Raw genomic sequence first — 56331 nt, 5'->3', positions numbered from 1 at the left:
ACATCGACGGCTGGTCGGTCGTCGGCGAGTTCGGTGAGGCGGAGCCGGCGATCGAGAAGGCGGTCGAGGCGGACCTCGTCGTGCTCGACCTAGGGCTGCCCGGCACCGACGGCCTGTCGGCGATCCGGCTCTTCCAGCGCGCCAACCCGGATCTGGTGGTCGTCGTGCTCACGATGTCCGAGGAGGCCACCGCGCTCGGTGCCGCCATCCGGGCGGGTGCCCGCGGCTACCTGGTCAAAGGATCGGAGCCGGGTGACATCGTGCGCGCGCTGGTCGGCGTGGCGCGCGGCCAGGTCGTGTTCGGTGAGCAGGTCGCAGCGGCGGTGCTGACGCAGGCCTCGGCCGCGCGGGTGGCGGCCCCGTTTCCTGGTCTCACCGAGCGCGAGACCGAGGTGCTCGACCTGGTCGCAGCGGGGCGCTCCAACGCCGAGATCGCCGACGCGTTGTTCCTCTCGCCCAAGACAGTCCGCAACCAGGTCTCCAGCATCCTCACCAAGCTCGGCGGCACCCGCTCCGAAGTCATCGCCCGGGCACGGGACGCCGGGCTCGGTGCCGGATGAGTCAGCCCGCGCCGTCGTACACGACGACCCGGTCGCGACCGGCGGCCTTGGCCTGGTAGAGCGCGACGTCGGCACGAACGATCGTGTCCTTGACGCCGACCTCGGCGTCCAGAGGTGCGATGCCGAAGCTGATGGTCGGCAACGGTCCGTCCGCGCCGCCGTCGGCGTAGCGGGCACGGATCCGTCCGACGGTCTCGCGGGCGTCGGACGCGACGGGCACCAGCAACGCGAACTCGTCGCCGCCGAGCCGGCCGACCAGCCCGCCGTCGCCGACGACCTCCCTGGCCACCATCGCGAATCGCATCAGCGCGGCGTCGCCGGCGGCGTGTCCGTGACCGTCGTTCAGCGCCTTGAAGCCGTCGAGGTCGGCGGCCACCACCGCGGCCGAACCGTGGGCGACGAACGCGCCGGCGCGGCGGAGGAACTCCGACCGGTTCAGCACGCCGGTCAGGTCGTCGTGCGTGGCCTGCTCGTGGAGGTCGGTGGTCTGCTCGACGTGACTCATCTCCGACATGCTGAACGTGACGACGACGAGCATGACCAGGGTGATCAGCGTGGTCGCCTGCGACCCGAACGCCGCGCGGAACAGGTCGTCGTCGGGACCGACGGCGACGAAGACGACGGCGCGCAGGAGGTAGTAGAGCGCGACCATCCCGGACGTCAGCGTGAGCGACCAGAGCGTGAAGCGGATCTGGGCCCGGGCGGTGGCCTGCCCGAGTCCCGCGCGCAGCATCGTGGCCAGCTCGTACGCCGACAGCCCGAGCATCACCGCCATGCCGGACAGGAAGAACGGACCACCCGCCCAGATGTCGTCGGCCGGGTCGTCGAGGGACGAGGCCACCAGCACGACGAGCGGAGCGATCGCCAGCTGCCACCAGGTCGTCGCGCGACCTCGCAGCGAGCGCGCGGCCGCCCACACGCAGCCGGCGCCCAGCACGGCGAGGGTGTTGCCCAACGGGTTGGCGACCACCTGGACGTCGGTGTCGTTGGCCAGGAAGAGGAGCGCGCTGACGAAGAACAGCACCAGCGAGATGCACCACCAGCCGCTGTACGCCGAGCGCGTGGTGCGGTACGTGACGCCGTACGAGAGGACGACGACGCACAGCCCGACCACCCCGAACGTCACGCGGAGGGTGGCGGTGTCGAGCACACCCCCAGGCTAGGAGGGAGCCGCGCCCGAGCCCAAGCCGCCGTTCGCTCGCAGCGAACTCAGCCCACCTGCGGGAACGGCAGGACCCCGCCCGGAGTTGAGCCCACATGACTCAAGTTGTGAAGCGACTGCCGGTCCTCTTCCTCGACGACGTCGTCCTGCTCCCCGGGATGGTCGTGCCGATCGAGCTGGACGAGCCGGCCCAGGCCGCGGTGGACGCGGCCCGCGCGGCGGACCTCGAGGAGATCCTGGTCGCGCCCCGGCTGGAGGGGCACTACGCGGCGTACGGCGTCGTCGCGTCGCTCGAGAAGGTCGGGAAGTTCCGCAACGGCGGCCCGGCCGCCCTCCTGCGCACCGGTGAGCGGGCGCGGATCGGCAGCGGCGTGACCGGCCCCGGTGCCGCGCTCTGGGTGGAGGTGGAGGCGGTCGAGCCCGACCAGCCGACCGACCGCACCCGCGAGCTGGCCGCCGACTACAGGAAGCTCGTCATCGCCGTCCTGCAGAAGCGGGAGGCGTGGCAGATCATCGACACCGTCAGCGCGATCGACGACCCGTCCACGCTGGCGGACACGGCCGGGTGGGCGCCGTACCTCTCCAACGACCGGAAGCGCGAGCTGCTGGAGACCCCCGAGGTCGAGCGGCGGCTGGAGCTGCTGGTCGAGTGGACCCGCGACTACCTGGCCGAGGCCGAGGTGAGCGACAAGATCGACGAGGACGTGCGCGAGTCGGTCGAGAAGCGCAACCGCGAGTACCTGCTCCGCGAGCAGCTGCGAGCGATCCGCAAGGAGCTCGGCGAGGAGGACGGCGAGGGTTCCGACGACTACCGCGCCCGGATCGAGGCGGCCGAGCTGCCCGACGCCGTGCGCGAGGCCGCACTGCGCGAGGTCGACAAGCTCGAGCGCAGCAGCGACCAGAGCCCCGAGGGCGGCTGGATCCGCACCTGGCTCGACACCGTGCTCGACCTGCCCTGGAGCGAGCGCAGCCAGGACAACACCGACCTCACCGGCGCGCGGGCGGTGCTCGATGCCGACCACCACGGCCTCGACGAGGTGAAGGAGCGGATCGTCGAGTACCTCGGCGTCCGCGCCCGCCGCGAGGAGCGCGGGCTGTCGGTCGTCGGCGGCCGCGGCTCCGGCGCGGTGATCCTCCTGGCCGGCCCTCCGGGCGTCGGCAAGACCTCGCTCGGCGAGTCGGTGGCGCGGGCGCTCGGACGGAAGTTCGTGCGCGTCGCCCTCGGCGGTGTCCGCGACGAGGCCGAGATCCGCGGCCACCGGCGGACGTACGTCGGCGCGCTGCCCGGTCGCATCGTGCGCGCGATCAAGGAGGCCGGGACCATGAACCCGGTCGTGCTGCTCGACGAGGTCGACAAGGTCGGCTCGGACTTCCGCGGCGACCCCGCAGCGGCGCTGCTCGAGGTGCTGGACCCCGCGCAGAACCACACCTTCCGCGACCACTACCTCGAGCTCGACCTCGACCTGTCCGACGTGCTGTTCATCGCGACGGCCAACGTGCTCGAGACGATCCCGCCCGCTCTGCTGGACCGGATGGAGCTGGTGACGATCGACGGCTACACCGAGGAGGAGAAGGTCGCGATCGCCCGCGACTTCCTGGTCCCGCGCCAGCTGGAGCGGGCCGCGGTGACCGCCGAGGAGGTCACGGTGACCGACGACGCGCTGCGCGAGCTCGCCGCCAACTACACCCGCGAGGCGGGCGTCCGCGTGCTCGAGCGGCTGCTGGCCAAGGCGTTCCGCAAGGTGGCGCTCGGTGAGCTGCCGGCCGTCGTCGACGAGGACGCGCTCACGGACCTCGTCGGCCGGCCGCGGTTCACCCCAGAATCGGGGGAGCGGACGGCAGTGCCGGGCGTCGCCTCGGGACTGGCGGTCACCGGCATGGGCGGCGACGTGCTCTACATCGAGGCGTCCTCGCTGCCCGGCGACCGGTCGTCCAACGGCGGTCTGACCATCACCGGTCAGCTGGGTGAGGTGATGAAGGAGTCCGCGCAGATCGCGCTGTCCTACGTCCGAGCCCACGCCGACGAGCTCGGCATCGACCCGGCCCTGCTCGACCGGCCGATCCACCTGCACGTGCCCGCCGGCGCCGTACCCAAGGACGGGCCGTCGGCCGGCGTCACCATGACGACCGCCCTCGTCTCGCTGCTCACCGGGCGCAACGTCCGCGCCGAGGTCGGCATGACCGGCGAGGTCTCGCTGACCGGACGCGTGCTGCCGATCGGCGGCGTGAAGCAGAAGCTGCTCGCGGCCCAACGGGCCGGGCTCACCGAGGTGTTCCTGCCGCAGCGCAACGAGCCCGACCTCGACGACGTGCCCGCGGAGGTGCGGGAGGCCGTCACGGTGCACCTCGTGTCCGACGTGCGGGAGATCCTGACGGACGCCTTGGAGGCAGCGGATTCGGGTATCGCCGCTGCGTGAGCGGGCGGGAGGTCGAGCGGACCGACGACGGTCGGTACATCGTCGTCGACGGACGGCGCTGGCGGGCGACCGATCCGGCGATCCCCGAGGGCCGTCGCGCCGAGCTGACCAAGGTCCTGATGGCGTGGCGTCGCGAGGTCGGGCGGACCAAGGGGACCGACGACGAGCCGGCGGCGCGCGCCGGGGTGCAGGCCGCGAAGGTCGCCCTCGGCGAGCGCGGCACGCCGTGGTGGGAGCAGACCGACGACGAGCGCCGGGAGCGGTGGGAGACGGACGTGCCTTGGCCCGCACGTGACGGAGGTGCGAAGTAGCCTCGGTGGCGTGCACCGGATCTACCAGCTCAGCGTCGCCTCGGTCTACCCGCACTACGTGACCAAGGTCGAGAAGAAGGGCCGGACCAAGGCCGAGCTCCACGAGGTCATCGAGTGGCTGACGGGCTACGACGAGGAGGCGCTGCAGCAGCACCTCGAGGACGGGACCACGTTCGAGGACTTCTTCGCGCAGGCCGACCTCAACCCGAACGCGTCCGCCATCACCGGCGTCATCTGCGGCATCCGGGTCGAGGACATCGAGGACCCGCTGATGCAGAAGGTCCGCTACCTCGACAAGCTCGTCGACGAGCTCGCCCGCGGCAAGCCGATGGAGAAGGTGCTGCGGGGCTGGCCCACCGGGGTCTGCGCGGCTTCGGCGAGCGGGTAGGGCGCGATCACCGGGAGGTACGGCGTGGGATCGGTCGTCCACGCCAGCCCGGTGATCGCCTCGGCGCTGCGCCGGCCGCTGAAGACGCGGAACAGCTCATAGGCCGAACCACCGACCGAGCCTGCGGGATCGCCCTTGCCGACCACCCAGGACTTCTTGCCGATCGACACCTCGAGCGCCGGCAGTCCCCGCCGGCGCAGCCGGAGGCCCAGCCAGTCGCGGTAGGAGTCGAACCCGAACCGCAGCACCGGCCCCGACTCGTCGGCCGGCAGGTCCAGCGCCTCCCGCAGGTCGGCCAGGTGCGCGGCCAGGTCGGTCACCGGTGCCCCCGGGCCCCAGACCGGAGCCCCCGGCACGGGGTTGTGCCCGAGCCGCAGTGCGGTCACCAGAGCGCGCAGGTGCACGTCCGCGTCGCGCAGCAGCCCCTCGCGGTCGCGGGAGACGTGCCGGGTCACGTGCCCCGCCGTCCACCTCTCCCGCGCCTCGGCCAGCGCGGGATCGGTCCACGCCTCGAGCGCGGCGTCGTAGAAGCGGCCGGCGACCGAGTCCTCGGCCACCCCGACCAGGTGGGCGACCAGGTCGCCGACCGTCCAGTCCGGGCAGGACGGCACCACCCGGGCGAGGTCCTCCTCGGCCAGCGACTCCACGAGCGCGACCAGCTGGGCGACGCCCAGCTCGTAGAGCCCGGCCACGTGCCAGCGTGCGATCCGCTCGCCGGTCAGCACCGCACGCGGGGCGACCTGCTTGTCGAAGGAGTCGAGGAACTCCTGGCCGGCCACGGGATCGGCGACAAGGCCGGCGTAGACCGGAGCCGCGGCCGGACCGGGGAACCGGCCGGCGTCGTACGACCACGCGTAGTGGCCGGCGTCCCGCTCCTCCCGCCAGGCCTCGTAGCCGGCCAGCGGCTCGCCGGACAGCGAGCGGCCGAGCGCGTCGGCGACGTACCACCCCTGGGCCAGTGCGTCGCCGATGCCCTGCGCCGTCGCGGGGTGCTTGAAGGAGACGGCGTCGCCGACCAGTGCCCAGCCCGGGCCGTGGCCGCGGCGCTGGAAGCCGCGCAGCATCGTCTCGGGCACCGGCAGCACCGGACCGACCTGCTCGGCCCGGGCCAGAAGCCGGGGGTTCACCACGCCGGGGAAGCGCCGGATCGCCGCCAGGTAGGCGGCCTGCCGCTCCTCGGCGCTGCCGCTCGTGAGCGACGCCGGTCCGGACACCGAGATCAGGTGGACGCCGTCCTCGCAGGGAGACGACATGATCGCGGCCTGCTCGTGCACGTCGATCTGGCACAGGTCCGAGGGCGGCAGGCCAATCCAGTAGCCGACGAGCATCGCCATGTCGCCCCGGCGCTCGTCCGTCTTCTCCAGCCCCAGCCGTCGGGCGACGGTGGAGCTGCGGCCGTCGGCGCCGACCACCCACGAGGCGGTGACCTCGCGGCCGTCGGTGAGGACGACGCCGCGGACCGGGTCGTCCGCCGTGCCGGCGCCGACCAGGCCGGCGACGCCGGTGCCGAGCAGCACCTCGACGCCGGCGTCGACCGCCGTCGCCAGCAGCGCCGCGTCGAGCGCGACCCGGCGGACCGACAGGGTGCGGGTGTGGCCGCCCTTCGCGGTGAACTCGCCGACCACCGCGTGTCCCAGCACCCGCCACGAGTAGCGGGTCGGGTGCAGCCGGTGGCTCGCGCGCAGCCGCTCTCCCGCGCCGAGCCGGTCGAGCAGCGCCAGCGACCCGGGGAAGAACTGGTGGGTCGAGAGGGTGTCGCTCGGCATCGGGTCCCGGTCGACCAGCAGCACCCGCCGGCCGGCCCGGGCCAGCACGGTCGCGGCCGTGCTGCCCGCGCACCGGGCGCCCACCACGATGACGTCGTAGGAGAGGTTCGCGTCCATGGTGCTCACGATGGCGTCGGGGTGTGGAAGTTGCGTTGAAGTCCCGACCAGGCCAGCCACCGCTCATGCGCCCCGATCCGTGAGTACGACGCCGCGGCGTCCTCGTGAGCGTCGGCGGCCGCCCCGTCGCCGCGCCGCTCGAGCGCCTCGGCCCGCGTCCGTCGTACGGCTGCGGCGAGCCAGGCCAGCCCGTGCTGCTCTGCCACCTCGAGCGCGCGCTCCAGCCCCCGGTCGGCGGACCCGGTGTCGCCTCCGGCCTCCGCCACGACCGCGGCGGCCAGGGCCACCTCGGCCGCGAGACCGTGCCAGCCGGTTCCGTCGCCGACGACCCGCTCGGCGGCGGCGACGTGCTGGCGTGCGGCAGCAGGGTCGGCCGCGGCGAGCAGCCGGGCGAGCGCGGCCCGGACGGCCACCTCGCTCGGCACCTGCGGGCCGGACACGGCGAGCGCGAGCGCGCGGTCGAGCGCGGTCCGGGCCCCGTCGGTGTCGCCGAGCGCCGTCCGCGCCGTGGCCAGCCAGCGCAGGTTGGTGAGCGCGTCGTGGCGGTCGCCCGCGGCCTCGTCGTGCGCGACGGCGGCCGCCCACGACGCCTCGGCCGCCTCCCAGTCGCCCTCGAGGAAGGTCAGCATCCGCCGCGCCGTGGCGGTCTGGTCGAGCACGGCGACCGCCTCCCGCGCGCCGGACAGGTCGCCCTGGAGGCAGAGCGCGAGCGCCAGCTGGTCGGCGGCGGTCTGGTGGCCGTACTCGAGCGTGTCGAACCGCGGCTGCCCCAGCGCGCGGCGGCACCAGGTCCGCGCCAGAGCGGGGTCGAGCAGGTAGCCGTTGGCCATCAGGGCGGCGGCGTTGACGGTGCCCCAGCCCAGCGTCGGGTCCGCGACCTCGTGGGCCGCGCGCCAGGAGCGGTCGAGGTGGGCGAACGCGCCGGCGGTGTCGCCCCGGTTGAAGGCCGCCCAGCCCGACGCCCAGTCGGCGAGCGCCGCCGCCCCGCGTCGGCCCGACTGCTGCGCGATCGCCACGACGAGGTCGGCGGACTCCTGGAGCAGGTCGGTGCGCAGGCCGAACATCGCCGCCTGGGTACGACCGAACGCCAGCAGGAAGGTGTGCCGCGGGTCGGTCCCCAGCCGGTCCGCGGCGTCGAGGTGCTCCAGCGCCCGCGGGATGTCCATCACCGAGTGGTGCAGGCTGAGCGCGCCACCGAGCCGGCTGTGGATCACCGCGGCGCGCTCGTCCTCGCCGGCGGCGGTGTACTCCCGCAGGGCGACGTCGAGCAGCTCGACCGCCCGGTCGAAACCCTGGGTGGAGCGGATCCGCAGCCCGGCGACGACCACGCACACCTCCGCCAGCCGGGTGCCGCCGGCCGACTGGAGCAGCTCCACGGCCGCCTCGGCGTGCTCGATCGCCTCGTCCCAGGCCGCCAGGCTCTCGGCCTCGCGGGCCGCGCTCAGGCACCAGTCGACGGTGTCGGCGGTCGGGGCCGACGCGCCGGCGCCCCGCAGGTGCAGCGCGACGGCGGAGCTGCCCGGTCCCCCGGGCACCGTCGTCGCCGCCAGCACCTGGGCACAGCGGGCGTGCATCCGCCGCAGCTGCTGTCCCGACAGCCCCTCCCGTACGGCGTCGCGGACCAGGTCGTGCGGGAAGGTGTAGGTGCCTGCCCACGACCGTCCGGACTCCACGAGCAGGCCGGACCGCACGGCGTCGTCGAGGCCCTCGGCCACCTCGTCCTCGCCCGCCTCCAGCACCCGGGAGAGCACCCCGAACTCGACCTGGCCCGTCAGCACTGCCGCGCCGACGAGCACCTGCTGGGTCACCGGGGCCAGCTCGCGCAGCCGGTGGCGGAGGGCGTCGCGGATCCCGGACGGTACCTCGGCGGTGTCGTGGGTCCCTCCGGCCAGGTTCCGGCCGACCTCGGTCGCGAAGTAGGGGTTGCCGCCGGTGCGCTCCCACACCTCCTGCGCGGTCGTCGGTCCCAGGGCGGCGATGTCGCCGAGCACCTCGCCCAGCAGCGTCGCGGTGGCGGTGACGTCGAGCCGGCCGAGCGCGATGCGGTCGACCAGGGGGTTGCGCGACAGCGTTCCGAGCAGGTCGCCGAGCGGTTCGTGACGGGCGCCCGGCGGGTCCCTGAAGCAGAGCACGAGGAGCACGCCGGCGGGCAGTCGTTCGGCCAGGTGGCGGAGCAGGAGGGCGCTGGCGCGGTCGATGCGTTCGGCGTCCTCGACCAGGACGAGCACGGGGCCGGACGCGGCGAGCCGGTGCACGAGCTGCACCGCGGCGGCGTACAGCGCCGCCTGCTCCTGGGCCGCCTGCTCCTGGACTGCTCGCTCCTGGGGCCCCTGGCCCTCGCCCGCCGTGGGCGCGGCCGCGGCGATCCGCTGGAGCGGCAGCCGGACGCCGTCCGGCAGGTCTGCGATCGTGGCGGTGACGAGCTCGGTGCTCTGCAGCGCGTCGGCGATCGCGTGGTAGGCGCGGCCGGTGCCCTCGGACCGGCCGACCAGTGCCGGTCGCCCGGCCCGGGCCGCCTCGGCCGCGAGCTCGGCGACCAGCCGGGTCTTGCCGATGCCCGCCTCGCCCGACAGCAGCACCACCCGACGCCCGCCGCCGGCCGTCGTCGCCCAGGCCGCCGACAGCCGGTCCCACTCCGCCTCGCGGCCGACCATGGGGGAGCGCGCGGCGGCGTCGAGGAGGGCGTCAGGCAGGCCGGGGGATGCACCGTCGGGCAGTGCCGCCGCTGGCGGAGCCGACGCGAGGTCGGTGACGGCGACCGACGGATCGCCCGCCAGCACGGGGTCCTGGCGCAGGATCTGCTGCGAGAGCTGCTGGATCTCCGGTCCGGGGTCGAGGCCGAGCTCGTCGGCGAGCGACTCCCGCAGCCGGCCGTACGACGCCAGCGCGTCCGCCTGCCGACCGGACCGGTAGAGCGCGACCATCAGCTGCTCGCAGAACCGCTCGCGGAACGGGTGCGCCGCCACCAGCGCGTCGAGCTCGGCGACCGCCTCGCGATGGCGGCCGCGCTGCAGCTGCGCAGCGCCGCGCACCTCCAGCGCGGCGAACCGCAGCTCGTCGAGCCGGGCCACCTCAACCACCGCCTGCTCGACGTCGGGCAGCTCGCCGAACGGGCCACCGCGCCAGAGCGCGAGGGCCTCCCGGGCGGCGGTCTCCGCCCGCTCGGCCTGGCCGAGCCCCAGCGCCTCCTGGCTCCGTCCGACCAGGTCCTCGAACAGATCGGCGTCCACCTGGTCCCGGGCCGGCGCGAACCGGTAGCCGCTCGGACCGGTCGTCAGCAGGTCCGCGGCGTCGTGCTCACCGAGCCATCGCCGTACGGCGGACACGTGGCTGCGCAGTGTCGTATCAGCCCCCGCCGGGGCGTCGTCGCCCCAGAGGTCGTCGACGAGCAGAGCGGTGCTGACCGGGCGTCCCCTGCGCAGGAGCAGGGACGCCATCAGCTGGCGCGGCTTGCGGCCGGGCGGTGCGGACGTGCTGCCGTCCTCCCTGACCACCTCGACGGGGCCGAGGACGGAGAACCGCGGGCCGACCGTCGCCACGTCCGGGACACTAGCCGCGCGCAGCCGCGCTCGCAGCGGGTTGTCAGACCGTGTTCTCCACGGCGATCGCGTCGAGGTCGCGCAGCGCGTAGCGCAGGTGCTCCCACTCCTCCTCGAGGACCACGTGCAGGCACGCGCGGACCGACTCCGTCCGGTCGGGGGCCCACGGGTTGGGGCGCGGCTCGTCCAGCAGGTCGGGCGTCGCCGCGGCGACGAACTCGCGCACCATCGCGACCCGTTCGGCACGGACCGCGAGCACCTCGTCGTACGACGGCTGCTCGTCGGTGAAGACCGAGGTGTCGTAGCCGTCGGTGGCGTACTCGGCGTTGGGCACGCCGATCGGGTGGTAGGGCCGGTCGACCCCGAGCACCGCGCCGCGCAGCCAGGTGTCGGTCGCCATCACCAGGTGGCGCAGGGTCTCGGCGAACGACCACTCGCCGTCCACGCGGACGTCGACCGAGCCGTCGGGCATGGTCGCTGCGCGGTCGACAGCCGCTGCCCAGGCGTCCTCGACGGCGGCCCAGGCGGCTGCGAGCTCCTCGGGCGTGCCCGCCCGTCGGTCGGCGCGTCCGGGGAAGCGGCGGTTGAGCTCGGCCTCGACGAACGGGACGACGTCCACGCCGTTGACGAGCAGCGCGGCGTCGCCGTTCATGAGCCAGGGGGCGTCGATGTCGGCGTCGTCGACCTCGACTGCGCGCAGCACCGCGCGGGAGAGGTCGGTGCGGACGAAGCGAGCGCCGCGCAGGTCGGCGTCGACGAACTCGGGTCGGGTCTCGGTCACGGTCTCCTCCTGGTGTTTGGGCACTGCCTACCATCCGCTGGCGACACCGAACTCCGCACCGGAACCCTTCTCTGGCGGTAGGTTCCGGGGCCATGAAGCTCGCATCTCTCGGCGTGGTGACCGCGCTGATCGGAGTTTTCCTGGGCATCCCCGGCCTGATCGGGGTCGGGGCGCTGTGGGTGGTCGTCGGCCTCGTCGTGTGGCGGTTCGTGCAACCACGGATCAAGGCGCGGGAGCAGGCGGCGGCCGAGCCCGGCCCCGACGGGAAGCCGGCGGCGCCCAAGACCCCGTGGGTCGGTGCGGGGTCGTTCGTGGTCGGCACGGCGATCTACATGGTCCTTGGCATCCCCTCGCTCCTCGTCGGCGCGCTCCTGATCGGCATCCCCGACGAGCACGAGAACTGGCGCTGGCTCCCGCTCGTGATCGGGGTGATCGCGGTGGGCATCGGCGTGCTCAGCGGCGTGCTCTACCTGACGGGCAGTGCTCTGAGCGCCGCGGCGGGCCCGGCGCCGACGGTCCCCGCGACCATCCGGATCCGGTCCGTCCGCGAGACCGGCACCTACATCAACGAGCGGCCGCGGCTGGAGTTCGAGCTCCGGGTGGAGCCGGACGCCGAGACCGAGGCGGCGCCGTACGACGTCACCAAGAAGGCCACCGTCCCCTTCACCGCCATCGGGTCGCTGCGCGTCGGAGACGGGTTCCGTGCCCTGGTCGCCGGTCCCGAGGACCCGACCTCGATGGAGATCGACTGGGACACCCCGGTGCCCGGCACGGCCGCCGCCCCGACCGGCGCCGGGGACGTGACCGCCCGCCTCGCGCAGCTCGAGGAGCTGCGCCGCCTCGACCAGATCACCGTCGAGGAGTACGAAGCCCAGCGCGAGCGGATCCTCGGCACCCTCTGAACCCACGCCGAACGTCCCGCCGAACCGACCCCATCGCCCCGAGGGCGTGGCACGATGAAGGGGTGGCGAACCCCGACTTCCGCAAGCTCCCCGAGCCGGTCGACCTCGACCAGGCCGTCCCCGAGGTCGACACCCGTCCGGTCCAGGACCCCGACGGCGACCGCAACACCGCCCTCTACGAGGCCACCCGCGACTCCTGACCGGTCGAATCGGCCCTCGTGTCGGTTGAATCGGCCCTCGTGGTCGGTCGAATCGTCCCTTGTGGTCACTTGAGTCGTCGATCGTGGCGTCCTGGTTGACGACAAGGGACGAATCAACCCGCCACGAGGGAGGAATCAACCCGCCACGAGGGAGGAATCGACCTTCGTCGGGGAGCATGGTGGGGTGGCGAGGCGGGATGAGGACGAGGTGCGGGAGCGGCTCGAGGGCGAGCGGGCGCAGACGATCCGGCGGCTGGGGGACCTGACCGGCGACTACGACGCGGTGGTGGCGGCGTCGCGGGACACCAACGCCGACGACGAGCACGACCCCGAGGGGGCGACGATCGCGTTCGAGCGGTCGCAGGTCGGCGCGCTGATCCGGCAGGCGCGTGCCCACCTCGAGGAGGTCGACCACGCGCTCGCCCGGGTGGCGGACGGCAGCTACGGCACCTGCGAGAGGTGCGGGGGACCGATCGCCGAGGGCCGGCTGGAGGCGCGGCCGGTGGCGCGCACGTGCATCGGGTGCGCTGCGCGACAATGAGCACATGAGTGAAGCAGCGCCGATCGAGATCGGCGGCCATGCCGGTGAGCCGCACGAGGAAGGGTTCAACGACCGGCTCAACTGGCTGCGGGCCGGAGTGCTCGGCGCCAACGACGGCATCGTGTCGGTCGCCGGCATCGTGCTGGGCGTGGCCGGCGCCACGACGGACCGTACGGCGATCCTCGTCGCCGGCGTGGCCGGCCTGGTCGCGGGAGCGATGAGCATGGCGGCCGGTGAGTACGTCTCGGTCAGCACCCAGCGCGACTCCGAGGAGGCGCTGCTGGCGAAGGAGAAGCGCGAGCTGCGCGAGGACCCGGAGGACGAGCTCGCCGAGCTGGCCGGGCTCTACGCCGAGAAGGGACTCGACGAGGACCTCGCCCTCGAGGTGGCCCGCCAGCTCACCGCCAAGGACGCGCTGGCCGCCCACGCCGAGGTCGAGCTCGGCATCGACCCCGACGACCTCACCAACCCCTGGAACGCAGCGCTCGCCTCGATGCTCGCGTTCACGGTCGGCGCGCTGCTCCCGCTGCTGACGATCCTGCTGGTGACGCCCGACCTGCGCGTCTGGGTGACCGTCGCGGCAGTGACCGCCGCGCTGGCGCTCACCGGTTGGGCGAGCGCCCGGTTCGGCTACGGCTCGGCGAAGCGGGCGGTGCTGCGCAACATCGGCGGTGGGTTGCTCGCGATGGCAGTGACCCACCTGGTCGGTCAGGCCGTCGGGACCCAGGTCTGATGGGCGTCCGCATCTTCGCCGCGATCGTCCCTCCGGCCGACGCCGTCGAGCACCTCGACGACTTCCTCGACCCGCGCCGCGACGCCGTACGCGACGAGGGGCTCCTGCGCTGGACGATCGCCGAGCAGTTCCACGTCACGCTGGCCTTCCTGCCCGACGTGGCCGACCACCTCGTCGACGAGTACGTCGACCGGCTGGCCGACGGCCTCGCCCGCACGCCGGTCCCGGTGCTGCGGCTGGCGGGGCCGCTCACCTTCCCGAACGCCCACGAGACGCGGGCCCTGGCCGTCGGAGTGGTGCCCGAGAGCGAGGGCGCCGACGTCGTGCTGGAGCGGATGGCCGGCCGCGCGCGCAACGCCGCGGTCGCCGTGGGCACCGAGGTCGACGGCCAGCGGTTCCGCCCGCACCTCACAATCGCCCGGCTGCGCCGGGCGAGCGACACCACCAACTGGGTGCGCCTGCTCGAGACCTACTCCGGCCCCGAGTGGCCCGTCCTCGAGGCGGCCGTCATCGCCTCCCACCTCGGCCAGGGACCGGGCGGACGCCCGCGCTACGAGACCCTCGCCGAGATCCCCCTCGGCCAGTAGCGCGCCGTCATGCTGCTCCTCGTCCTCGACCTGCTCGGGATCGCCGTGTTCGCGGTGTCGGGTGCGCTGCTCGCGGTCCGGCAGCGGTTCGACATCGTCGGCGTCCTGGTGCTCGCGACCCTGACCGGGCTGGGCGGCGGCTGGATCCGCGACGTCCTGATCGGGGTGGCGCCGCCGACCTCGCTCGAGGACTGGCGCTACCTCACGGTGCCGGTGGCGTGCGGCCTGGTCGCGTTCTGGTTCCACCCGGCACTGGAGCGGGTGGACCGGCCCGTCATCGTGTTCGACGCGTTCGGGCTCGGCCTCTTCGGCGTCGCCGGCGCGCTGAAGGCGGCCGAGCACGGCGCCGGGCCGGTGGCGGCGGCGATCCTCGGCATGGTCACCTGCATCGGCGGCGGCATCATCCGCGACGTGCTCGCCGGCAGGGCCCCCGTCGTGCTCACCACCGGTGAGCTCTACGCGATCCCCGCCCTCGCCGGCTCCGCCGTCGCGGCGGCCGGTTTCGAGGTCGGGCTCCCGACCGTCGCTGTCGCGATCCCCGCGGCCGCGCTCACGATCGGCTGGCGGCTGCTCGCGATCTGGCGCGGCTGGAAGGCGCCGCTGCCGAAGTCGTCCTAGGGTCCCGACAGCGGCGACCCCGTCACTCCGGCAGGTTGTGGATGATCTCGTCGACCTTGTCCTTGGCGTCGCCGAAGAGCATCCGGCTGTTCTCGCGGAAGAACAGCGGGTTCTGCACGCCGGCGTAGCCGGTGGCCATCGACCGCTTGAAGACGATGACCTCGCGGGCGTTCCAGACCTCGAGCACGGGCATGCCGGCGATCGGGCTGCTGGGGTCCTCGGCCGCGGCCGGGTTGACGGTGTCGTTGGCGCCGATGACGAGCACGACGTCGGTGTCCGGGAGGTCGTCGTTGATCTCGTCCATCTCGAGCACGATGTCGTAGGGCACCTTGGCCTCGGCCAGCAGCACGTTCATGTGACCGGGGAGGCGTCCGGCGACGGGGTGGATCCCGAACCGGACGTCGACGCCGCGGGCCCGGAGCTTCGCGGTCAGCTCGGCGACCGGGTACTGCGCCTGCGCGACGGCCATGCCGTAGCCCGGCGTGATGACGACCGAGGACGCGTTCGCGAGGACGTCCGCGGCCTCGGCGGCCTGGACCTCGCGGTGCTCGCCGTAGTCGGTGTCGGCACCCGCCGGGGCCTCGATCCCGAAGCCGCCGGCGATCACCGAGATGAACGAGCGGTTCATCGCCTGGCACATGATGTAGCTGAGGTAGGCACCGGAGGAGCCGACCAGGGCGCCGGTCACGATGAGCAGGTCGTTGCCGAGCAGGAAGCCCGATGCTGCCGCCGCCCAGCCGGAGTAGCTGTTGAGCATCGACACCACGACCGGCATGTCGCCGCCCCCGATCGAGGCGACCAGGTGCCAGCCCAGGGCCAGCGCGAGCGCCGTCAGGACGACCAGCAGGACGTCGGCGGAAGCGGAGTCCCGCGAGTCGGTGCCCACGTAGAGGACGGTGAGGATCGCGAAGAGGACCAGCGAGCCGAGGTTGATGAAGTTCTTGCCGGGCAGCATCAGCGGGGCGGACTTGATCCGCGCCGACAGCTTGAGGTTGGCGACGATCGAGCCGGTGAAGGTGACCGCGCCGATGAAGATCCCGATCGCGACCTCGGCCTCGTGGATGTTGGCGAGGCTGCCGCCGTGGTGCGGACCCTCGAGGTGTCCGTTCCACCCGATGAGGACGGCGGCGAGACCGACGAACGAGTGCAGGGCGGCGATCAGCTCGGGCATGCCGGTCATCTCGACGATGCGGGCCCGCCACAGCCCGATCACCGCACCGATGCCGATGGCGCCGAGCATGAGGACGATCGAGAGGTAGTTGTCGGTGTCGAGGGCGTGGTCGAGGACCAGCAGCACCGTCATCGCCAGCGCGACGGTCATGCCGACCATGCCGTAGGTCAGGCCGCTCTTGGCCGACTCGTGCCGGGACAGGCCGGCCAGCGAGAGGATGAACAGCAGCGAGGCGACGATGTAGGCCCCGCCGGTCACGGAGAAGATGTCCATCGTGCTCAGGCCCCCTTGCTGAACATGCCGAGCATGCGCCGGGTGACCGCGAAGCCACCGAAGATGTTGATCGAGGCCACCAGCACGGCGATGGCCGCGAGCACCTGGATCGCGACGTCCTCGCTCTCCAGCTGCAACAGCGCACCGACGACGACCACGCCCGAGATCGCGTTGGTCACCGACATCAGCGGCGTGTGCAGCGCGTGCGCCACCTTGCCGATGACGTAGTAGCCGATCACGATCGAGAGCATCAGCGTCGTGAAGTGCCGTGGGATCGGGTCCGGCGCGGTGGCGTTGACCAGCCAGAACGCCGCGATCCCGCCCAGGACGACGGCCATCCGCCCGCGCGCGGTCAGCGCCGGCTTCGGCTCCTTCGCCTCCGGTGCGGGAGCGCCGGCGGTCTTCGGCGTCGCCGAGACCTGCACCGCCGGCGGCGGCCACATCACCTCGGACCGGGACTCTGCCCCGTCATCGGTGGCACGGGTGACCGTCACTCCGCGCTGGACGACGTCGTCCAGGTCGAGGGTGAGCTCGCCGTCCTTCTCGGGGGTGAGCAGCTTGAAGAGGTTGACGATGTTGGTCCCGTAGAGCTGCGAGGTCTGGGCGGGCAGCCGGCCGGCGAGGTCGGTGTAGCCGAGGATCGTGACGCCGTGGTCGGTCACGACCCGCTGGTCGGTCTCGGTGCCGGCGACGTTGCCGCCGTTGGCCGCGGCCATGTCGACGATCACGCTGCCCGGCCGCATCGCGGCGACGGTCTCCTCGTGGATCAGCTTCGGCGCCGGACGGCCGGGGATGAGGGCCGTGGTGATGACGATGTCGGCGTTGCGGGCCTCCTCGTCGTACATCGACGCGGTGGCCGCCTCCTGCTCGGCGGTCATCTCCTTGGCGTAGCCGTCGGTGCTGACCTCGCTCTCGAAGTCGACCTCGACGAAGGTGCCGCCGAGCGACTCGACCTGCTCGGCCACCTCGGGGCGTACGTCGAACGCGCGGACCACCGCGCCCATCGCGGCTGCCGCGCCGATCGCCGCCAGTCCGGCGACGCCGCCGCCGACGACGAAGACGCGGGCCGGCGGCATCTTGCCCGCGGCGGTGACCTGGCCGGTGAACATCCGCCCGAACTCGTGGGCGGCCTCGACCACCGCGCGGTAGCCCGCGACGTTGGCCATCGAGGACAGCACGTCCATCGACTGGGCGCGCGAGATCCGCGGCACGGCGTCCATCGCGAGCGCGGTCACGCCCTGCGCGGCCAGCTGCTCGACCAGCTCCGGGCTGCGCGCGGGCGCCATCATCGAGATGATCGTGGCGCCGGCGCGCAGCCGGGCGATCTCGTCAGCGGTCGGCGCGTTGACCTTCACCACGATGTCGGAGCCCCAGACGTCCTCGCTGCTCCCGACCGTCACCCCGGCGTCGGTGAACGCCTCGTCGGCCTGGTCGGCCAGCGCTCCGGCACCGGACTCGACGACGACGTCGTAGCCCAGCCCCTGGAGCTGGGCTGCTGTCTTCGCGGTCGCGGCGACGAGGGTCTCGCCGGTCTTCGACTCGCGGGGCACTCCGATGCGCATTCCTGCCTCGTTTCCGGCTGGCGGTCCGGGGATCCAGCGCAGGTCAACCTACACAGGGGCGCGGGCCGGCAGCCGAGGTTGTCCGTAAACCAGCCGATCGGCGGATACGAGGTGTGGTAAAGGCCTCGGTCAGCCCACGACGCCGTACAACCGGTCGCCTGCGTCGCCGAGTCCCGGCACGATGTAGCCCTTGTCGTTGAGGCGCTCGTCCATCGCCGCGGTGACGACGGTCACCGGCACGTCGAGGCCGGTCAGCTCCTCCTCCAGGCGTGCGCAACCCTCGGGCGCGGCCAGCAGGCAGACCGCGGTGATGTGGTCGGCTCCGCGGTCGGTGAGGAAGCGGATCGCCGCGGCCAGGGTGCCGCCGGTGGCGAGCATCGGGTCGAGCACGTAGCACTGCCGCCCGCTGAGGTCGTCGGGCAGGCGCTCGGCGTACGTCGACGCCTCGAGCGTCTCCTCGTTGCGCACCATGCCGAGGAAGCCGACCTCGGCGGTGGGCAGGAGGCGCATCATGCCGTCGAGCATGCCGAGGCCGGCCCGCAGGATCGGTACGACGAGCGGCCGCGGCGTCGCCAACGTCACACCCGTGGTCGGGGCGACCGGCGTGGAGATGTCCTTGTCCTCCACGCGCACGTCGCGCGTCGCCTCGTAGGCGAGCAGCGTGACCAGCTCGTCGGCGAGGTTGCGGAACGTCGGTGAGTCGGTCGTCTCGTCGCGGAGCACGGTCAGCTTGTGGGCGACGAGCGGGTGGTCGACGACGAGGGTGCGCATGCCCGAACCCTAATGCTCTGGCCTCCTGTCGCCTCAGGTGTCACCCTGGGAAGGTGACCGCGTCGGATGCTGTCGACTTCGCCCTGGCCGCCTACCGCGAGGAAGGCGTGTGGCAGGTCGCCGAGCTCACCCACGACCACGTGGACGACGTCGAGACGCTCGCGTCGGCGTTGCGCCGGCTGCCGGGCGACCACGGCGCGGTCGGCCTGGTCGCGATCGACGAGGACTTCTTCGTCCTGGTGCGCGTCGCCGGCCAGCACACCCGCGTGCTGCTGTCCGACGTGACGGCGGCCGCGGAGTGGGAGCTGGCCGCGTCCGCGGTCGAGTTCCTCAACCTGCCGATGCCCGAGGACGAGGACGAGCCCGAGGCGGCCGGTGACCTCGACCTGCTCGGCGACCTCGGCCTGCACGCGATGGACCTCGCCGCTCTGCTCGACGACGAGGAGCTCTACCCCGACGAGATGCTCTCCGACGTGGCCCGCCGGCTCGGGTTCGGCGAGCTCTTCGACGACGCGGTCGACCTCGCCTCCGCGTGAACCTTCGTGCCCGCTGGCGCGAGCCGATGCTCGCCGCCCTCGAGGAGGCGCGCGCCGCGCTCGCGACCGGCGACGTCCCGATCGGCGCCGTCGTCGTGGACTCCGCGGGGTCGGTCGTCGGCACCGGCCGGAACGTGCGCGAGGCCGACGCCGATCCGACCGGCCACGCCGAGGTGGTCGCGCTCCGTGCGGCGGCACGGGACCGGGGCGAGTGGCGCCTCGACGGCTGCACGCTGGTGGTGACCCTCGAGCCGTGCACGATGTGCGCCGGCGCCGCCGTGCTCGCTCGGGTCGACCGCGTCGTCTTCGGCGCCTGGGACCCGAAGGCCGGCGCCGCCGGCTCCCTCTGGGACGTCGTCCGCGACCGGCGCCTCAACCACCGCCCCGAGGTCGTCCCCGAGGTCATGGCCGCCGAGTCCGCGGCGCTGCTGGAGGACTTCTTCGCCTCCCAGCGGTGAGGCGGCACGGGACGTCATCCGTCCCGCACCTCCCGGGGTGCCGGTCGTCCGACTTCCCGGCCTCCTGCTTGGACTTAACTGTAGTATGTCGGTCAACTTACCCGACTCTAGCGAAAGCAGTGCGATGTCCCGACAGCTCCACCTCGGCGGCTTCATGATCGCCAGCCAGGTCACCCACTCCCACGCCGCGTGGCGGCACCCCGCCTCCGACGCCGGCGGCTTCCTGCGACCCGACTACTACCACCGCATCGGGCGGATCCTCGAGCGCGGCACGTTCGACTTCGTGTTCTTCGCCGACCTGCTGGCGGTGCCGACCAACTACGGCGGCGGGCACGACGAGGCGCTGCGTCGCGGCACCCAGGCCAGCGCGACCCTCGACCCGAGCCTGGTCGCGACGAGCATCGCGGCGGTGACCCAGCACCTCGGGGTCGCGATCACCAAGAGCACGACGTACTTCCATCCGTTCGAGCTGGCGCGCATTTTCGGCACCCTCGACCACTTGTCGCAGGGGCGGGTCGCCTGGAACATCGTGACCTCGCTGAGCTCCGCCGAGGCGCGGAACTTCGGCCTGCAGCAGGCCCTCGACCACGACCTGCGCTACGACCGGGCGCAGGAGTTCGTCGAGGCCGCCATCAAGCTGTGGGAGAGCTGGGACGCCGACGCGCTCGTGCTCGACAAGGAGAGCGGCACCTTCGCCGATCCGGCCAAGGTCCACGCCGCCGACCACGACGGGCTGTTCTACAAGACCCGCGGCCCACTCCCGACGCCACGCTCCCCGCAGGGACGGCCGGTGTTCATCCAGGCCGGGTCGTCCGGCAAGGGCAAGGACTTCGCGGCCCGGTGGGCCGAGGCGGTCTTCGAGATCGACCCGACGCCGGAAGGTCGCAAGGCCTACTACGACGACGTGAAGAGCCGGGCGAGCGACCACGGGCGCAACCCCGACCACGTCAAGATCCTCCCCGCGTTCGTCCCGTTCGTCGCCGAGACCGAGTCCATCGCCCGCGAGAAGCAGGCCTTCCACAACGAGCTCGCCGACCCGATCTCGGGCCTGATGACGCTGTCGGTGCACACCGACCACGACTTCAGCCAGTACGACCTCGACGCGCCGGTCGACCAGGTCACCGTCGGCGGCTCGCAGGGCCTGTTCGACCTGGCCAAGCGGCTGTCCGACCGCGACAGCCTCACCCTGCGCGATGTCGGCAAGCTCTACGCACAGGGTGTGATGCTGCCGCAGTTCGTCGGCACCGCGTCCGACGTCGCGGACCAGATCGAGGACGGCTTCCGCAACGGCGAGGCGGACGGCTGGATGCTCTCCTGCGCGCAGTCGCCGGGCACGTTCAACGACTTCGTCGACCTCGTCGTGCCCGAGCTGCGCCGGCGCGGGCTGTTCCGCGAGAAGTACCACGGCACCACGCTGCGCGACCACCTCGGCCTCACCGAGACGACCGGCGCGCCGGTCGGCGCCGGCGTCTGACCGTCGCCGTACGACGCCAGGCCGGCCGGGCGCCGATGAGTTCCTCGCGCCCGGCCGGTCCATCGTTCATGGACACCATCGACTTCGGGCCGGCGACCACCACGATGCGCGGGCTGGTCGCTGCGGTGACCGACGACCAGCTCACGTGGCCGACCCCGTGCGAGAAGTACACCGTCGGCGACCTCGTCGACCACGTGGGCGGGCTCGCGCTCGCGTTCACGGCGGCGGCACGCAAGGAGGACCTGCCCGGTGCCGAGCAGGGCGGCAGCGGCGACGCCTCGCGCCTCGAGCCCGCGTGGCGCGACCGGATCGACGGCTCCCTCGCCGGGCTCGCCGAAGCCTGGCGCGACCCCGCCGCCTACGAGGGCGTCGCGAAGGCGGGCGGCATCGAGATGCCCGGACCGATCGCGGCCGCGGTCGCCCTCAACGAGGTGGTCGTCCACGGGTGGGACCTCGCAACCGCGCTCGGCCGCCCGTTCGAGGTCAGGGACTCCGACGTCGCGGCGTGCATGGCGTTCGCCGAGCCGTTCTCGACCCCCGAGTCCGCCGACCAGCGTGGCGACGCGTTCGGGCCCGTCGTACCGGTGCCGGACGCCGCCCCGCCGCTGGAGCGGTTGCTCGGGATGATGGGCCGTCACGCCTGACCCTGCTCGATTTCAACCGCACTGACCCGCTCCGGTAATCTCTCCGGCGGTGGCGTGTCCGAGCGGCCGAAGGTGCATCACTCGAAATGATGTGTGGGGCAACCCACCGTGGGTTCAAATCCCACCGCCACCGCCGGCCAAAGGGCCTTTGACCTGCGGAAACGCAGATCAAAGGCCCTTTGTCATCCGTATCGTGCCCAATATGTGCCCAATGCTCACCCAACAATGCGGCGTTCGGCCACACCGTCGGTCCGCTGAAACAGCGGCGAGACAACACTCAATATCGCGCTGCGGGGATCTTTCGCGGGGCGGCCTCGAGGTCGTCGAGCTTGATGCGGATGGCGCGTTTGCCGCAGCGGTACGCCGGGATTGTGCCGGCGGCGATCCAACGCCGGATGGTCTTGACCGAGACCGCCATGGCCTCTGCCGCCTCCTCGAGGCTGAGGTAAACCGGGATGCCGCGTCGCTCAGCCATCGGTACTCACCTCCGCTCGTGGGACCGTGGCCGAGGCGAGGAAGCGTCGGGCCTCGGCGACGGTGATGTAGAGGCGGCCGACTCCTTGGAAGCGGGCCCAGCGCGGTCCGACGCCGCGTTGGCGCCAGTCGCGGACCGTGCGCTGTGGGATGCGGATGAGTTCGCAGAACTCTTCGAACAGGATCAGGTTGTTGTCGTCCCAGTCGTCGGGGATGCCGATGGGTGTCACCATCTCTTCGCCTCTCGTCGTGGCCGCCGACGGGTTCGGCGGCTCCTGCCGGGAGAAGCAACATCGCGCTCGGCGGATCGGACGTCTTGTGACCGTTGCTGTCGAGACGCGTGGCTCTCCTGGTCACCTATGTCGTCCACGCCGGTCCGGGCGATCACTTCAGGCGAGGATGTTTGGTCAACGGCCGATCCCGCGGGGGGTCGGTTGTGGTGCTGGGATTGGTTGGGGTCGACGTGGGCCGTGCCGCAGCGCCGCGGCCTGCAGTCCGACGCTGCGTGGTGGCGCACTGGATCCGTAGCGGTCGATGTCGTCGGTGGCTCTCTCGGCGGCGTGGCTGGGGCCGAGGTCGGCGCGGTCGCGGATGAAGATGTCGATCCATTGGCTGCGGGCGTCGTCGATGGTCTCGGCGATGAGGTGGGCGACGTTGCGGTGGCGGCCGCGGGTCATGCCGACGTAGGCGGTGGCGGCGCCGGTCGTTTCGCCGAGTGCGAGGTGGGCGGAGTCGACGGTCTCTCCCTGGGCTCCGTAGGCGGTGGTGGTGAAGGCGAGCTCGACGTGCTCGTGAACGTAGTCGGCGGGGAGCTCGCGTTGTCCGGCGCGCCCGGTGACGAGGAGGCTGCAGTCCTCGCCGATGCCGGCCACGGTCCAGATGTCGCGGTTGGCGACTGCGAGGTCGCGGTCGTTGCGTCGGGTGGCGACTCGGTCGCCGAGCCCGATCCGCTCACCACGACGGGTGATCGGCTCACCAACGCGCTCACCAACGCGCTCACCGGATTGCTCACCAGACTTGTCGCCGGCGTCGTGGCGGCGGTCGCGGATTGCTGCGTTGAGTGCGCTGACTTGGTCGCGGGTGTCGGTGATGACGAGCTGGTCGCCGTCATCAGCACGGTCGGCGCCGATGGCGGCCAGGGTTGCTGTGCGTTCGACCTCGCTGGGATGAACGACGACGTCGCCGCGTTCGAGGAGGGCGTCGAAGACCTCACCAGGCCGCTCACCAGTGCGCATGAGCATGCTGAGGTCGGCGTAGGCGGGGTCGCTGAATCGGTGGACCGATTCGAGCTCGTGGTGGGCTTCGGGTCGAGCCCAGCGTGCGGCGAGGTCGAGGACGCCGCCGCGGCCGACGGCCGGGAGCTGATGGCGATCGCCGAGGAGCGCGACGGTGGCGTGGGCTTGGTCGGCGATGGCGAACAGCGCGCGGGCGGTGTCCTGGTCGAGCATGCCGGCCTCGTCGACGAGGAGGACGTCGCCGGGGAGCAGCCGTGCGCGGGCCTCTGCTGCGGCGGCGGCGTGCGACCAGTGCCCGTCCTCGTCCCAGCGGTAGCCGTGTTGGTGGATGAGCCAGGCGGCGGAGAAGGCGTCGGTGCCGACCTGCTGCTGTGCTGCTTGGGCGGCCTTGAGCGTGGGAGTGACGACCACGAGTCGACGATCCGCGTCGTCGAGTGCGTCGCGTGCGGCGGCCAGGGTGGTGGTCTTGCCGGCCCCGGCTGCGCCTTCGATCACCAAAAGGCCAGCGTCGCCGGCAAGAGCAGCGACGACGCGCCGTTGCGCAGGATCGAGATGCGCGACGCCGCGGAGCCGGACCGCTGCAGTGACCGGCCGTGCGGAACGTGAAGCGATGCTGTCGACCAGGTCGGCCTCGACAGCGAGGACACGCTCGGACGTCAGACTGCGGACATGCTCGGGGACGTCATCTCGTTCCAGCAACGGCACACACCGTGCCCGGGCGCGGTCAGCGATGTCCTCGACCAGCTCGTGCCGCACCGGTCGCTCGGCGACCACGCCGACGGAAGCGATCAGTCGTTCCACCTCGCCGCGAATGTCAGCTGCGTTCCACGCAGACCGCTTCGCCCCGAGTCGAGTGAGCACCAGATCGACGGCGACCTCGCGGTTGATCCGACCGACCTGGAGACCCGGCGCTGTCACGCGACCCGTCGGTGGCGTGAAGCCGAGGTCGCGCAGTTCGCCGTTCCACGCCGCGACGAGGTCGGCGCCGCTGCGGGGTACGACCTTGTCGGGCCGCGCGTCCGCCCACGCGCGTCGGTCCCAGACACGCCGCAGCCGCGGACCCGGTTCCTGGTCGGGGTGCTCGGCTCGCCATGCGGCTTCGTATCGGTCGACGTTGCGGTTGATCTGTGCCGCGCGTTGGCTGAACCCGGCGACATAGGGCGCGAGCTGCTGGATCTCGCCGTCGTCGGCGAGGCTGTAGCCGCGGTCCGCGAGCGTGGTGCGGAACTCGGGGTCGCACATCACCGCGGCGTGACCGATCCCGTTGAGTGCCTCGATGCTGTCGACGAGGCCGACCGAGTGCAGTCCGCGCCATGCTCCGCGCGCGAAGACGCGTGCGTTGATCTGTACATGGAGGTGACGGTGCGGGTCGCCGGCGCGCGAGGTGTGGTGACGGACCACTGCCGCCTCGACCATCTCCACCGGCACCTGCACCTGACGCCCGCGCGGCCCGACCCGAGTAGTGGCATGCGAAGCGACCCAGCCGATCACCTCGCTCGCCGCCCGCCCCATCGCCGCGTCGTACGCCACCGCGATCTCGGGGTGGATCGCGGCGGCAAGCGACCAGGACTTCGGCCCGTTGATGACGACCTCGACGAACCGCAGCGCGCGTGCGTCGTCGCGCAGGCGCCCCTTGGCCGCGCCGGTCAGCACGTCGAAGCCGGCGACCCAGCCCTCGTACCTCGACCCGTCGAGGTCCCCGACGCGCTGCACAACTCCGGGGCCAGCGATGTAGTGCGCGGCCAGGCCGCTGCCTTCGGCCAGGTAGTAGTCGTCGGCGCGCGAGTGGTCGGCCTCGAGGTAGGAGCGCGCCGCAGCGGCAGAGCCTCGGTAGAACTTCACCCCGCCGTGCATCGGCCTCGTCACCGCCCGTCACTACTCGTCATCTAGCCTTGAAATGACGCTCGGCCCGCCCCGAGGGGCGGACCGAACTACGGACCTTCGTAGCATGCGTGCCGCTCGGTTTGAAGGCGTCTGTGGGCCACGGACGGCAGCGCTCCGAGAAGTCGTCATTCCTCGTCAAGCGCCATTCGTGTGGGCTGGTGTCGGGAACGAACTCGATGATGTTCAAGGGGATCGATGATGTTGAGAGGCGCGACGGTTCAGGCGACGTCGAAGTCTGCCTGTCACTGCTCCCGCTGTCGATCCGGTTCGACACGACCGATCACCGGAGGAGAAATTCGGAACCAGCACCGAACCAGCGGCGTCCCAGGGAGCATCTGAGTGTCGAATGCACCGGTGGACAGCTGCAAGGAGTGGGCGGGTGGCAGATCAGGAGGCCGAGTTCGTGGCGTTCTACGCCGCGACCTGGCCACGCCTGTTCCGCACCGTCTACGGCGTCGCCGGAGATCGGCAACTCACCGAGGACGCATTGCAGACCGCCTTCGCGCAAGCTTGGTCACGGTGGCCGAAGGTCTCGGCATCCGACGACCGACTGGCGTACCTGCGCCGGATGGCCATCAATGCCGCCCTCGCACGGCATCGCAAGGCTTCGAGCCGGCGCGAGTCGAGCGTGCCCGTCGTCCCGGACGCACCTGCTCCCGACGACGACTGGCTCGAGTGGGATGCGACCTGGCAGGCCGTCCGCGCTCTCCCACCGCGCCAGCGCGCCGTCGTGGTGCTCCGCTACTACGAGGGCCTGAGCGAGCGGGAGATCGCCGAGATGCTCGGCTGCCGACCAGGGACGGTCAAGTCCCAGGCATCGGCCGCCCTCGCCAGGCTCCGCACCGTGCTCGAAACTGAAGGGACCAGACGATGAACCTCGAGGAACGCCTGACGACCGACCTCCACGACGACCTCGACCGCCTCGACGCGGGCCCCGGCGACCCCCGCCAGGCGCTGGTCGCCGGCACCAGGACCAGCCGACGTCGTACGACGTTGCGCGTGGTGTCCACCGCTGCGGTCGTCGGTGCGGTCGCGCTGACCGCCGGGGTCGCGCTCCGCCCCGAGGACCGCACGGGCGACGGGGAGCCGGCACCGTCGGCGCCCGCCGGTGGCTGGAGCAAGGCAGCGCCGTCGCCGCTCGCGCCCCGCTACGGAGCCCTGATGGTGTGGACTGGCGACGAGGTGCTCGTCATGGGGGGCCACCAGGACACCCCGTGCCCACCGAACGCGGACTGCATCGCACCGAGCGATCCCCTATCCGACGCTGCCGCCTACGACGCCGAGACCGATGGCTGGCGGACCATTGCGCCACCACCGATCCAGATCGACAGTGGCACTCCGGCCGTCGTGAGCGACGGGATCGTGGTGATCGGGAACGCCCGGAACTGGTGGACCTACGACCCCGTCGCCGACCGATGGCGCGAGCTCGACCCCCCCGCCGGCGTCGATGCTGGACCCCGGACCGAGCTCGACGGCAAGGTCTATGCCGTGGACGGTCACCGGACGGTGTCGGTGCTCGAGGTGGCGTCCGGGTCGTGGTCGACCCTCCCCTCAGACGACCTCGCGCCCGCCCTGACGATCGACGGCCTTTTCGCCACCTCGTCCGGGATCGTCCTGGCGGGCGTCAACTACCGTGAGTCGGCCCCTGACGAGCCGACCCTCACCCAGGCCGACATCTGGGACGGCCGCTCGTGGTCCCGCCTTCCGCGCACCGGCATGATCGGCTGGCTCTACAACTGGACCGGCGAACGCATCCTCGGTCTCGAGCCGGGCGGCGCCGACGGGGGACAGACCAACAACTGGGGCCGCTACTACCCCGCGGCCGGTGCGCTCGACCCAGCCACCGGCGCCTGGGAGCCGCTGCCCGGCCTCGACTACGAGGACCGGGCCGAGGGCCCGGCGTGGGTTGTCGAGACCGCCGAAGGCCCCCTGGTCGCCACGCAAGGCCGGGTTTACGACGACTCCGCCCGGACCTGGACCGAGCCCGGCATCCCCGATTCCGCAGTCGACAGCGACCTCAGCGCGACCTGGGCCGACGGCCGACTGGTGTTCTTCGGCGGCTACGACCGCGATGCCGAGCGGCTGTCCAACGACACTTGGATCTGGACTCCCGGGGGGTGAGCGACCGATGACGGCGACAACGCGCCGTCCAAGCACAGGCTGTGACAGTCGCTGCCACTAGTGCAGGTCGACGCGTTTCGCGCGACCGCCCGCGCACGACCAGCGCTTCGGCATCAGTATCTGCTCGTCGATTCCTGATCGCATGGCCAAGAAGCGCGCACGTGTCCTAGGACCAAGAATCCCTAGAAGGCTGCATCCAGTTGCGCCTGGACATCTTCCAGGGTCCACCCGTTGCCCCATGCACTAGTTCCACCCTCCCTTGTTGGGAAGGTCAGCGCTTGGGGATGAAGTCCAGCGAGCAGTACCCCGTCCTCGGGTAGGCCCCTGTTGGGATCGATCACGCTAATGTTCGCGCTCTTTGAGAACTGGACGGGGTCTGCCATGACGATGACTTCGCTGCCCAAGGGGATTGCCTTTTCGAACGCCGACACGGGGACCACGGTCGAGGGGCCGCCCTCGTCGTCGACTACACCCTCCTGCTGAGCCCCACGAGACAGGGTCACAAAGATCGATCCCGAAGAATCAAGGTCCGCTCGGGATCCCTTGTAAAGATCGGCAACCCGAATCTCAAGCACGACGCTGTGTTCCCGGACATCGTAGCCCTCTGACGCGGCCCCCTCCTCAAGGATTTCGTAGCCATCTCGAATCCCAACGATCTCGCCTGAAACGACCGTCGAACGTTCTCTGGCCATCTCGGCAGGCACGGCGTACATGAAAGCGTTGACGTGACCGCCTGCTTCGAAAATCGATGTGTCGACAAACTTGGGGTCAGGCTGGGTGTTGTCCGTGCCGCTCGAGCACGCTGTCGCGACGAACAGCAGGGCGGCTGCAGCGACGAGGGTAGAACGGCGCCAATTCTTGGTCATCATGCGTTCCCTCACCAGTTGCTATTGATGTGGTTGATGTGGTGTGGCCCGTAGGTTCGCGTCCACTCTTGCCCGCCATCCCACAAGCCAGACCGCATGCAACTATGGTTCCCGGCGCCGTCAGGTGATGTTGCGCCGTAATGGTCGAGGGCGACACTGTGGCCAAGCTCATGGCATGTGGTATGGCGGGTCTCGGCGGGCGGATCTGCGGCATATTGCTGAATTTCACCGTAGCTGACGCGAATCCGCCATTGATCACATCGTCCGTTGGTATTCAGATCGATACAGTTGGTAACGCCGCTAACGCCCTCTTGGTAGAAGACTTGCTCCCACCTCGCGTCCGTCTGGCTAGTGCAATTCGAGTGGAACTGGATGGGTACAACGGTCTGATCGCGCAGCGTTCCCATCGACCAATCGATGCGGTCCTTCACCAGATTGTTCGGCGGGTTGACGTCTCTGAAACAATAGGTGTGATCACCGCGATCGGGCTCGATGCCTCCCACTACGTCCGCCGGCCACTCATCGGCTGCTGCGTGATCCGCGAGCGGAATCGTCATTCCGCTGAGTATCGTCAAACCGACGACAAGCATGCCGCCCAGAGCTTGCGACCGGCCGTTGCGTCGCGAGGGGCCGCCCAGCGGCCAACACGATCGTCGGCCGGACCGGGATCTTGTCTTCGCCGTCACGATTTTCTCCCGTTCTGCCGGTTCCGCCGCACCCCGCGCTGTTTGTCACGAAGGCCGCATGATAACAAGCGGTGTACCGCTCCGCTCGGTTCTTCGGAATCACCCTGATTTGTTCGCGGACCGCGCGTCTGGCTCGCTCCGCGGCCGTCGAGTTTCCGCACCTGGAAGATGGTGCTGCCCGAGTGACGACCGGGCAGCGATCGTCCGCACGTGCACCCTTCCATGGACGCCACGGGTCAGGGGCGCCGCGGGCATGCCGTCAGCCGATTCGCTTCCGCTTGCGCCAAAGGGTCGCAGGTGCGACGCCCCCTCACCATCCTCCAAACCGTCCCCATCAAGGCCCGACCCGCTTGGTGCAGCAGACACTCATGGCGGTGGACCCCAAAGGGCGGGCTAGCGTCAAACCAGATCGTCTCCAACTAACCCGGAGGGCCCCGCCGAGGAACGGCGTAATGGCCGCAGCTCCGGAAAGGCGACTCCCGGGTCTTGGGCTGAGCGACGTGGACTTTCCGGTGATGCCGCCTATCCGCCCGATTTTGGCCAAGACGACCGCGCTGGAGAAGGCGCCAGCGCTCCTTCCCGACGTCCAGCTAGAGCCGAAGTGGGACGGCTTTCGTCCGTCGGCTCTCTCAAGTCAGACCGCACGCAGGCCGTTGCGGCGAGACAGACGGCGGCTGATCTCGCGGTCTCGTTCCTGGCGAGAGTGCTGGTAGTGAATGGCCATGCTCGGCGTGGAATGGCCGAGCCGGTACATGAGTTCGGCGATGCTGGCGCCTTCCTCTGCGGCCCAGGTGGCTCCGGTGTGGCGAAGGTCGTGGAGATCGAGGTCCTCACGCCCGGCGCGGCGGCGGGCTTCGCGCCAGCCGAAGCCCGCCTTCCGCACGCTGCCGTCCTCATTGAGGACGGCAGCGCGCCCGTTCAAGGTGGTCTCGGACAGGTGCACGGTCTGGTCGCGGCTGGCGTGGAAGATCAGACCGGCCGGGCCAGGGGCGGCGTGCCGAGCGAGATGATCCTTGACTGCGGGGATGAGAAAGTCGGGGATTGATACCGAACGGAAGCCGGCGTCGGTCTTCGGCGCTCCGACGAGGCTCTCGGTCGCTCTGGTGGACGCGTTGGGGTCGACTGCTGCCTTCCGGACGCGTACGACGCCGCGGGAGACCTCGACCCATGCAGCCTCGGCACCGCTCTCGTCGCGGGTGATGACTACGTCGCTTCGCCGCAGCTCGCGCAACTCGCCCGAACGTAGAGCGCACCACGTGGCCAGCAGCAGGAGGAGCCTGAGCCGCTCGGGCATCGTGTCGACCATGACAGTTAGTTCGGCGGCGCTGACTGGGCGGAGGTTTTTGCGCCGTACCTGGCGCGCAGCGCCGCGGATCTGGGCGGGGTTCTTCTCGATGACCTCCTCATCGACGGCGGTGTTGAGGATGGTTCGGAGCGTGGCGTAGGCGTCGGACTTGGCGGACGGTCCGACGTCCAGTTCCTCGTGCCATCTGCGGACGGCGGCTCGGGTGATCTTGTCCAACGGCACCGGCCCAAAGGTTGGGTAGACGTTCGTGCGCAGTGACGAGCGGTACTTGTCCTTCGTCGTCCGGCGGAGCGGTTCGCCTCGCGAACTGCGCCGCGCTTCGAGCCAACGCTCGGCGTAGTCCTCGAACGTCGGGAGTGCCTCCAACTGTTCCCGGAGCTTCGCGTCAGCGAGACGGTCCTTCGGCGACAGCCACGAGTTGGCGTCCTCCACAACACGGCGTTCGGCGAGCAACCAGGCCTCGGCATCCATGCGCGCGACGAAAGTGGTCGGCGCGGTGACGCGTTCGCCGGACGGTGCCAGGTATCGCGCCTGGTAGTTGCCGCTAGCGAGCCGTCGGATGCTGCCGAAGCCGCGCTTCTCACGTCGTCGCGCCATCCCCGAGACCCCTCGTTTTTCGTGCCCAGTACGTGCCCAATACGTGCCCAATCGAGGTCTTCATCTGTCCACTCGACGGCGCCACCAGGGTACGCTTCGTCGCGCGTTGGTGCAGGTCAGAGCCCTTTTTGGGTTCTCCTGTCCGCTGGTGTGCCGAGTTGTCCGCGGCGATCATCGAACTTTCAAATCCCACCGCCACCGCCAGTAGGTCGCAGAAGCCCCGTCAGGTCCCTGACGGGGCTTCTCGCGTCTACGTCGTGCTCAGTCGAGGATCGACGGCACCGGCAGCGGTGCGGGACGCGGCCCCTTCGGGAGCGCGCCACGGACCTCCCGCCAGCGGTCGGCCTGCTCCTCGGTGACCGCCCACCAGTCCTGGGTGTCGCTGCGCCGGAGGGTGGCGCCGCCCGCCACCACGACAGGAGCACCGGGTGCGTCGGCGAAGTTCGTCTCCAGGAACCGGCCCATCGCTGCTCGCGTCTCCGCCCATTCCTCGGGTCGGGTGGCCGTCAGCGGCGCGATCCGCTCGTCGGCGAAGAACCCTCCGGGACGGGACGAGCAGGCGTCGAGGACCATCCGCCAGCGGTGGGCGAGCAGGGCCGGGGAGGTCGCCAGGCGCTTCAGCTCGGTCGTCGACCACGGCACCAGCCGGGCCAGCTGCTCCGCCTCGGCGCGCTCCGCGGGAGTCAGCTCGACGACCGGCGCGGCGGGTGCGGCCGCAGCGGCCGGCGGGACCGGGCCGACGCCGGGCACCGGCACGGCGTACGGCACGTCGGTCGACACGACCGACCCGAGCGGCCGGTCGGGACGGCCGACCTCGCGCTGCGCGACCAGCGCTGCGAGCTCGGCGTAGTCCTCGCGTCGTACGAGCAGGGGGATCCAATCGCCCATGGAAGAGTCTCCCGGAAGGTGTGGGGCGACCGGCAGGGGAGCAGCCGGTCGGCGTCGGGGCGAATCTACTAGTGCGAGCGGCTCGCTACAGGGAGTTCGGCTCCTCGAACCGCGCCTCCATGCGCTCGGTCCACGTCGTCAGCACGACCGAGTCCGGCGAGAGTCCGAGCGACGCGAGCTCCGTGGCGATCGGGTGGTCGCCGAGCGTCAGCGCGACGTCGGCGTCGAAGTACATGCCGCTGCCGGTGCCGCCTTGGGTGAAGCGGGTCAGGTGCGGTCGCCCGTCGATCAAGGTGTACGACGCCAGCGGCATCGCCGGCATCTCGTCGGAGCCCCCGCGCGGCACGGTCACGTCGAGGACCAGCTCGCCGCCCATCGTCAGCACCCACCGGCTGGTCGTGTCGGTGTTCGTGACGTCGATCTGCTCGACGGACTTCGGGAAGCCCCAGATCTGGTTGCCCGCCACGCAGGTGAACTCCTCGGTCACCGGCAGGTGGGTGATGAACGTGCCGTCCTCGCCGCCGCCCTCGGGGCGGACGAACAGCAACGTCCCGACCTCCAGGTAGGAGCCGAGGTCGTTGTCCCGGTAGTCGACGAGGGCCAGCGCGAACTGCGCCCGCCCGGGCTCGGTCTCGACGATCTCGAACCCCGCCGGGGCGAGCGCCTGCGCCGCCTCGACAGCGACGTCGAAGATCACCGTCGCGTTCGAGCCGTCGCGCACCTCGACGGGCATGGTGACGGTCTGGCCGAGGATGTCGTGGGTCGCGGTCACGTCCGCAGTAGAACATGTTCTAGGCGGGAACTTCCAGGGTCCGGTCGCACGTTGGGCACCCCGTGCCTCTTCCCTCCCTCACCGACCAGGCCCACCGACTCCTCGACCTCGGCGTGCACCACCTCGCCGGCACCACGCCGGACGACGTCCTCGGTGCTGCGGGGAGGGGAGGTCCGGACGGGCTGCTCGTCACCGCCGCCCCCGCCTCCGCGCTGGCGCCGTTGCTGCGCCTCGGCGACAAGGAAGGTTTCGTCGTCGAGGACATGACCGACGTCGACGACTTCCGGCCCACCGATGCAGCGGCGGTGCCCGCGGCGCCGTACGTCGTCGCGGGGCTCGATCGCGGCGACGCGCATCTCGACCGGACGCCCGCCGAGACCCTCCCCGACCTCCTGGCCGCCGGGCGCTCGCCGCTGACCCTCGAGGAGGGCCTGCACTGGGTGCTCCAGGACCCCGACGTGCTTGAGCGCAACCGCTGCTTCATGACGATCGGGTCGCGGCTGACGAAGCCCGACGGCGCCTACGACGCGCGCACCCCCGCGCTCTGGATCAGCAACGGCACCGGGCGCGACGGCAAGGAGCGCAAGGGGGCTCCCAAGCTGGGCTGGTGCTGGTGGGGCAACCGCCACACCTGGCTCGGGATCGCGTCCTGCGGGTCTCGACAGGCTCGACCAGCAGAGGACCTGCCCTAGCTCTGGCGGATCCGCTCCAGGTAGCCCTTGCGGGCCTCCTGGTCGACGTCGTCGAGGAAGACGTTCTCCCCACCGAGGACGGTGGCGAGCCCCTCGGCGACCCGCCGCGGCACGAACTTCATGGCGGTCACCATGCCGCCGGCCACCTTGGTGACCCGGACGAACGGCTTCGGCTTCTCGATGAGGTCGGCGGTCGCCCGGGCGATCTCCTCGGGCTCGGCGTTGCGAAAGCCCTTGACGCCGGCGGTGCCGGACACGAGCTCGGTGTTGGTGAACGTCGGACGGACCGAGGAGAACTGGATGCCCGCCTTCCGGTACTCCTGGCGGGCGGCCTCGGTGAAGCCGACGACCGCGTGCTTGGTGCCGCAGTAGGTCGCCAGGCCGGGCATCGGGAGCTCGCCGGCGAGCGAGGCGGTGTTGATGATGTGCCCGCGGCCGCGCGGGAGCATCCGGTTGAGCGCCTGCTTGGTGCCGAAGATGACGCCGAGCAGGTTGATCTCGACCTGCCGGCGGGTGACCGCGTCCTCCTCCTCGTGGACGTGGCCGGTCGGCATGATGCCGGCGTTGTTGACGAGCACGTCGAGGTCGCCGACCTCGGACTCGACCAGGTCGAGGAACGCCCCGAACGACTCGGAGTCGGTGACGTCGAGCCGCGCGTAGGTGTCGATGCCCAGCTCCAGCGCGGCCTCCTTCAGGCGCACCTCGTCGATGTCGCCGATCGCGACGCGGTAGCCGCGGGCGAGCAGCTCCTTCGCGGTCTCGTAGCCGATGCCCCGGGCGCCGCCCGTGATGGCGACGACCTTGCCCCTCCCGGCCTGCCCCACCTTGCTGACCTGTGCACTCATCGGTTCGCTCCCTTTCGTCCGAACCCCAGTCTCTGCCGCAGCCCGCGACCGGACACCGCCCTCATCACGACGCCGGCGATCGCCGTACGGCGGGCCGAGTAGGGGTACCACATGAGCTCGCTCTTCATCGTGGGGATGCGGGGCGAGGTGACCGCTTGGACCTTGCAGTACTTGTGCACGCCGTAGGCACCGCCGAGCCGGGCGCCCACGCCCGAGTCCTTCCACCCGTTGTGGGGGAGCGGTGCGGCGAACAGGTTGCTGAAGACGTCGTTGACGTTCACCGCGCCGGCCTCGAGGCGGCGGGCGACCCGCTCGCCGCGCTCGACGTCGCGCGTCCACACCGTCGCGGAGAGGCCGTACGGCGAGTCGTTGGCCAGGCGCACGGCCTCGTCCTCGTCGGCGACCTTCATCACCGGGATGGTGGGGCCGAACGTCTCCTCGGTGATGCACGACATCGAGTGGTCGACGTCGACGAGGACGGTCGGCTCGAAGAAGTTGCCGACCGGCCCGCGCTGCCCGCCGGTCACGACCCGGGCGCCGGCCTCGACGGCCTCGCGCACGTGGCGGTCGGCGATGTCGACCTGGTGGGCGGTCACCATCGCGCCGACGTCGTCACCCGCAGCGACGCCCTGGGACAGGCCGGAGACCTTCTGGGCCAGCCGGGACACGAACTCGTCGTAGACCGGCGCGGCGACGTAGACCCGCTCGACGGAGATGCAGACCTGGCCGGAGTTGAAGAGGCCGCCCCACGCGATGCCGTTGACGGCGCGGTCGAGGTCGGCGTCCTCGAGCACGATCGCCGGGTCCTTGCCGCCCAGCTCCAGGCTGTAGGGCTTGAGCTGCTCGGCGCACCGCACGCCGATCCTGCGGCCGGTCGCGGTGGAGCCGGTGAACTGGACGAAGTCGGCCGCGTCGACGACCGCGGCGCCGGTCTCGCCGAGGCCGGTGACGTTGGCCATGACCGGCGGGGCGCCGATCTCGTGCCAGCCCTCGATCATCCGCCCGCACGCCAGTGGGGTCTCCTCCGACGACTTCGACAGCACCGCGCAGCCGGCGGCGAGCGCGGGCGCGGCGTCCATGAGGAACAGGGTGATCGGGAAGTTCCAGGGCGTGATGATGCCGACGACCGGGTATGGCGAGTAGACCTTCGTGAGCCGCTTCGGCATCGTCATCGGGCCGACCGGCTTCACCTTCTCGTCGGCGAGGAACTCCGCGGCGTGGTCGGCGTAGTAGCTGATGAACTCGCACGACGCGACCGGCTCGATCACTGCGTCCGGCCGGGCCTTCCCGGTCTCGGACACCAGCAGGTCGGTGAGCTCCTCGGCGTGGGCGAGGATCCAGTCGCGCCAGCGGCGCAGCCACGCCGCGCGGCCCTCCGGGCCGATCGCCTCCCAGCCGACCTGGGCCATCCGCAGCTCGGCGGCGGCCTCGTTGACCGCGCGGGCGTCCATGACCGGGACGCTGTCGACGACGCTGCCGTCGGCCGGGTTGCGGACGTCGAGCACTGCAGGGGTGGTGTCAACGCTCACGAGGCGCTCCTTGGTGCGCGGGGCTTGAACGTGACCGATCGTGCCCCACCGTGGCAACGGCTGGTAAGGCTGGAACCTGTCAATGTGTGACGAACCGACTGTGCATGACGCACAATCGAACGGTGAGCGAGCAGGACGCGGCGGTCGACGCGTGGATCCGGGCCTTCGCGGTCGACACGCTGGCCTCGGAGGAGATCGAGCGGGTCATGCGGCTCCTCAACGAGCAGATCGCGGCCCAGGTGGCCGTCATCGGCCGCGACCGGGACCTGCGGTCCGCGCTGGACGCGAGCACCCGCGCCCAGCTGAGGGCCTTCATCACCCACCTGGTCAGCCCCGGGGAGCTGCGACCGCCGGAGGAGGCCTTCCTGCTGGCGCGCGAGCTCGCGGCCCGCGGCGTCGAGATGGCCGCGCTGCTCGAGGTCTACCGCTCCGGCCAGCAGGCGGCGCTGGCCTACGTGACCGGGGTGGCGCAGGAGGCGGACCTCGCACCCGAGCAGGTCTCGCTCGCGCTGATCACGGTGTGGCGGCACGCCATCGAGTGGTTCTCGCACTCCGTGGAGCAGTTGATCGGGGCGTACGGCGAGGAGCGCGAGCGCTGGCTGCGCAGCGCCCTGACCCGTCGCACCCAGCTGGTCGCCTCGATCCTCGCGGGCGACCGGGTCGACCTCGACGCGGCAGAGCGGGACCTCGGCCACTCCCTGCGCCGGCAGCAGACCGCGCTCGTGCTCTGGGAGACCGCCCCCCGCGCCGAGGGCGACCCGGTGCGCCGGCTCGAGGCCGAGGCGGCGCGGATCGCCGCCCGCTGCGGAGCACCCCGACCGCTCGTCGTACCGTCCGGGCCGGCCGAGGTCTGGGCCTGGCTCGGCACCGACCGTCCGCTGGACGGGGAGGAGCTGCGCGCGGTCGGGTCGTCGCCGGGGATCCGGGTCGCCGCCGGCGTGACCGCTGCCGGGCTCGGCGGGTTCCGAGTCTCGCACCACGAGGCGGTCGCCGGCCGCGACCTGGCCGACGGGCTCCCCGAGCCGCTGATCGCCTACGCCGACGTCGAGGTGGTCTCGTTGCTGTCCCGCGACCGGGTCGCCATGCACTCCTTCGTCGGGCGCGAGCTCGGCGCGCTGGCCGCCGGCGACGAGGTGGCCGCGCGGCTCCGGGAGACCGTGCTCGCCTACCTCGAGTCCGGGATGGACGGTGCCGCCGCGCGGCTCGCCATCCACCGCAACACCGTGCGCTACCGGCTGCGCCAGGCCGAGGAGCTGCTGGGCAGACCGGTGACCGAGCGCCGGCGCGAGCTGGAGCTGGCGTTGCTCTGCGCCGCTGCCGTCGCGGTCGCGTGACCGCGTGGGCTGGATCACATTCCCTCGCCGGTGCGCCGCCGGACCCGGTAGACAGGTCGTGTTGATCCCTGTACAACGTGTACAGCTAACTGGCGGCTGACCAGGGAACCAGAGGGCAGTGTTGCCCGTGAGGCGGTAGAGCACATGCTGGCGTACGAGCGCTTCGGGACCGGAGAGCCCCTGGTCCTGGTCCACGGGATCAGCCACCGCCGGCAGGCCTGGTACCCCATCGCGGAGCAGCTCGCCGAGCACCGCGAGGTCATCCTGTTCGACCTGCCGGGCCACGGGGAGTCACCGGCGCTCGCGGCCGACGGCCGGCACGTCAAGGACGTGCTCCAGGAGGAGCTGATCGACCTCTTCTTCGAGCTCGACCTCCACCGCCCGCACATCGCCGGCAACTCCCTCGGCGGCCGGATCGCCCTCGAGGCCGCCGCCGACGGACTGGTCAGCAGCGCCACCGGCCTCTCGCCCGCCGGCTTCTGGAAGGGCGGCCACGACTTCGCCTACATCCGCGCGCACTTCGCCCTCCTGCAGGCGTCGGGCCGGCTGGCCCGCCCGGTGGCGCCGGCGCTCGCCCGGCCGGCGCTGGCGCGCAAGCTGATGATGGGCTCGCTGATGACCCACGGCGAGCGGCTGACCCCGGAGCAGGTCGTCGGCGACCTCAACTGCATGGTCGCCGCGCGTCCTGCCCTCAAGCGGATCTTCGCGGAGGGCTCGCGGTTCGACAGCGAGATCGCCGACGAGGTCCCGGTGACGATCGCTTGGGGCTCGAAGGACCGGGTGCTGCTGCCCTACCAAGCCGAGCGCGCCCGCCGTCAGCTCCCCGCAGCGGAGCACGTGTGGCTGGACGGCAGCGGCCACGTCCCGATGGCCGACGACGTCGCCGGTGTCGTCGACGTGCTCCTGCGCGGCTCCTCGCACGGACTGCGTCCGGCCGTCGCGCACGTGGCCTGACCATGGCCCCGGCCCTCGACTTCGACGTCCTGATCGTCGGCGCCGGCCTCTCCGGCATCGGCGCCGCCTGCCACCTCGTCCGCGAGGGCACCGGCAAGTCGTTCGCGATCCTCGAGCGCCGCCACGCGGTCGGCGGCACCTGGGACCTGTTCACCTACCCGGGCATCCGGTCCGACTCCGACATGCTCACCTTCGGCTTCAGCTTCCGGCCCTGGATCGGCACCAAGGTGCTGGCCGACGGGCCGAGCATCAAGCAGTACGTCGCCGACACGGCCGCCGAGCACGGCGTGGACGAGCACATCCGGTTCGGGCGGCGGGTCGTCCGGGCGAGCTGGTCGACCGAGGCCGGCCACTGGACCGTCGAGGTCGACGCCGACGGCACCCCGGAGACCTACACCAGCCGCTTCCTGGTCGGTGCGACCGGCTACTACAGCTACGACGAGGGCCACCGGCCCGCCTTCCCGGGAGAAGAGGCGTTCACCGGGAACGGCGGACGGGTCGTGCACCCGCAGTTCTGGCCGGACGACCTCGACCACTCCGGCAAGCGGGTGGTGATCATCGGCAGCGGCGCGACCGCGATCACGCTCGTCCCGGCGATGGCCACGGGCGAGGGCGCCGCCGAGCACGTGACGATGCTGCAGCGCTCGCCGTCGTACGTCATGACGGTGCCGGCGAACGACCCCGTCGCCTCGCCGCTCGCGAGGATCGGCGTCCCCGCCGGGCTGATCTACCGCACCGGCCGGGTGCGCAACATCCTGCTGCAGCAGGCGGTCTACAAGCTGTGCCGCGCACGGCCGGCGCTCGCGAGGAAGGTGCTGCTCGCCGCCGTGCGCCGACAGGTCGGCCCAAAGATCGACATGGTGCACTTCACGCCGTCGTACGACCCCTGGGACGAGCGGCTCTGCGTCGTGCCGAACGGCGACCTGTTCCGCGTGCTCCGCCGCGGTCAGGCCTCGATCGTCACCGACCACGTCGAGACGTTCACCGAGGCCGGCATCCGGCTGCGGTCCGGCGACGAGCTCGAGGCCGACATCGTCATCAGCGCGACCGGCCTGCAGATCCAGCTCGCCGGCGGGGCCGAGCTCGTGGTCGACGGCGAGGTCGTCGACACCCGGGACCGGATGCTCTACAAGGGCGTGCTGATGGAGGGCGTGCCCAACAGCCTGTTCGTCATCGGCTACACCAACGCGTCCTGGACGCTGAAGGCCGACCTCGCGAGCGAGTACTTCTGCCGGCTGCTCAGCCACATGGACGAGCACGGCCACGACCAGGTCGTGCCGGTGGCGTCCCCCGGCGAGCGGACCGACGTCTCGGTGCTGGGCGACTCGATGCGCTCGGGCTACATCCAGCGCGGCGACGCCGTGATGCCGCGGCAGGGCAAGCGGATGCCGTGGCGGATCCGCAACGACTACCTCCGCGACGCCCCCGAGCTGCGGCGCGGCGCGGTGGCCGACCCGGCGCTCCGGTTCGGCACCACCCGGACGTCCGACGCGGGCGCTGCGTCCGCGGCCGCGGTCGGCTGACGCGGGCTGACCACGGCCTTCGGCCACCGCCGCTCAACTAAAGTGCGGCCATGCCCCCCGTGCCCCGCGTTCCCGGCCTCGACGGCCGGCAGCTGCGGTGGGCCGACCACAACGAGGAGCGCCGGCTGCACGTCCTCCAGGCGGCCATCGGCCTCCTCGAGGAGCAGCCGCTCGGCAGCGAGCTGCGGGTCCAGCAGATCGCCGAGCGCGCCGGCCTGGTGCGCACCGTCGTCTACCGGCTCTTCAACAACCGCACCGACCTCAACCGGGCCGTCCAGCTGCACATCGTCGGGATGATCCGCGAGCGCCTCGACGCCACCCTCGTCCTCTCCGGCAGCATCGAGGAGATCATCCGTTCGATCGTCGGCGGCTACGTCGACTGGGTCGCCGAGCACCCGCACCTCCACGAGATGGCGCAGCGGGCCCTCGGCGACGGCGAGCCCGGTGAGCTCGATCGCGCCGTTGCCCAGCTCGGCACCGACGTCTCCTCGCTCTTCCAGGCGGGCGCAGCGCTCCTCGGTCACGACCTCGACGAGGAGCAGATGAACACCCTCGACCTCCTCGTCGTCGGTCTGCTCGGCCAGGTCCGCGGCAGCGTCAACCAGTGGGTACGACGACCCGACCGCACCCTCAGCCCCCGCGGTCTCACCGCGATGCTGAGCCGCTGGATCTGGTACCAGATCGACGGACAGGCGCGGGAGATGGACGTGGTGCTCGACCCGACCGTTCCGATCGATCGGCTGGCGAGCGGCGCCAGGTAGGAGCGCTGCGCGGGGCGCGCGCTCGCGCACGGGCGGCCCCGAGGTGGCCTGCGCGTGACTATCCGATCGCCCGAGGGCGGCTCAGGCAGACGGCGACCAGCTCGCCGGGACGCTCCTTCTTGAAGACGGCCCAGCCGTGGTCGAAGGAGACGACCCGGGTGCGGCCGTTGCCGTCGCGGATGATCGCGGAGGCGGGGATCACGTCGGGGGCGAAGCCGGTGGTCGAGCAGCGGTTGCGCTCGAGGAGCTTGGTGGTGGCCTCGTCCTGCACGGACAGGCCGAGCTGCTGGGCGGGCGGTTGCGGTGCGGCGAGCACGCTCATCGCACCGAATCCGACCAGCAGCGTCAGCGCGCCGGCGGTCATCGCCGTACGGATCGACGTGACGGCCGTGCGCAGCCAAGGAACGCGTGCGTCCACGATCGATCCCCCTTGCTGGAGCGTTGCTGGAATAGGCGTGCCGACCGGTCGCGGCCCCGACCCGCGCCCTTGTTCTCGATCGACGCCTCCTCAACGAGCCGGGTCGCCGGGGGTCACGAGTCGACCCGTGTGACCTGTGCCGGGAAAACCCAGGCAGGATGGGACATATGACCTGGTTCGAGTCCCCGGCGCAGACCGCCGACTTGCTGACGAAGGCCGGCTACCTCGCCGACGCGGCGACCGCGACGACGGCGTTCCTGGCGGGTGCGCTGGAGAAGCCGTTGCTGCTCGAGGGGCCCGCGGGCGTCGGCAAGACCGAGCTGGCGAAGGCGGTCGCGCGGGCGACCGGGGCCGAGCTGGTGCGGCTGCAGTGCTACGAGGGTCTCGACGAGGCACGGGCCCTCTACGAGTGGAACTACAAGAAGCAGCTGCTGAGGATCCAGTCCCAGGCCGGCACGGGGGAGGCGGCGGACTGGAGCCAGACCCACGACGACATCTTCACCGAGGAGTTCCTCCTCACCCGGCCGCTGCTGACCGCGATCCGTCGCGACGAGCCGACGGTGCTGCTCATCGACGAGGTCGACAAGACCGACATCGAGGTCGAGGGGCTGCTGCTCGAGGTGCTGTCTGACTTCCAGGTGACGATCCCCGAGCTCGGCACCGTGGCGGCGACCCGGCGGCCGTACGTCGTCCTGACCTCCAACGCGAGCCGCGAGCTCTCCGAGGCGGTCAAGCGGCGCTGCCTCTACCTCCACCTCGACTACCCGGACGCCGAGCGCGAGCGGGAGATCCTCCAGGCCCAGGTGCCCGACCTGGACGACAGGATCGCCGAGCAGCTGGTCGCCACCGTGGGCCGGCTGCGCGACCTCGAGCTGAAGAAGGCACCGTCGATCGCGGAGTCGGTGGACTGGGCGCGCACGCTGATCGCCCTGGAGATCCGGGACCTCGACGAGAAGGCCATCAACGACACGCTGGGTGCCGTCCTCAAGCACGCGTCCGACCAGGCGCGCGCCGTCAAGGAGCTCAGGCTGGTCTCGACAGGCTCGACCACCAAGTGAACGGCTCGACCACCAAGTGAACGGCTCGACCACCAAGTGAACGGCTCGACCACCAAGTGAACGGCTCGACCACCAAGTGACCGACAACTCCGGCCTGCTCGACCGGCACCTCTCCTTCATCGAGGCGCTCCGGGGCGCCGGCATGTCGGTGTCACTGGCCGAGGACCTCGACTCGGTCGCGGCGCTCGGGGCGGTGGGCTGGGGAGACCGCGGACACGTGCGCGACGTGCTGGCCGCGACGCTGGTGAAGAAGCAGTCGCAGCGCACGACGTTCGATGCGCTCTTCGACGTCTACTTCCCCGCGCTGGTCGGCGACGGCGTGGCGCACCGGGGAGATTCGTCGTCGGCGGACGGTGACGAGGACGATTCCCCCCGTGGCGCGGCGGTCCGCGACAACGCCGCCGCGCTGCAGGCGTTCCGCGACCAGCTGGCCGAGGCGCTGCAGAGCGACGACCAGCAGCAGCTGGCACGACTCGCCGCACAGATGGTCGGCACCTTCGGGGCGATGCCCGGCCGCGGGCCCGGCCTGTCGTCCTGGTCGGCCTACACCGCGCTCCAGCGGGTGGCGCCGCAGGAGCTGGTCGACCGGATCGTCGCCGGGCTGCTGGCCGAGGTGGGCGACGAGGGCCGCGAGACGGAGGTACGACGCCTCGCCAACCGCCGGGTCGGTGCGTTCGCGACCATGGTCGAGGACGACGCCCGCCGCCGGATCGCGGAGGAGAAGGGGCCCGACCACGTCGCCGACGTGGCGATCCGCCCGAGCATCGACAAGCTCGCGTTCACCGCGGCCCGGCGCAGCGACCTCGAGGAGATGCGCCGACAGATCTTCCCGCTCGCGCGCCGGCTCGCGACCCGGCTGACCAAGGAGCACCACGCCCACCGCCGCGGCGCACTCGACTTCCGCCGTACGGTCCGGGCCTCGATCGCCACCGGCGGCGTGCCGCTCACCACCCACCATCGACCCAAGCGGCCGCACCGCACCGACCTGGTCGTGCTCTGCGACGTGAGCGGCTCGGTCGCGAACTTCGCCCAGTTCACGCTGCTGTTCGTCTTCGCGCTGCGCGAGTCGTTCCAGAGCATGCGGGCGTTCACGTTCATCGACCACGTGCACGAGGTGACCGAGCACCTGCGCCCCGGCTCCGACCCGGTCGAGGTCCTGGAGAACCTCGCCGCCGCGAGCAGCTACGCAGCGTTGTGGGGCCGCACCAACTACGGCCGCGCGTTCACGAAGTTCGAGGCCGAGCACCTCGACGCGCTCGGGCCGAAGACCACGCTGCTCATCCTCGGCGACGCCCGCAGCAACTACAGCGACCTCGAGGACGCGACCCTGCGCCGGCTCGCGGGCTCGGTGCGCCGCTCGTACTGGCTCAACCCCGAGCCCGAGAGCAGCTGGGGCGCCGGCGACTCCGCGGCGCGGACCTACCAGGAGATCGTGCCAATGGTCGAGTGCCGCAACCTGACCCAGCTCCAGGAGCTCGTGCACGACCTGCTCTGAGGTCCCGCGTCGACTCCCGCGTGCCCTATTTCGCGTTTCGCCGTTTACAGATCCGATACGCGACGTAGCCTGGATCATTGACCCGCGCGAGGAAGGCCTGCTCCCTATGCACAGCTCTTTCGTGCGGGGCGAGGGCTCGTCCGGGCCGGAGCGTCGGGGACGGAGCCCCGTCCCGCTCGAGATGCGTCTCGACAACCTGCGGGTGTCCGTGGAGAACGACGAGAGCCCCGACCACCGGGTCGCCCACGCCGCCACCCTGGAGCTGTTGAAGCGTGCTGACCGGATCGGCACGGGCCAGTACACCGAGGGCTGGGAGCTGTTCGTCGATGCCGCGACCGACCTGGTCGGCGAGGACCGTTGGGCGATCCAGGTGGCGGTCATGGCGAACATGGTCGGCATCGTGGACCTGGGTGACGCCGACGACTTCGTCACCGCTGCGCGGCTCATCAAGCGCTACGGCCACCGCAAGGTCGCGTTGGTCCAGGGCACGGTCGACCGGCTCCTCGGCAACGGTCCGGCGCTGCCCCTCGCCACTCGGACGGTGCAGGTCGTCGCGGACCGGGACCGGGTCAGCGGGATCGTCCGGACCGCGGGCTGGAACGAGGAGAAGGCGGTCGAGGTCGCGGACCGCTGCTACCAGATGGGCTTCTGGCTGGTGCTGACCGACGTCGACCCCAACCGACCGGGCCCGATCCTCAGGACGCCCGAGGAGGTCGCCCGGGTCTGGGACCACGGCGGCATCCAGGCCTGGCGCGGCCAGGTCGCGATCATCGCGTCGAACCCGTGGGCGCCGTACGGCTCGGAGCTGAAGGAGCTGGCGCTCGCGGCCGATCGGCCGTTCCCGGTCTACGCGCTCGAGGAGGCCGTCCGGGTCTACCGGTCACGGTTCGAGCGCCGTGAGCGCGAGCTGGTGGCCCGGGAGATCCGCCGGCTGGTCGCCATCAGCGGCCTCAGCCAGCGCGAGTTCGCGTCGATGGCGGGCACGTCGGCGTCGCGGTTGTCGACCTACGTCAACGGGCTGGTCACACCGTCGGCGACGATGATGGTGCGGATCCGGCGGGTGACCGAGTACGTCCAGAACCGCCGCCCGGACGACAAGAAGCGCTGACCGTCGGGCGGCAGCCTCCTCAGAGCGCGCCGTCGAGGCGGTCCAGCGCCTCCTCGATCGACGCGGCCGTGCCCGCGAAGCTGAACCGCAGGTAACGCCCCCCGTCGACGGTGTCGAAGTCGATGCCGGTCGCGACCGCGACCCCGGTGCGGGCCAGCAGCCCGCGGGCGTAGGCCATCGAGTCGTCGGTCAGGTGCCCGACGTCGGCGTAGGCGTAGAACGCCCCGTCGGCCGGAGCCAGCCGCTCGATGCCGAGCCGCTTCAACCCGTCGAGCAGGAGCGCGCGGTTGTGCGCGTAGCGCCGCACGTGACCGTCCAGCTCGTCGTACGACGCCTGCTCGAACGCGGCGAGCGCCGCTCGTTGCGCGAGCACCGGCGGGCAGATGCTGAAGTTGCCGGTCAGCACGTCGACCGCGCGGAGCAGCCGCGCCGGAGCCAGCATCCAGCCGAGGCGCCAGCCGGTCATGGAGAAGTACTTCGAGAAGGAGCCGAACACGACCGCCTCGCGACTGGTCTCCCACGCCGAGCGCGCGAGCTTCTCGTCCGCATATTCGATGCCGTGGTAGATCTCGTCGGAGACCAGCTGCACGCCGGCCTCCTCGCACCAGCGGGCGATGGCCGCCAGTTCGTCGGGGAGCAGCATGGTGCCGGTCGGGTTCGCGGGGCTGGCGACGACCAGTCCGGCGATCGGGTCGGCGGCATGGGTGGCGGCGAGCTGGTCGACGGTCGGCTGGAACCGGGTGTCGGGGCCGGTCGCGATCTCGACGACCTCGCAGCCGAGCGCGGCGAGCACGTTGCGGTAGCAGGGGTAGCCGGGCCGCGCGATCGCCACCCGGTCGCCGACCTCGAAGGCCGCGAGGAACGCCAGCAGGAAGCCGCCGCTCGACCCGGTCGTCACCACCACGTCGTCGGCGGTCACGTCGATGCCGTAGCGCCGCCGGTGGTGATCGGCGATCGTCGCGCGGAGCTCGACGATCCCCGTCGCCGGGGTGTAGCCCAACGGGTCACCCGACTGCAGCAGCCGCACGGCCTCGGCGTTGACCGGCTGCGGCGCGCCGGTGCTCGGTTGGCCCGCGAGCAGGTTGACCAGGTCGCCGTGGGTCCGCTCCCGCTCCGCTGCCAGGGCGAGCAGGTCCATCACGTGGAAGGGCGGCACGTTGGCGCGCTGGGCGGCGGCGATGCGGTTCACCCTGGTCATCCTCTGCGCGCCCGCCGACACGGCGCAAACTCCGGACGGCTCGCTTCGCTCGCGAGGGCAGAGTTTCCGCCGGGTCGGCTACCGCGCCTCGCTGCGCTCGCGCGCCGGGGTTGCGGCTGCTTGTCTGCTGGCGGCCTTCCCCGCCCGTCGTCCGAAGAAGCTGCCCTCGCCGAGCTGGGTGCCGGAGCAGTAGCCGGCGCCGTCCTGAGCGATGTTGGAGGCGCAGGCGCCGGCGGCGTACAGGCCGGGGATCACCGACCGGTCCTCGCGGAGCACCTCGCCGTCGAGGCCGGTGCGCATGCCGCCGAGGGTGAAGCCGGCATAGAGGGCCGTGCCGAGGGTGAGGTCGTAGACGCCCCAGGGGCCGTTGGTCTGCGGCGCCAGCCAGTCGGGGTGCTTGTGGAGGTCGGGGTCCTCGCCGCGGGCGGCGTGCTCGTTGTAGCGGGCCATGCTCGCCACGAGCGATCCCTCGGGCAGCTCGAGGGCCGCCTCCATCTCCTCGATCGTCTCGTAGCCGTCCTTCAACGGGACCAGCGGCATCCGCTGCTCCTCCATGTGGTCGCTGTCGGCGATCAGGTAGGCGGCGGCGTCCGGCTGCTGCAGCACGAAGTACGACGTGCGCGCGTGGTAGCTGTCCTCCGCGACGAACCGCTGCCCGTGCTTGTTGACGATGAGGCCCTTCACCAGCGACGACGGTGGGTAGAACGGGGCGGTGATGAACGGCTCGTCCATGTTCTCCAGCGCGGCGCCGACCGACTGGCCGAGGCGGATGCCGAGCCCGTCGTCGTAGGTGCCGCCGAGGACGAACAGCTTGTGCCGCATCGCAGGCGTGTACTTGTCGAGCATGTCGTTGTTCATGACGTAGCCGCCGGCAGCCATGACCACCGCGCCGGCGTTGACGAAGCCGGTCTCGTCGAACCGTTTCCACGTCAGGCCGCTCACGGCGCCGTCGTCGGTCACGACCAGGTTGGTCGCGCCGGTCTCGAACCAGACCTCGACGCCCGCCTCCTCGACCCGTTCCCGGAGCAGGTCCATCACGATCTTGGTGCCCTCGGTGTCACCCGGCACCGGCACCTTGTGCCCGCGCGGCGCCGGTGGGATCTCCTCGCGGAACGGCCACACCTTCTCGTTGCCGGTGAACATCAGGCCCTCGGTGCCGGGCTGGATGACGGCCTTGCCGGGGAAGTAGGACCGCTCGAACTGGAAGCCCAGCGCCTCGAGCCAGTCGAAGTGCTCGACCGAGCCCTCGCAGTAGGCGCGGATCTTCGCCTCGTCAGGGTCCTTGGTGCTCGCCATCAGGTAGCGCACCATCGCGTCGACGGAGTCCTCGTGACCGGTCGCCTGCTGCACGGCGGTGCCGCCACCGAGGTAGAAGTGGCCGCCGGACATGCTCGAGGTGCCGCCGTGGACGGCCGCCTTCTCCAGCAGCAGCACCCGCGCGCCGGCCCGTGCCGCCTCGAGCGCGGCGCAGCCGCCGGCGATGCCGAACCCCACGACGACCACGTCGTAGGTGGGGGCCTCGGCAGGCACGTCGCGGACGGGGACGGTGGCGGGGATCGCCAGTCCGGCAGGCTCGGTCATGGTGCCAAATGTAGAACACGTTCCAGTTCGGGGCGAGCGGAGTGCCGCGAGGCGGACCGATAGACTGCGGTCCCGCGCCCCGACGATCGCCGAGGTGACATGAGTTTCGACGTCCACGAGCTCGACACGTTCTTGCTGGTGGGCTCGGCTGTCACGTTGCTGGCGGTGCTCGCCGTGCGGGTCTCCTCCCGGGTCGGCCTGCCCAGCCTGCTGCTCTACCTGCTGATGGGCGTGCTGCTCGGCGAGTCCGTCATCGGCATCGGGTTCGAGGACGCCGAGCTCGCGCACGCGATCGGGTTCGGCGCGCTGGCGATCATCCTGGCCGAGGGTGGCATCACCACGAACTGGCGGGAGACCAAAGGGTCGGTCAAGCTCGGCCTGATGCTCGCGACCGTCGGCGTGACGGTCTCCGTGGGAGTCGTCGCGATCGGCGCGCACTACCTGCTGGGCATGCCGTGGGAGCTCGCCGTCCTTCTCGGGGCGGTCACCTCGCCGACCGACGCGGCCGCGGTGTTCTCGGTGCTCCGCGTGGTGCCGCTGCCGCGGAGGATCACCGGCGCGCTCGAGGCGGAGTCCGGTTTCAACGACGCCCCGACGGTCGTCCTGGTCACCCTGATCTCGAGTGGCGCCGCGACCGAGAACGGCCCCGTCGTGCTCGCCGGGATCATCCTGTTCGAGCTGGTCGCCGGTGTGCTGATCGGCGCCGCGGCCGGTTTCGGCGGCGCCTGGGTCATGCGCCGGGCCGCGCTGCCGGCCTCCGGCCTGTACCCGATCGCGGTGCTGTGCCTGGCACTGCTGGGGTACGGCGCCGCGTCCGCCGTGCACGCCAGCGGCTTCGCCGCCGTCTACGTCGGCGCGCTCATCCTGGGCAACACCGACCTCCCGCACCGGATGGTGACCAGGTCGTTCGTCGAGGGGCTGGGCTGGCTCGCGCAGATCGGGCTGTTCGTCGTGCTCGGGCTGCTCCTCTCGCCGGGCCGGATCGAGTGGGACACGATCTGGATGGCGCTCGGGGCCGGCGCGATCCTCACCGTCCTCGCCCGGCCGCTCACCGTGCTCGTGAGCTCGCTCGTGCAGAAGATGTCGTGGCAGGAGCTGACGTTCGTCTCGTGGGCCGGTCTGCGGGGGGCGGTGCCGATCGTGCTGGCGACGATCCCACTGGCGGAGGAGGTCGACCAGGCGACGCTGCTCTTCGACATCGTGTTCGTGTTGGTCGTCCTCGACACGCTGCTGACCGCGCCGACGTTGCCGTGGTTCGCGAAGGTGCTCAAGGTCGCCCGCCGGTCCGAGCCCCGCGACATCGAGCTCGAGGCCGCACCCCTCGACCGGGTCGCCGCCGACATGCTGCAGGTCAACATCAGCCCGAAGTCGCGGATGCACGGCGTCGAGATCGGTGAGCTCCGCCTGCCGCCGGGGGCCTCGGTCGCCCTCATCGTGCGCGAGGGGGAGACGATCGTGCCGGAGCGGCGCACGGTCCTCCGTCATGGCGACGACCTGCTCGTGGTCACCCCGCGCAAGCTCCGCGAGGCGACCGAGGAGCGGTTGCGCCGGGTCAGCGCCGGCGGCCGGCTCGCACAATGGCTCGGCGACGCGCCGTGAGGGGCGTTGTGCGGGCGGGATCGGCGTGAGAACCTAAGTCGACCAACATGCGGTACGTTGGTCACAACCTGTCGAGGGGCTCCACCTTGGACAGGCAGGGAGTTGCGACGCTCCAAGTCGCGGCCGCCCGAGGGGGATCAGAACAATCGAAACCATTTTTAGAACCACTGTGCTCGGGCGCATCGACGCCCTCCGTGGGCAGCGCCCTGAGCTTGCCCGCCTGCTCTCTGCGATGCAGGGCGACTCCGACCAGGGTCACGCTCCTCTCCATGCTGCGGTCCTGTCCGGTCTCGAACGCATCGACCGGCTCGAGTCGGGACCGCATGCCGCCGCCTGGCGTCGGCTCGTCGGGGTGCTCGCGCTGCTGCCGAGCTCGCCGGACGGTGCGCTGAAGGCAGCGGTCCTCACCAACATGCTCAGCGTGGTGGCCCTCGGTGACGCCGAGGACTACTTGCACACCGCGACGCTGGTCCGGCGGTTCGGCCACCAGCAGGTCGCCCAGCTGCAGAACGAGCTCGACGACCTGATCAAGGTCGGGCCCGACCTGCCGCTGACGACGGCCGCCTGTCGCGAGCTCGCGCGCACCACGCACATCGAGCGCGCGGTCGCCACGACCGGCGTCTCCGGCGAGGACGCCGCCGCGGTCGCGGAGAAGTGCTACGGCGCCGCGTTCTGGCTGCTGATGGCCGACGTCGACCCCACCAACCCGGCGCGGGTGCCACGCGACGCCCAGGAGCTGACCCAGGTCATCGAGAAGCGGGGCGCCGCCGAGTGGCGGCGGGTGCTCGCGATCATCGCCGGCAACCCGTGGGGGCCCGAGGTCAACCGCCTGGTCGAGCTCGCGAACGAGGCCGACCTGCCCGCCCCGGCCGCCGCGGTGGAGTGGTGCGCGAAGGTCTACCGCAAGCGGTTCGAGGAGGCCGAGAGGCTCGAGGTCGCCAAGGAGATCCGGCGCCTGGTGGCGATCAGCGGCTGCAGCCAGCGGCAGTTCGCGCAGTACATCGGCACCTCACCGTCCCGGCTCTCGACGTACGTCAACGGCCTGGTGACCCCGTCCGCCGCGATGATGCTTCGGATCAGCCGGTCGGCCTCGGCGCTGGCGCAGGGTGCCACCTGGTCGGGTGGCCTGCACTGAGCTGATCAAGAGGCAGGCGGGCTGCAAACGGTCGAGTCGACCTTGGCGTCGAGGCCCTTCTTGCCCTTGACGATGCCCGGGAAGCCCTCGCCGACGACGACAGTGATGCCCGGCTCCGCGGTCGCCTGGTCGACGATCTGGGTGCCCTTGCCGAAGTAGCTCTTCAGGAGCAGCGCGGCCGGGCCGTCCGGGTCGGGCGCCCAGATGACCGCGCCGCTCTTGCCGACGTCGTACGACGTGTTGCTGGTCGTGCCCTCGGCGAAGCCCCGGCGCACCAGCGCGTCGAGCGTCTCGCCGGCGAGCCCCTCGGTGTCGCTGGCGTTGAAGACGTTGACGAGCACGGCTCCCGGCGTGACCCGGTCGCCGATCGCGACCGGCGAGTCGACGCAGGCCGGCTGCTCCTCCTTCTCGGGGAACGGCTCGGTCACCGCGGACCAGGCCCAGGTCGCGCCGGCGATGAACACGACTGCGAGCACCGCGAGGGTGATCGCCGAGCGGGTGCGCGCCAGGGTGTTGTCCACCCGGTCAGTCTTCCATCCTGATGACGCGGGCGTGCAGCACGTTCCGCTGCTGGAGCGCCGCCCGCAGGGCGCGGTGCAGGCCGTCCTCGAGGTACATCTCCCCGCGCCACAGCACGACGTGCGCGAACAGGTCCCCGAAGAAGGTCGAGTCCTCGTCGAGCAGTGCCGCCAGCTGGAGCGTGTCCTTGGTCGTGACCAGCTCGTCCAGGCGCACCTGCCGCGGCGGGACCGACGCCCACTCCTTGGAGCCGAGGCCGTGGTCGGGGTACGGGCGTCCGTCCCCCACGCGCTTGAAGATCACGCTCGCAGTTTAGGAGAGGCCCCGAGCCGCCTCCCCGCCGTGCTTCGGCGGCCGGGTGGGTCCCCGGCTCAGGCGGTCCAGCGCACGCTGTCGTCGACGAAGTCGGCGAGCGCGTGCACGCCGCGCAGGTCGATGCGCTCCTCCATCAGGCGGGCGACGGCGTGGGCGTGGCGGTCCCGCAGCGCGGCTCGGCGTTCGAGGCTGCGGTCGACGGTGGTGTCCTTCTCCTTCTCCATGGCACGAGCCTGCCCGGTGAAATGTCCGTTTCGACGAACGGCCGGTTACAGATCGATGTCGGCTGCGAGGAAGGTCCGAGCACGGTGCCTTGAGGGCGACGTCACAACCGCCCGGGGTTGGCGGGAGGCGGCCCGCCGTCGCATACTCGAAGGAGAGTAGAACGTGTTCTAGTTATTGCGAGGCATCGGGTGTACGACTTCGAAGGCGACAAGTCCGGGGCGGACGGCGCGCCGGGTGCCGCCCACGCGGCCGGCTCGGGGCCGCACCGCGCGCTCCTGCTGCTCGAGCTGCCGCGGGTGGTCGGCGAGCTCGCCGCCTCGCACGCGGTCGACCTGGTGGCACCGCGTCGTCCGAGCGGTGCAGGCCGCCCGGTGCTCGTGATCCCCGGGTTCCAGGCCACCGACGGGATGACCAGGCGGCTGCGCAGCCACCTCAGGCGCCACGACTTCCGGGTCCACGGCTGGGGGCTCGGCTCCAACATCGGCCTCACCGACCAACGCATCGACGGGCTGGTCGACCGGTTCGAGCAGCTCCGCAAGCAGTACGACGAGCCGGTCAGCATCGTGGGCTGGAGCTTCGGCGGCGTGCTCGCCCGCTGGCTCGCCCACACCTATCCCGGTGATGTCCGCCAGGTCGTGTGCCTCGGCTCGCCCTGGCGGGCCCAGGGCGAGCGCACCCGGGCGACCGGCATGTTCGAGCGGTCCCGCCGCAAGCACGGCATCTCCGACCGGGCCAAGCCGATGGTCGACCTGCTGCGCGGACCGGTGCCGGTGCCCTGCACGGCCGTGTACTCGAAGACCGACGGCATCGTGCCGTGGCGCGGCTGCGCGGTCGACGTCGCGACGTCCCCGGTCGCCGAGAACGTCGTCGTGCCGAGCAGCCACGTCGGCATGGTCGCCAACCCGCTGGTCCTCGACGTCGTCGTCGACCGGCTGACCCAGGACCTCGCGGACTGGGAGGCGTTCTCCTGGCGCACCGCCCTGGCCCGCAAGTGGGCCGGATCATGAGCCGCAGCGCGCTCGACGAGCGGGACCCGGCGTACGTCGCCAAGGCGCTGCCGTTCCTCAAGCTGGCGATGAAGGGGTACTTCCGCTCGGAGGTCCGCGACATCGACCGGGTGCCGGACGGCGGCGCGCTGATGGTCGGCAACCACTCCGGCGGGCTGATGGCGATGGACGTGCCGATCATCGCGGTGGCGTTCGCCGACACCTTCGGCGCCGACCGGCCGCTCTACTGCCTGGCCCACGACATGCTCTTCACCGGCGCAGCGGGACCGTTCTTCCGCAAATTCGGCTTCGTGCCGGCCGACCGGGCGAGCGCCGAGGAGGTGCTCGCCTCGGGCGCGGTGACCATCGTCTTCCCCGGCGGCGACTACGACACCTTCCGGCCGACGTCCAAGGCCAACGTCATCGACTTCGACGGGCGGAAGGGCTACGTCCGCACGGCGTTGCGGACCGGTGTGCCGATCGTCCCCGTCGTCTCGATCGGAGGACAGGAGGCACAGCTCCACCTGACCCGCGGTCAGTGGCTGGGCCGGCACTCACCGCTGCGCGGGCTGATGCGCTCGGACCTGATGCCGTTCACGTTCGGCTTCCCGTTCGGGCTGGTGCCGGCCGGCCTCGGCAACCTCCCGCTGCCCACCAAGATCGTGACCAGGTGCTCGAGCCGATCGACGTCGAGGCGGAGTTCGGGCCCGAGCCCGACGTCGCCGAGGTCGACGAGGCCGTGCGCGCGCGGATGCAGGCGGCGCTCGACCAGCTGGCCCGCGAGCGAAGGTTCCCGGTGCTCGGATGAAATCACCCCGACACGCCACCACACGCGGCAAGGTCCGCACCCAGCTCTGGGCGACCCGCCACCTGCTGCGGAGCCGGATGATGGCGCCGATGGGGCCGCGGAAGATCGCGGGCATGGCGCGGATCTTCCGCAGCTACGGGCCGCACGCCACCACCGGGTTCGCCCTGTCGGCCAACCGCTGCCCCGACCGGACCGGGCTGGTCGACGACCGCGGCTCGCTGACCTGGCGCGAGATCCAGGACCGCGCCGACGCGCTGGCCGTCGGCCTGAGCGGCCTCGGGGACCGGCCGCCGACGTCGGTCGCGATCCTGTGCCGCAACCACCGCGGCTTCGTCGACGCGTTCCTCGCCGCGGGCCGGCTGGGCGTGCCGGGCCTGCTGCTCAACACCGGGTTCTCGGCGCCGCAGCTGGCCGACGTGCTGGAGCGGGAGCAGTCCGCGCTCATCGTCTACGACGAGGAGTTCGCCGGGCTGGTCGCCGACGCGCGGGACCGGATCCCCGGTCTCACCGAGGTCCTGAGCTGGGTCGAAGACGAGGAGGCGACCCAGGAGCACCCGACCGCCGAGGGCCTGATCGCGGCGCACCGAGGCCAGCGGCCGCCGGTGGTCAGGCCGGGGCGCGTCGTACTGCTGACGTCGGGGACGACCGGCACGCCCAAGGGCGCCAACCGCAGCGGCGGCGGGCCGGCCGAGCTCGCGGCGATGCTCGAGCGGATCCCGTGGCACGGCGAGGAGACCGTGGTCGTCGCGGCGCCGACCTTCCACGCGTGGGGCATGGGGCAGCTGGTCATCGCGGCGACGATGGCGTGCACGATCGTGCTGCGGCGGAAGTTCGACCCCGAGGCGACCCTGGCGCTCGCCGACCGGCACCGGGCCACCGGCATCGGGCTGGTGCCGGTCATGCTCGAGCGGATCATGGAGCTGCCCGACGAGGTGCTCGACCGCTACCACCTCGACTCGGTGCGCTTCGTCTCCGCGAGCGGGTCGCGGATGCGGGGCGAGGCGGTCACGGCGTTCATGGACCGGTTCGGCGACAAGGTCTACAACAGCTACAACGCCACCGAGGCCGGCCAGATCAGCATCGCCACCCCGGCCGACCTGCGGCACGCGCCGGACACCGCGGGGCGGCCGGTCACCGGCACGACGGTCCGGCTGGTCGACGACGAGGGCCGGGACGTGCCGGTCGGTGAGGTCGGGCGGATCCTGCTGCGTGGCGCCTCGGAGTTCGACGGCTACACGACCGGCGACACCAAGGACTCGCTCGACGGCTACATGGTCTCCGGCGACGTCGGCCGGCTCGACGAGGACGGCCGGCTCTACGTGGTCGGGCGGGACGACGACATGATCGTCTCGGGCGGCGAGAACGTCTACCCGGTCGAGGTCGAGCGCGCGATCGGCGAGCTGGCCGACGTCCGCGAGGTCGTCGTGGTGGGCGTGGACGACGAGGCGTTCGGGCAGCGGCTGGCGGCGTACGTCGTACCGACGCAGCCCGGTGCCCTCGACCCCGACGCCGTGCGCGCCCACGTGAAGGCACGGCTCGCCGGCTACAAGGTGCCGCGCGACGTCGTGCTGCTCGACGAGCTCCCGCGCAACGCCTCGGGCAAGGTGGTCGCGCGGGACCTGCCGGCGGTGCCGTGATGGCGAACCGGATGCGGGGCGCGGACGCGAGCTTCCTCTACCTGGAGACGCCGACGGTCCACATGCACACGTTGAAGATCGCGGTGGTCGAGCCCCACCGCGACCTCGACTTCGACAGCCTGGTGGTCGGCACGCTCGCGCGGCTGCGGCGGATGCCCGCGCTGCGACGTCGGGTGGTGCCGGTGCCGTGGGCGCTCAACCACCCGCTGCTGGTGACCCAGCGGCGGATCGACCCCGACCGGCACTTCTTCCGCCACGACCTCGGCGGCTCGGCGACGCTGCGCGATGCCGAGGTCGAGATCGGCCGGATCGCCGGTCGGCAGCTCGACCGGACCGCGCCGCTGTGGGAGATCCACGTCATCGAGGGCCTCGCCGACGGGCGACGGGTGGTCGTCGGGAAGATCCACCACGCGCTCGCCGACGGCAACGCCGCCAACGCGATGCTCGGCAACCTCACCGACATCCGCTCCGCCGACCGGGCCACCCCGCTCACCCGCGACGTCGACGACGACACCCCGATCCCGTCGCGACGCCGGCTGGCGCTCGAGGGGCTGCGCGACGCCGTGCTCCAGGCGGCGCTGCTGCCGAGACTTCTCCTCGCGACGGTGAAGGGGCTGGCCTCGATGCTGCGCTACCGGCGCCGCAACGAGACCGGGGTGCCGCTGCCGATCGCGCACGCACCGCGGGTCTCCTTCAACGGACCGCTGACGTCGCGACGCAGCTTCGCGACGGTCACCCTCCCGCTGGCCGACCTCAAGGGGGTGCGTCGGCAGCACGGTGTCACGCTCAACGACGTGGTGCTCGCGCTGACCGCCGGCGCACTGCGGCGGTGGCTGGACGAGCACGGCGAGCGGCCGGCGATCTCGCTCACCGCTGGCGTGCCGGTCGGCCTCGACGCCGCTGACAGCGACCCCCGCCTGCTCGGCAACAACGTGTCCAACCTGTTCACCACGCTCGCGACCGACGTCGCCGACCCTGTCGAGCGGCTGCACCGGATCTCCCGCACCGCCGGGCACGCCAAGGAGATGAACCGCCGGCTCGGCAGCCAGATGCTGGCGGACTGGAACCAGTTCGCGCCGCCGTCGCTGGTGGCGCTGGGCACCCGGCTCTACAGCCGGTTCCGCGCCGCCCGGTTCCACCCGGCGGCGTTCAGCGCGATCGTGTCCAACGTCCCCGGGCCGCGCGAGACCATCAGCATCGGCGGGGCGCGGCTGACCGACATCTTCAGCGTCGGCCCGCTCGTCGACGGCATCGGGCTCAACGTCACCGTCTGGTCGTACGTCGACCGGATGAACTTCTCGCTCCTGGCGTGCCCGGACCTGCTGCCGGACGTGGAGGTGCTGGCGTCGTACTTCCCGGCGGCGCTCGCCGAGCTGCGGGGCGAGCCCGAGCCCGGAGCGGCGGCGGAGCCGGTGCCCGAGGTTCGTCGTACCGACGAGGACCAGGAGTCAGCATGACGGTCCGGAAGATCGGCCGGTTCTCTGCCCGGGCCGGCCGCTCCTCGGCGCGCTTCGGCGGCCGGGTCCTGGTGCGCGTGCTGCGTGCCGCCACCGACGAGGCGATGCCCGACCTGCCGGTGCCGCCGGCCGCCCGGGCCGTGTCCCTTCCCGACCGGGGGACGACGCACGTGCTGGACATCCCCGGTCCCACGCCGGATGCGCCGGTGCTGCTGCTGATGCACGGCATCGCGACGACCGGGCCGCTCACCTGGTTCTCGGTGCTGCCGGAGCTGAGCGAGCGCTACCGGGTGGTGACGTTCGACCAGCGGTGGCACGGCAGGGGGATCCGCTCGGACCAGTTCGCGCTCGACGACTGTGCCGACGACGGTGCCGCCGTGCTCGACGCGCTCGGCATCGAGCGGGCGGTCGTCGTGGGGTACTCGATGGGCGGCGCCAGTGCGCAGGTGCTGTGGCACCGGCATCCCGAGCGGGTGGCCGGGCTCGTGCTCTGCTCGACCGCCGCCCGCTGGCAGGGCCACCTCGGCGAACGGGTCTTCTTCACGACGCTGGGCATCGCCAACCTCGGCCTGCTGTCGGTTGCGGCCGACAAGGTGCGCGTGCACGCCGCGTCGCTCCCGCTGCCGGCGGAGGACGCCGCCGAGGCCGGGCTGCGCGCGTGGTGCATGTCCGAGCTGCGCGCGACCAGCCCGTGGGCGCTCCCGGTCGTGATGTCGGAGCTCGGCCGGTTCGACGCGACCGGCTGGATCGGGGAGGTGGAGGTGCCGACCGGCGTGCTGGTCACGGCACGGGACCACGCGATCCCCACCGAACG

At 71.6% G+C, this 56331-nt stretch carries 54 protein-coding genes, 1 tRNA gene and 1 pseudogene (2 of these 56 running past the window's edge); 33 read left to right on the top strand and 23 right to left on the bottom strand.

The genetic code is table 11. The annotated features are described in order from the left end of the window. Positions 1–560: the 3' portion of a response regulator gene (locus DJ010_RS08920; protein WP_109693320.1), read on the top strand. 67 nt of this gene lie to the left of the window's left edge; the window shows 560 of its 627 coding nt (coding positions 68–627); its start codon lies off the left edge, out of view; the stop codon is at positions 558–560. A gap of 1 nt (position 561) precedes the next feature. Here DJ010_RS08920 and DJ010_RS08915 read toward each other — a convergent pair whose 3' ends face one another. Next, positions 562–1710 (bottom strand): GGDEF domain-containing protein, encoded by a 1149-nt coding sequence (locus DJ010_RS08915; protein ID WP_146207297.1) that lies wholly within the window; start codon positions 1708–1710, stop codon positions 562–564. A gap of 107 nt (positions 1711–1817) precedes the next feature. Between DJ010_RS08915 and lon the strand changes: the two genes are divergently transcribed. The 3 genes from lon to DJ010_RS08900 are packed head-to-tail and all read left to right on the top strand — an operon-like array spanning position 1818 to position 4838. Continuing rightward, positions 1818–4139 carry an endopeptidase La gene (gene lon / locus DJ010_RS08910; RefSeq protein ID WP_109693318.1) on the top strand — a complete coding sequence of 774 codons (2322 nt, stop codon included), beginning with the start codon at positions 1818–1820 and terminating at the stop codon, positions 4137–4139. Next, the gene (locus tag DJ010_RS08905) at positions 4136–4450 is read left to right on the top strand and encodes a hypothetical protein (protein ID WP_109693317.1); all 315 of its coding nucleotides are present in this window, start codon (positions 4136–4138) and stop codon (positions 4448–4450) included. Before lon ends, DJ010_RS08905 begins: the two co-directional genes overlap by 4 nt. Before the next feature lie 10 nt (positions 4451–4460). After that, positions 4461–4838, top strand: a complete 378-nt coding sequence (locus DJ010_RS08900) for a DUF2200 domain-containing protein (RefSeq protein ID WP_109693316.1) — start codon at positions 4461–4463, stop codon at positions 4836–4838. Here the strand turns inward: DJ010_RS08900 and DJ010_RS08895 are convergent. The 3 genes from DJ010_RS08895 to DJ010_RS08885 are packed head-to-tail and all read right to left on the bottom strand — an operon-like array spanning position 4736 to position 11041. Beyond that, entirely contained in the window at positions 4736–6721 is a 1986-nt protein-coding gene (locus DJ010_RS08895; protein ID WP_109693516.1) for an FAD-dependent monooxygenase, read from the bottom strand. The genes DJ010_RS08900 and DJ010_RS08895 overlap by 103 nt on opposite strands. 5 nt (positions 6722–6726) lie before the next feature. After that, on the bottom strand, positions 6727–10260 hold the full coding sequence (locus DJ010_RS08890; RefSeq protein ID WP_109693315.1) for an ATP-binding protein: 3534 nt from the start codon (positions 10258–10260) through the stop codon (positions 6727–6729). Positions 10261–10303: 43 nt separating this feature from the next. Then, on the bottom strand, positions 10304–11041 hold the full coding sequence (locus tag DJ010_RS08885; protein ID WP_109693314.1) for a DinB family protein: 738 nt from the start codon (positions 11039–11041) through the stop codon (positions 10304–10306). Between the two features lie 92 nt (positions 11042–11133). Between DJ010_RS08885 and DJ010_RS08880 the strand changes: the two genes are divergently transcribed. From DJ010_RS08880 to DJ010_RS08860, 6 genes are all read left to right on the top strand, one after another. After that, positions 11134–11943 carry an SHOCT domain-containing protein gene (locus DJ010_RS08880; RefSeq protein ID WP_109693313.1) on the top strand — a complete coding sequence of 270 codons (810 nt, stop codon included), beginning with the start codon at positions 11134–11136 and terminating at the stop codon, positions 11941–11943. A 62-nt stretch (positions 11944–12005) separates the two neighbouring features. After that, entirely contained in the window at positions 12006–12143 is a 138-nt protein-coding gene (locus DJ010_RS22040) for a hypothetical protein (protein WP_158282977.1), read from the top strand. A 184-nt stretch (positions 12144–12327) separates the two neighbouring features. Then, positions 12328–12684, top strand: coding sequence for a TraR/DksA family transcriptional regulator (locus DJ010_RS08875; RefSeq protein ID WP_109693312.1), 357 nt, complete (start codon positions 12328–12330; stop codon positions 12682–12684). Between the two features lie 4 nt (positions 12685–12688). After that, positions 12689–13417, top strand: a complete 729-nt coding sequence (locus DJ010_RS08870; protein ID WP_109693311.1) for a VIT1/CCC1 transporter family protein — start codon at positions 12689–12691, stop codon at positions 13415–13417. Beyond that, on the top strand, positions 13417–14004 hold the full coding sequence (gene thpR / locus DJ010_RS08865) for an RNA 2',3'-cyclic phosphodiesterase (RefSeq protein ID WP_109693310.1): 588 nt from the start codon (positions 13417–13419) through the stop codon (positions 14002–14004). The genes DJ010_RS08870 and thpR overlap by 1 nt, the downstream gene beginning before the upstream one ends. A gap of 9 nt (positions 14005–14013) precedes the next feature. Next, positions 14014–14622 carry a trimeric intracellular cation channel family protein gene (locus tag DJ010_RS08860; RefSeq protein WP_109693309.1) on the top strand — a complete coding sequence of 203 codons (609 nt, stop codon included), beginning with the start codon at positions 14014–14016 and terminating at the stop codon, positions 14620–14622. Positions 14623–14644: 22 nt separating this feature from the next. On the opposite strand, the gene pntB is transcribed toward DJ010_RS08860, so the two are convergent. The 3 genes from pntB to upp all read right to left on the bottom strand — a co-directional run bounded on the left by pntB (position 14645) and on the right by upp (position 18399). Further along, a complete protein-coding gene (pntB, locus tag DJ010_RS08855; RefSeq protein WP_109693308.1) occupies positions 14645–16066 on the bottom strand; it encodes a Re/Si-specific NAD(P)(+) transhydrogenase subunit beta in 1422 nt (473 codons plus the stop codon). Positions 16067–16071: 5 nt separating this feature from the next. Further along, positions 16072–17628, bottom strand: coding sequence for a Re/Si-specific NAD(P)(+) transhydrogenase subunit alpha (locus DJ010_RS08850; protein WP_109693307.1), 1557 nt, complete (start codon positions 17626–17628; stop codon positions 16072–16074). A gap of 129 nt (positions 17629–17757) precedes the next feature. After that, positions 17758–18399 carry a uracil phosphoribosyltransferase gene (gene upp / locus DJ010_RS08845; protein WP_109693306.1) on the bottom strand — a complete coding sequence of 214 codons (642 nt, stop codon included), beginning with the start codon at positions 18397–18399 and terminating at the stop codon, positions 17758–17760. Between the two features lie 53 nt (positions 18400–18452). On the opposite strand from upp, the gene DJ010_RS08840 reads away from it, so the two are divergent. The 5 genes from DJ010_RS08840 (at position 18453) to DJ010_RS08820 (ending at position 21644) form a co-directional block, all read left to right on the top strand. Beyond that, entirely contained in the window at positions 18453–18935 is a 483-nt protein-coding gene (locus DJ010_RS08840) for a tRNA adenosine deaminase-associated protein (protein WP_109693305.1), read from the top strand. 26 nt (positions 18936–18961) lie between these two features. Then, the gene (locus DJ010_RS08835) at positions 18962–19393 is read left to right on the top strand and encodes a nucleoside deaminase (protein WP_109693515.1); all 432 of its coding nucleotides are present in this window, start codon (positions 18962–18964) and stop codon (positions 19391–19393) included. 124 nt (positions 19394–19517) lie between these two features. Next, the gene (locus DJ010_RS08830) at positions 19518–20867 is read left to right on the top strand and encodes an LLM class flavin-dependent oxidoreductase (RefSeq protein ID WP_109693304.1); all 1350 of its coding nucleotides are present in this window, start codon (positions 19518–19520) and stop codon (positions 20865–20867) included. 68 nt (positions 20868–20935) lie between these two features. Further along, positions 20936–21511 (top strand): TIGR03086 family metal-binding protein, encoded by a 576-nt coding sequence (locus tag DJ010_RS08825; RefSeq protein WP_109693303.1) that lies wholly within the window; start codon positions 20936–20938, stop codon positions 21509–21511. 48 nt (positions 21512–21559) lie between these two features. Beyond that, positions 21560–21644 (top strand) — tRNA-Ser (locus tag DJ010_RS08820). Positions 21645–21788: 144 nt separating this feature from the next. On the opposite strand, the gene DJ010_RS08815 is transcribed toward DJ010_RS08820, so the two are convergent. The 3 genes from DJ010_RS08815 to mobF form a co-directional block, all read right to left on the bottom strand. Beyond that, complete coding sequence (locus DJ010_RS08815) at positions 21789–21986, bottom strand: helix-turn-helix domain-containing protein (RefSeq protein ID WP_109693302.1); 198 nt, start codon at positions 21984–21986, stop codon at positions 21789–21791. Continuing rightward, on the bottom strand, positions 21979–22218 hold the full coding sequence (locus tag DJ010_RS08810; RefSeq protein ID WP_109693301.1) for a hypothetical protein: 240 nt from the start codon (positions 22216–22218) through the stop codon (positions 21979–21981). The genes DJ010_RS08815 and DJ010_RS08810 overlap by 8 nt, the downstream gene beginning before the upstream one ends. Positions 22219–22392: 174 nt before the next feature. Then, a complete protein-coding gene (gene mobF / locus DJ010_RS08805; RefSeq protein WP_245927384.1) occupies positions 22393–25086 on the bottom strand; it encodes a MobF family relaxase in 2694 nt (897 codons plus the stop codon). 397 nt (positions 25087–25483) lie between these two features. Between mobF and DJ010_RS08800 the strand changes: the two genes are divergently transcribed. Together DJ010_RS08800 and DJ010_RS08795 are read left to right on the top strand one after the other, a co-directional pair. Next, positions 25484–25978, top strand: coding sequence for a SigE family RNA polymerase sigma factor (locus DJ010_RS08800; RefSeq protein WP_211318722.1), 495 nt, complete (start codon positions 25484–25486; stop codon positions 25976–25978). After that, positions 25975–27225: a Kelch repeat-containing protein gene (locus tag DJ010_RS08795; RefSeq protein ID WP_109693298.1), complete on the top strand. Its 1251-nt coding sequence runs from the start codon at positions 25975–25977 to the stop codon at positions 27223–27225. Before DJ010_RS08800 ends, DJ010_RS08795 begins: the two co-directional genes overlap by 4 nt. Before the next feature lie 182 nt (positions 27226–27407). On the opposite strand, the gene DJ010_RS08790 is transcribed toward DJ010_RS08795, so the two are convergent. The 5 genes from DJ010_RS08790 to DJ010_RS08775 all read right to left on the bottom strand — a co-directional run bounded on the left by DJ010_RS08790 (position 27408) and on the right by DJ010_RS08775 (position 32340). Then, positions 27408–28094, bottom strand: a complete 687-nt coding sequence (locus DJ010_RS08790; RefSeq protein ID WP_109693297.1) for a hypothetical protein — start codon at positions 28092–28094, stop codon at positions 27408–27410. An 8-nt stretch (positions 28095–28102) separates the two neighbouring features. Next, a complete protein-coding gene (locus DJ010_RS21785; protein WP_146207296.1) occupies positions 28103–28648 on the bottom strand; it encodes a hypothetical protein in 546 nt (181 codons plus the stop codon). A gap of 763 nt (positions 28649–29411) precedes the next feature. Continuing rightward, positions 29412–30680, bottom strand: coding sequence for a tyrosine-type recombinase/integrase (locus tag DJ010_RS08785; RefSeq protein ID WP_109693296.1), 1269 nt, complete (start codon positions 30678–30680; stop codon positions 29412–29414). A 261-nt stretch (positions 30681–30941) separates the two neighbouring features. Continuing rightward, positions 30942–31568: a hypothetical protein gene (locus DJ010_RS08780; protein WP_109693295.1), complete on the bottom strand. Its 627-nt coding sequence runs from the start codon at positions 31566–31568 to the stop codon at positions 30942–30944. A gap of 85 nt (positions 31569–31653) precedes the next feature. Next, positions 31654–32340 carry an acetoacetate decarboxylase family protein gene (locus tag DJ010_RS08775; protein ID WP_109693294.1) on the bottom strand — a complete coding sequence of 229 codons (687 nt, stop codon included), beginning with the start codon at positions 32338–32340 and terminating at the stop codon, positions 31654–31656. Positions 32341–32402: 62 nt separating this feature from the next. Between DJ010_RS08775 and DJ010_RS08770 the strand changes: the two genes are divergently transcribed. Continuing rightward, a complete protein-coding gene (locus DJ010_RS08770; protein ID WP_109693293.1) occupies positions 32403–33032 on the top strand; it encodes a DUF5701 family protein in 630 nt (209 codons plus the stop codon). On the opposite strand, the gene DJ010_RS08765 is transcribed toward DJ010_RS08770, so the two are convergent. Further along, the gene (locus tag DJ010_RS08765; protein ID WP_109693292.1) at positions 33029–33877 is read right to left on the bottom strand and encodes an SDR family oxidoreductase; all 849 of its coding nucleotides are present in this window, start codon (positions 33875–33877) and stop codon (positions 33029–33031) included. The two genes, DJ010_RS08770 and DJ010_RS08765, sit on opposite strands and share 4 nt — an antisense overlap. Then, positions 33874–35406, bottom strand: coding sequence for an aldehyde dehydrogenase family protein (locus DJ010_RS08760; RefSeq protein WP_109693291.1), 1533 nt, complete (start codon positions 35404–35406; stop codon positions 33874–33876). Before DJ010_RS08760 ends, DJ010_RS08765 begins: the two co-directional genes overlap by 4 nt. Before the next feature lie 122 nt (positions 35407–35528). Here DJ010_RS08760 and DJ010_RS08755 point away from each other — a divergent pair, with 122 nt between their 5' ends. From DJ010_RS08755 to DJ010_RS08740, 4 genes are all read left to right on the top strand, one after another. Further along, positions 35529–36740 (top strand): PucR family transcriptional regulator, encoded by a 1212-nt coding sequence (locus tag DJ010_RS08755; RefSeq protein WP_109693290.1) that lies wholly within the window; start codon positions 35529–35531, stop codon positions 36738–36740. Positions 36741–36884: 144 nt separating this feature from the next. Then, entirely contained in the window at positions 36885–37694 is an 810-nt protein-coding gene (locus DJ010_RS08750; RefSeq protein ID WP_109693289.1) for an alpha/beta fold hydrolase, read from the top strand. 2 nt (positions 37695–37696) lie between these two features. Next, positions 37697–39217: a flavin-containing monooxygenase gene (locus DJ010_RS08745; protein ID WP_109693288.1), complete on the top strand. Its 1521-nt coding sequence runs from the start codon at positions 37697–37699 to the stop codon at positions 39215–39217. A gap of 50 nt (positions 39218–39267) precedes the next feature. Then, positions 39268–39978, top strand: a complete 711-nt coding sequence (locus DJ010_RS08740; protein WP_109693287.1) for a TetR/AcrR family transcriptional regulator — start codon at positions 39268–39270, stop codon at positions 39976–39978. 58 nt (positions 39979–40036) lie between these two features. Here DJ010_RS08740 and DJ010_RS08735 read toward each other — a convergent pair whose 3' ends face one another. Continuing rightward, entirely contained in the window at positions 40037–40396 is a 360-nt protein-coding gene (locus tag DJ010_RS08735) for a hypothetical protein (protein WP_146207295.1), read from the bottom strand. Positions 40397–40563: 167 nt separating this feature from the next. Between DJ010_RS08735 and DJ010_RS08730 the strand changes: the two genes are divergently transcribed. The 3 genes from DJ010_RS08730 (at position 40564) to DJ010_RS22415 (ending at position 44057) form a co-directional block, all read left to right on the top strand. Then, a complete protein-coding gene (locus tag DJ010_RS08730; RefSeq protein WP_109693285.1) occupies positions 40564–41454 on the top strand; it encodes an AAA family ATPase in 891 nt (296 codons plus the stop codon). Between the two features lie 76 nt (positions 41455–41530). Beyond that, entirely contained in the window at positions 41531–42949 is a 1419-nt protein-coding gene (locus DJ010_RS08725; RefSeq protein ID WP_245927382.1) for a vWA domain-containing protein, read from the top strand. 106 nt (positions 42950–43055) lie between these two features. After that, positions 43056–44057, top strand: coding sequence for a helix-turn-helix domain-containing protein (locus tag DJ010_RS22415; RefSeq protein WP_211318721.1), 1002 nt, complete (start codon positions 43056–43058; stop codon positions 44055–44057). Between the two features lie 19 nt (positions 44058–44076). Here DJ010_RS22415 and DJ010_RS08715 read toward each other — a convergent pair whose 3' ends face one another. Further along, on the bottom strand, positions 44077–45255 hold the full coding sequence (locus DJ010_RS08715; protein ID WP_109693284.1) for a pyridoxal phosphate-dependent aminotransferase: 1179 nt from the start codon (positions 45253–45255) through the stop codon (positions 44077–44079). A 78-nt stretch (positions 45256–45333) separates the two neighbouring features. After that, the gene (locus DJ010_RS08710) at positions 45334–46836 is read right to left on the bottom strand and encodes an FAD-binding protein (RefSeq protein ID WP_109693283.1); all 1503 of its coding nucleotides are present in this window, start codon (positions 46834–46836) and stop codon (positions 45334–45336) included. A 99-nt stretch (positions 46837–46935) separates the two neighbouring features. Between DJ010_RS08710 and DJ010_RS08705 the strand changes: the two genes are divergently transcribed. Continuing rightward, on the top strand, positions 46936–48435 hold the full coding sequence (locus tag DJ010_RS08705) for a potassium/proton antiporter (protein WP_109693282.1): 1500 nt from the start codon (positions 46936–46938) through the stop codon (positions 48433–48435). Positions 48436–48667: 232 nt separating this feature from the next. Then, positions 48668–49570, top strand: a complete 903-nt coding sequence (locus tag DJ010_RS08700) for a helix-turn-helix domain-containing protein (RefSeq protein WP_146207294.1) — start codon at positions 48668–48670, stop codon at positions 49568–49570. A gap of 5 nt (positions 49571–49575) precedes the next feature. On the opposite strand, the gene DJ010_RS08695 is transcribed toward DJ010_RS08700, so the two are convergent. The 3 genes from DJ010_RS08695 to DJ010_RS22265 all read right to left on the bottom strand — a co-directional run bounded on the left by DJ010_RS08695 (position 49576) and on the right by DJ010_RS22265 (position 50628). Beyond that, on the bottom strand, positions 49576–50091 hold the full coding sequence (locus DJ010_RS08695) for a LytR C-terminal domain-containing protein (RefSeq protein ID WP_109693280.1): 516 nt from the start codon (positions 50089–50091) through the stop codon (positions 49576–49578). Positions 50092–50095: 4 nt separating this feature from the next. Further along, the gene (locus tag DJ010_RS08690) at positions 50096–50392 is read right to left on the bottom strand and encodes a type II toxin-antitoxin system VapB family antitoxin (protein WP_109693279.1); all 297 of its coding nucleotides are present in this window, start codon (positions 50390–50392) and stop codon (positions 50096–50098) included. A 68-nt stretch (positions 50393–50460) separates the two neighbouring features. Further along, positions 50461–50628 carry a hypothetical protein gene (locus DJ010_RS22265; RefSeq protein WP_170124627.1) on the bottom strand — a complete coding sequence of 56 codons (168 nt, stop codon included), beginning with the start codon at positions 50626–50628 and terminating at the stop codon, positions 50461–50463. Positions 50629–50817: 189 nt separating this feature from the next. Here DJ010_RS22265 and DJ010_RS08685 point away from each other — a divergent pair, with 189 nt between their 5' ends. From DJ010_RS08685 to DJ010_RS08665, 6 genes and pseudogenes are all read left to right on the top strand, one after another. Beyond that, positions 50818–51636 carry an alpha/beta fold hydrolase gene (locus DJ010_RS08685; RefSeq protein WP_109693278.1) on the top strand — a complete coding sequence of 273 codons (819 nt, stop codon included), beginning with the start codon at positions 50818–50820 and terminating at the stop codon, positions 51634–51636. Next, positions 51633–52115, top strand: a pseudogene (locus DJ010_RS23020) (1-acyl-sn-glycerol-3-phosphate acyltransferase); the annotation flags it as partial. The gene DJ010_RS08685 and the pseudogene DJ010_RS23020, both read left to right, overlap by 4 nt. A gap of 170 nt (positions 52116–52285) precedes the next feature. After that, positions 52286–52423 carry a hypothetical protein gene (locus DJ010_RS22405; RefSeq protein ID WP_211318720.1) on the top strand — a complete coding sequence of 46 codons (138 nt, stop codon included), beginning with the start codon at positions 52286–52288 and terminating at the stop codon, positions 52421–52423. Then, positions 52420–54060: an AMP-binding protein gene (locus DJ010_RS08675; RefSeq protein ID WP_109693277.1), complete on the top strand. Its 1641-nt coding sequence runs from the start codon at positions 52420–52422 to the stop codon at positions 54058–54060. Before DJ010_RS22405 ends, DJ010_RS08675 begins: the two co-directional genes overlap by 4 nt. Then, positions 54060–55517 carry a wax ester/triacylglycerol synthase family O-acyltransferase gene (locus DJ010_RS08670; protein WP_109693276.1) on the top strand — a complete coding sequence of 486 codons (1458 nt, stop codon included), beginning with the start codon at positions 54060–54062 and terminating at the stop codon, positions 55515–55517. Before DJ010_RS08675 ends, DJ010_RS08670 begins: the two co-directional genes overlap by 1 nt. Next, positions 55514–56331, top strand: partial view of an alpha/beta fold hydrolase gene (locus DJ010_RS08665; RefSeq protein WP_109693275.1) — the 5' portion only. It continues 181 nt past the right edge of the window; the window shows 818 of its 999 coding nt (coding positions 1–818); it begins with the start codon at positions 55514–55516; its stop codon lies beyond the right edge, outside the window. The genes DJ010_RS08670 and DJ010_RS08665 overlap by 4 nt, the downstream gene beginning before the upstream one ends.

This window comes from Nocardioides silvaticus, assembly GCF_003160695.1.
GTDB classification, from domain to species: Bacteria; Actinomycetota; Actinomycetes; order Propionibacteriales; family Nocardioidaceae; genus Nocardioides; species Nocardioides silvaticus.
This window is presented reverse-complemented; position numbering and strand designations above follow the sequence as displayed.

Bases quoted from the DNA above. Each gene is read 5' to 3' on its own strand.
- lon (WP_109693318.1), top strand. From the start codon at position 1,818: ATGACTCAAGTTGTGAAGCGACTGCCGGTCCTCTTCCTCGACGACGTC.
- DJ010_RS08895 (WP_109693516.1), bottom strand. From the start codon at position 6,721: ATGGACGCGAACCTCTCCTACGACGTCATCGTGGTGGGCGCCCGGTGC.
- DJ010_RS08880 (WP_109693313.1), top strand. From the start codon at position 11,134: ATGAAGCTCGCATCTCTCGGCGTGGTGACCGCGCTGATCGGAGTTTTC.
- DJ010_RS08870 (WP_109693311.1), top strand. From the start codon at position 12,689: ATGAGTGAAGCAGCGCCGATCGAGATCGGCGGCCATGCCGGTGAGCCG.
- thpR (WP_109693310.1), top strand. From the start codon at position 13,417: ATGGGCGTCCGCATCTTCGCCGCGATCGTCCCTCCGGCCGACGCCGTC.
- DJ010_RS08860 (WP_109693309.1), top strand. From the start codon at position 14,014: ATGCTGCTCCTCGTCCTCGACCTGCTCGGGATCGCCGTGTTCGCGGTG.
- pntB (WP_109693308.1), bottom strand. From the start codon at position 16,066: ATGGACATCTTCTCCGTGACCGGCGGGGCCTACATCGTCGCCTCGCTG.
- DJ010_RS08850 (WP_109693307.1), bottom strand. From the start codon at position 17,628: ATGCGCATCGGAGTGCCCCGCGAGTCGAAGACCGGCGAGACCCTCGTC.
- upp (WP_109693306.1), bottom strand. From the start codon at position 18,399: ATGCGCACCCTCGTCGTCGACCACCCGCTCGTCGCCCACAAGCTGACC.
- DJ010_RS08835 (WP_109693515.1), top strand. From the start codon at position 18,962: ATGCTCGCCGCCCTCGAGGAGGCGCGCGCCGCGCTCGCGACCGGCGAC.
- DJ010_RS08830 (WP_109693304.1), top strand. From the start codon at position 19,518: ATGTCCCGACAGCTCCACCTCGGCGGCTTCATGATCGCCAGCCAGGTC.
- DJ010_RS08825 (WP_109693303.1), top strand. From the start codon at position 20,936: ATGGACACCATCGACTTCGGGCCGGCGACCACCACGATGCGCGGGCTG.
- DJ010_RS08815 (WP_109693302.1), bottom strand. From the start codon at position 21,986: ATGGCTGAGCGACGCGGCATCCCGGTTTACCTCAGCCTCGAGGAGGCG.
- DJ010_RS08810 (WP_109693301.1), bottom strand. From the start codon at position 22,218: ATGGTGACACCCATCGGCATCCCCGACGACTGGGACGACAACAACCTG.
- DJ010_RS08795 (WP_109693298.1), top strand. From the start codon at position 25,975: ATGAACCTCGAGGAACGCCTGACGACCGACCTCCACGACGACCTCGAC.
- DJ010_RS08790 (WP_109693297.1), bottom strand. From the start codon at position 28,094: ATGATGACCAAGAATTGGCGCCGTTCTACCCTCGTCGCTGCAGCCGCC.
- DJ010_RS21785 (WP_146207296.1), bottom strand. From the start codon at position 28,648: ATGACGATTCCGCTCGCGGATCACGCAGCAGCCGATGAGTGGCCGGCG.
- DJ010_RS08785 (WP_109693296.1), bottom strand. From the start codon at position 30,680: ATGGCGCGACGACGTGAGAAGCGCGGCTTCGGCAGCATCCGACGGCTC.
- DJ010_RS08780 (WP_109693295.1), bottom strand. From the start codon at position 31,568: ATGGGCGATTGGATCCCCCTGCTCGTACGACGCGAGGACTACGCCGAG.
- DJ010_RS08765 (WP_109693292.1), bottom strand. From the start codon at position 33,877: ATGAGTGCACAGGTCAGCAAGGTGGGGCAGGCCGGGAGGGGCAAGGTC.
- DJ010_RS08750 (WP_109693289.1), top strand. From the start codon at position 36,885: ATGCTGGCGTACGAGCGCTTCGGGACCGGAGAGCCCCTGGTCCTGGTC.
- DJ010_RS08745 (WP_109693288.1), top strand. From the start codon at position 37,697: ATGGCCCCGGCCCTCGACTTCGACGTCCTGATCGTCGGCGCCGGCCTC.
- DJ010_RS08740 (WP_109693287.1), top strand. From the start codon at position 39,268: ATGCCCCCCGTGCCCCGCGTTCCCGGCCTCGACGGCCGGCAGCTGCGG.
- DJ010_RS08730 (WP_109693285.1), top strand. From the start codon at position 40,564: ATGACCTGGTTCGAGTCCCCGGCGCAGACCGCCGACTTGCTGACGAAG.
- DJ010_RS22415 (WP_211318721.1), top strand. From the start codon at position 43,056: ATGCACAGCTCTTTCGTGCGGGGCGAGGGCTCGTCCGGGCCGGAGCGT.
- DJ010_RS08715 (WP_109693284.1), bottom strand. From the start codon at position 45,255: ATGACCAGGGTGAACCGCATCGCCGCCGCCCAGCGCGCCAACGTGCCG.
- DJ010_RS08710 (WP_109693283.1), bottom strand. From the start codon at position 46,836: ATGACCGAGCCTGCCGGACTGGCGATCCCCGCCACCGTCCCCGTCCGC.
- DJ010_RS08705 (WP_109693282.1), top strand. From the start codon at position 46,936: ATGAGTTTCGACGTCCACGAGCTCGACACGTTCTTGCTGGTGGGCTCG.
- DJ010_RS08700 (WP_146207294.1), top strand. From the start codon at position 48,668: ATGCAGGGCGACTCCGACCAGGGTCACGCTCCTCTCCATGCTGCGGTC.
- DJ010_RS22265 (WP_170124627.1), bottom strand. From the start codon at position 50,628: ATGGAGAAGGAGAAGGACACCACCGTCGACCGCAGCCTCGAACGCCGA.
- DJ010_RS08675 (WP_109693277.1), top strand. From the start codon at position 52,420: ATGAAATCACCCCGACACGCCACCACACGCGGCAAGGTCCGCACCCAG.
- DJ010_RS08670 (WP_109693276.1), top strand. From the start codon at position 54,060: ATGGCGAACCGGATGCGGGGCGCGGACGCGAGCTTCCTCTACCTGGAG.